This window comes from Methylobacterium sp. WL12, assembly GCF_008039475.1.
GTDB classification, from domain to species: Bacteria; Pseudomonadota; Alphaproteobacteria; order Rhizobiales; family Beijerinckiaceae; genus Methylobacterium; species Methylobacterium cerastii.
The window spans coordinates 1-54800 of record NZ_VRUW01000013.1 but is presented as its reverse complement, the minus strand read 5'-3'; the positions used below and the strand labels follow the sequence as shown (position 1 = coordinate 54800).

Here is a 54800-nt window from a genome sequence, read left to right as displayed (position 1 = left end):
GCCCACCCAGCGCAGCAGCTCGACCACCTCGGCCCGGTAGCTGGTCTCGGCCCGGCCCTGGACGCGCAGGGGCAGCGCGACGTTCTCGTAGGTGGTGAGGTGGTCGAGCAGGCGGAAATCCTGGAACACCACGCCCATCCGGCGCCGCAGCCCGGTGAGCGACGCGCTGGAGATGCCGCTGACCTCGTTGCCGAACACCGAGACCAGCCCGCGGGTCGGGCGCACCGAGAGCAGGATCAGCCGCAGCAGCGTCGTCTTGCCGGCGCCCGACGGCCCGGTGAGGAACTGGAACGAGTGCGGCTGGATGCGGAAGCTCACGTCGGACAGCACCTCCGGCCCGAGGCCGTAGCGCATGCCGACGTTCTCGAACTGGACAACCGGCCCTTCCGCGCCGGAGAGCAGGCTTTTCGTCGTCGCCGTTTCGCGCAAGGGCCCGCCCGCTCCCGTTCCATCCCGTCCACGACGGGATGACCGCCGCGCATGGCCATTTCAAGCCGGTTCTCAGCAGTTTCACCGGAGCTTAACCCTAACCGCCGAGGATCGCCCAAGGGTTTTCGCCGCAGGTCCCGCGCGGCGGCGCCCGTCACCGAGCGTGCCGCGTATGCTGATCGTCTGCCCGACCTGCGCCAGCGAGTACCGGATCGACACGGCCCGCGTCGGGACCGAAGGGCGCTCGGTGCGCTGCGCCGCCTGCCGCGAGACGTGGTTCGTGTCGCCGGCGGAGGTCGTCGCCGCCCACGAGGCCGAATTGCAGGCGGCGAGCGCCGCCGCCGACGAAGCGGTCTCCGCGGAGGCCTGGGCCGAGGCCTCGGCCGCAGTGCGCGAGGCGGCGACCCCTGAGACGATCGACAACGTGCCCGACGCCCCGCGCCGCGCGAAGGCGGGGAAGCCCAAGCCCGGCTACAAGCCGCTCGGCAAAGGCGCGGGCAAAGGCGCGGACAAGGGCGGCGTCGCCGCGCTGTCGCCGGCGCTCGCCGCAGGCCTCGTGGTGCTGGCCGCGATCCCCCTCGCCTGCCTCGCCCGCGTGCAGGTGGTGCAGGCGCTGCCGCAGGCGGCCGGGCTGTTCGCGCGCATCGGCCTGCCGGTGAACCTGCGCGGCATCGAGATCCGAGACGCCACCGCCCTCCGGAACCAGGCCGGCGGCGAGCGGCCGGGCGAATTGGTGGTCGAGGGCGACCTCGTCGGCACCGCCCGGAACGGGATGCCGGTGCCGCCGATCAGCGTCCTGGTGCGCGACGCCGCCGAGCGGGTCGTGAAGACCTACACCATTGCCCCGCCGCGCAGCCGCCTGGCGCAGGGCGAGACCGCGCGGTTCGCCGCCCGCTTCCCCGATCCGCCCGAGCAGGGACGCGGCATCGAGGTCCGCTTTGCGGATGCGGTCAAGGCGGAAGACGTGAAGGTGGAGATGAAAGGTGATGTGAAGATGGATGTGAAGGGTGATGTGAAGACGGATTCCGCCACGCCCTGACGCATTTTCGAGCACGGGGCCGTGGTCTGCGCGCGCGGGAATGGGCTATGAAGGGCGCATGACCACCACGCCCTCCCGACGCGTCCGCGTCCTCTTCGACGAAGCCACCATCGCGACGCGCAACGAGGCGTTGGCGCGCGAGATCAAGGCCGCCGCCCCGCAGAACCTGCTGGTGGTGGCGGTGCTCAAGGGCAGCTTCATGTTCGCCGCCGACCTGCTGCGCGCCCTGCACCGGGTCGGGCTGTCGCCGCAGGTCGAGTTCGTCCACCTGTCGAGCTATCGCACCGGCACGGTCTCCTCCGGCCAGGTCGAGATCCTGCGCGACGTGCAGAGCGAGGTGCGCGGCCGCGACGTGCTGCTCGTCGACGACATCCTCGAATCGGGCCGCACGGTGGTGTTCGCCAAGGACCTGCTGATGGCCCGCGGCGCGTCCCGCGTCCTCACCGCGGTACTGCTGGAGAAGCCCGGCAAGCGCGCGGTGCAGATCGACGCGGACTTCGTCGGCTTCACCTGCCCGGACGCCTTCGTCGTCGGCTACGGCATGGATGCCGCGCACGCCTTCCGGCAGCTGCCGTTCGTCGGCGTGGTCGACTACGACAGCCCCGATCCGGACCTGTTCGGCGGCGCTTGAGCCGCGATCCGGCGCGGCATTTTCGCAACCCGCATGCGGCGCACTACATCGTGCGCCGAAATGTCTTGACAGGGCGGCCCTTGTTTAGACGTTCTCCAGGCATGACCGGGCTGCACGGCCCTTCTTCGACGGATCGAATACAGGCGACATGGCGCGCATCCTTCTGGTGGATGACGAAGAGACGGTCCGCGGCTTTCTCAAACGGGGCCTCGAGATCGACGGCCATGCCGTGGTCACGGCGATCGACGGCAGCGACGGCCTCGACCGGCTGAACGAATCCGACGGCGCCTTCGACCTGATGCTGACCGACATCCGGATGCCGCTGATGGACGGCATCGCGCTGGCGCTCGCGGCCAAGCGCGACTTTCCGGACTTGACCATCCTCCTGATGACGGGCTTCGCCGACCAGCGCGAACGCGCCCGCGGGCTCGACGCCATCGTCACCGACGTACTGACCAAACCGTTCTCGCTGGCGGACCTGCGCGCCACGGTGAGCCGGGCGCTGGCCGCCTAAAGGGGCGGCCACCCGCACCGCTTTGGGAGCATCCCCTCTCCCCGCATGCGGGGAGAGGGCTTTGCCGACCTCGTCGTCGGCAGAGCAAGGCGGCAGCCGAAGGTGAGGGGCTTGGCCGGACGAGGTTCCTCCGGAAGCTCCCCTCACCGTCGCTTCGGCTCCGCCTGCGCTACCTGGCTGCACGACGCGGTGCAGCCAGGCCTCTCCCCGCGTGCGGGGAGAGGGGAAGTCGGCTCCACCTCACACCACCAAATTCACGATCCGCCCCGGCACGACGATGACCTTGCGGGGCGTCCGGCCTTCGAGCGCCCGCTGGACCGTCTCGTCGGCGAGCACCAGGGCCTCGACGGCGACGGCGTCCGCGTCGCGCGGAACGGTGACGTCGCCGCGCTTCTTGCCGTTGACCTGGACCGGCAGGGTCACCGCATCCTCGACCAGGAGCGCCGGGTCGAAGTCCGGCCACGGCGCCTGCGCGACGAGCCCGTCGCGGCCGAGCACCGCCCAGCAGCTCTCCGCCAGGTGCGGCATCATCGGCGCGATGAGCTGGACCAGGATGCCGGCGGCCTCGCGGCCGGCCGCCGCCGAGGCGCCACCACGGAACGCCTCCTCGAGGGCGTTGGCCAGGGTGTAGACGTGGGCGACGCAGCGGTTGAAGCGCAGGCGCTCCACGTCCTCGCCGAAGGCGGCGAGCGCCTTGTGCGCGGCCTTGCGCAGGGCGAGGTCGCCGTCGCCGGAGCCCGAGGCCGCGACGGCCGCGTTCACCAGCCGCCACACCCGCTGCACGAAGCGGGCGGCACCCTGCACGCCCTCCTCCGTCCAGATCACGTCGCGCTCAGGCGGTGAATCCGAGAGCATGAACCAGCGTGCGGTGTCGGCGCCGAAGGAGGCGATGATGTCGTCGGGATCGACGACGTTCTTCTTGGACTTCGACATCTTCTCGATCGGCCCGATCGCGATCGGGCCGGAGGTTTCCACGTGGAACCCGCGGCGCTCGCCGGCCTCCGTCGTGAGGCGCACGTCGGCCGGCGGCACCCAGGCGCCGGCCTCGTCCTTGTAGGTCTCGTGGACGACCATCCCTTGCGTGAACAGCCCGGCGAACGGCTCGGAGACGCCGGACCAGCCGGTCGCCTGCATCGCCCGCATGAAGAAGCGCGCGTAGAGCAGGTGCAGGATCGCGTGCTCGATGCCGCCGATATATTGATCGACGGCAAGCCAGCGGTTGACCGCCGCCGGGTCGGTCGGCCGGTCGGCGAGCCAGGGGGCCGTGAAGCGGGCGTAGTACCAGGACGAGTCGACGAAGGTGTCCATCGTGTCGGTCTCGCGCCGGGCCGCCGCGCCGCAGGACGGGCACGGCACGGTGCGCCAGGCGTGGTCGCGCTCCAGCGGGTTGCCGGGCTGGTCGAACGAGACCGCCTCGGGCAACTTCACCGGCAGGTCCGCCACCGGCACCGGCACCGGGCCGCAGGTCTCGCAATGGATGATCGGGATCGGGCAGCCCCAGTAGCGCTGGCGCGAGACGCCCCAGTCGCGCAGGCGGAACTGCACCTTTCGCGCTGCGACCGGCGCGCCGGACAGCACCTCGCCTTCGAGGCGACTCGCCACCGCTTCGAAGGCTTCGTCCGTGGTCAGGCCGTCGAGGTCGCGCGAGTTGATCATCCGCCCGTCGCCGTCGAAGGCGGTGTCGGTGATCACGAACGTGGCCGGGTCCTGGCCCTCGGGGCAGACCACGGGGGTGTTGCCGAGGCCGTACTTGTTCGCGAAATCGAGGTCGCGCTGGTCGTGCGCCGGGCAGCCGAACACCGCCCCGGTGCCGTACTCCATCAGCACGAAGTTCGCGACGTAGACCGGCAGCGTCCAGGACGGGTCCAGGGGATGGCGCACGGTGAGCCCGGTGTCGTAGCCGAGCTTCTCCGCGGTATCGATCGCCGCCTGGGCCGTGCCCATGCGGCGGCACTCGGCGATGAAGTCCTGCAGCTTGGCGTCGCCGGGGGCCAGGGCGGCCGCCAGGGGATGGTCGGCGGCGATGGCCAGGAACTTGGCGCCGAACAAGGTGTCGGGCCGGGTCGTGTAGACCTCGACCTCACGGATGGTCGCGTCGGCCGCGCGTTCCGCGAGGGCCGTCTCGGCGTCCGGCGACAACGCGAACCGGACCTGCAGCCCCTGCGAGCGGCCGATCCAGTTCTTCTGCATCAGCCGGACCTTCTCCGGCCAGCGCTCGAGCCCGTCCAGCGCGTCGTAGAGGTCCTGCGCGAAGTCGGTGATCTTGAAGAACCATTGCGTCAGCTCGCGCTGCTCGACGAGCGCGCCGGAGCGCCAGCCGCGCCCATCGATCACCTGCTCGTTGGCGAGCACGGTGTGGTCGACCGGGTCCCAGTTCACCTTGGCGGTGCGGCGCGTGACCAGCCCCTTGCCGAGGAAGTCGAGGAACATGCGCTGCTGGTGCTTGTAGTAGTCCGGATCGCAGGTCGCGACCTCCCGGCTCCAGTCGAGCGACAGCCCCATGGATTGCAGCTGCCCGCGCATCGTCGCGATGTTGGCGTAGGTCCAGTCGCGCGGGTTGGTCTTGCGCTCGATCGCCGCGTTCTCCGCCGGCAGCCCGAAGGCGTCCCAGCCCATCGGGTGCAGCACCGCGAACCCCTTGGCCCGCTTGTAGCGCGCCACCACGTCGCCCATCGCGTAGTTGCGCACGTGGCCCATGTGGATGCGCCCCGACGGATAGGGGAACATCTCCAGCACGTAGTATTTCGGGCGGGCGTCGGCGTTGTCGGCCTCGAACAGGCGCGCCTGCGCCCAGGCCTCCTGCCAGCGCGGCTCGGAATCCTTGGCGTTGTAGCGCTCGAGGGTCTGGTGGCTGGGCGGGTTCGTCATGGCGTCGTCGGGAACCGGGATCAGGCGGGGCGGGCCGGGGAAGCGGCGGCGTTAGCACATTCGCGCCGGGCTCGGCCAACGGATCTACCTGCTCGGCCGACCGCGTCGAGCGGGCGAGAGCTTTGCACCGCGGGCACGATCCCGGCATTGAGGCGCCAGATCGCCTATGTCGATGCCGTGCCGCTGGACAGCGCGGCGGCGTGGACCACCTCTCACGCAGCGACCGCCGGACGCCCCCGGAAGGACCCCGATGACCGACACACCGATCGATACGCCGCCGATCCCGGACAAGCCGCCCGTCGGCGAGGCGGACGTCGCCGCAGGCCTCGCCGAGGTGCGGACCGGGATCGCCCGCGCGGCCGAGGATTGCGAGCGCGATCCGGCCGGGATCCGTCTGATCGCCGTCTCCAAGACCGTGCCGGCGGAGGGTATCGTGCCGGCGCTGGAGGCCGGCCAGCGCCTGTTCGGCGAGAACTACGTGCAGGAGTCGAAGGCCAAGTGGCCGGCGCTCAAGGCACGATACCCGGACGTGGAACTCCATCTCGTCGGGCCGCTGCAGTCGAACAAGGCGCGCGAGGCGGTGGAACTCTTCGACGTGATCCACTCGCTCGACCGGCTGTCGCTCGCCGCTGCGCTGGCCAAGGAGATCGCGCGGACCGGGCGCACGCCCAAGCTGCTCATCCAGGTCAACACCGGGGACGAGCCGCAGAAGGGCGGCGTGTCGCCCGCCGACCTCGACGTGCTGCTCGCCGAGTGCGTCGGCACCCACGGGCTGGCGATCCAGGGCCTGATGTGCGTTCCGCCGGTCGAGGACCCGCCCTCGGCCCATTTCGGCCTGCTCGCCGCGCTCGCCCGCCGGCACAACCTGCCGATCCTGTCGATGGGCATGAGCGCCGACTACGGCGCCGCGATCCAGATGGGCGCGACCCATGTCCGGGTCGGCACGTCGATCTTCGGCGCGCGGACGCGAAAGGCCTGATCGGCGCACGCGCCATCGCGAGTCCGCAGCCTCGGGAGAGGCGACGGCGTCGGCCATCGCAAGGGATCGGACATCGCAAGGGAAAGGACGTGGTGGGGGAAGTAGGACTCGAACCTACGAAGCTTACGCAGCGGATTTACAGTCCGCCCCCTTTGCCGCTCGGGACATTCCCCCAAAGGGCGGCCCATCGGGCCGCGCGGGGCTCTTATGGTGAGGGGGTGGCGGCGTGTCAACCGTGCGGGACGGCCCACAGGGCAGGGCCGGCGCGTCAGCGCCCGACGGCGTTCGAGAAGCCGTTGATCACCACGACGCCGGCGACGATCAGGCCGAGGCCGAGCAGGGCCGGGGCGTCGAGGCTCTGCCGGAACACCAGCCAGCCGACGAGGGAGATCAGCACGATGCCGACGCCCGACCAGACCGCGTAGGCCACGCCCATCGGGATCGTCCGCAGGGTGAGCGCGAGGAAGAAGAACGCCACCGCGTAGCCGGCGACCGTGATCAGCAGCGGCACCGGCCGGGAGAACCCGTCCGACGCCTTGAGCGCGCTGGTGCCGACGACCTCGGCGACGATCGCGATCATCAGGTGGACCCAGTGCACGGCCGCAAAGCTCCCGGTTCGATGGATCGGCGGTTCGGGCCAGGCTTCGGAACCCCGCGCGCCCCGCTCAGGCCTCGCCGCCGCCGAGGACGAGGCGGAGCGAGCGAGCGAGCTCGTCGCGGCGGTAGGGCTTGTTGAGCACCGGCAGCTCGCCGCGGCCGATGACTTGGCCCTCGTCGAGGTCGGCGACGTAGCCGGAGGTGAGCAGCACCTTGAGGCCGGGTCGCAGGCGCTGCGCCTCCACCGCGAGCTGCGAGCCGTTCATGCCGCCGGGCATCATCACGTCGGAGAACAGGATGTCGATGCGCTGGACGTCCCGGAGATGGGCCAGCGCCTCCGCAGCGTTCCGCGCCACGACGACCTTGTAGCGCAGTTCCTCAAGGCTCTCGACGGCCATGGTGAGGACCTGCTCGTCGTCCTCGACGAGCAGCACGGTCTCGCCTTCGCCGGCGCGGCGCAGCGGCAGCACGCCGCGTTCGCCCGTCTCCGCCTCCTCGCCGGCGGGGTCGGTCGAGCGCGGGAAGCGCAGCCGGAAGGTGGTGCCGCGCTCCACCTCGGAGTCGATGGCGACGAAGCCCTTGGCGCTGCGGGTGAAGCCGTAGACCTGGCTCAGGCCGAGGCCGGTGCCCTTGCCGACCTCCTTGGTGGTGAAGAACGGCTCGAACACCCGCGCCAAAAGCTCCGGCGCGATGCCGCTGCCGGTGTCGGACACCGCGATCTCGACGTAGGCGCCCGGCGGCACGCCCTTGTCGGCCACCGCCGCGGTGTCGAGGCGGAGGTTGCGGCTGCGGATCTCGATCCGGGCGTGACCGGCGTCCGCCTCCATCGCGTCGCGGGCGTTGACGACGAGGTTGAGGATGGCGGCCTCGAACTGGGCCGGGTCGATGCGGATCGGGTCGAGGGCCGGGTCGAGGTCGAAGGCCAGTTCGATCGCGCCCCCGGCGGCGCGCTCGGCGAGCGGCCGGAAGTCGATGAGCAGGCGGTTCGGGTTGAGGGTCTGCGGCCGCAGCATCTGGCGCCGGGAGAAGGCGAGGAGCTGCTGCGTCAGCTGCTCGCCGCGCCGGGCCGCCGTCATCGCGGCGTCGGCCAGGCGCTTGACCCGCTCGACGTTGTCGGGCTTGCGCAGCACCATGTCGAGGCCGCCGACGATGACCGTCAGCAGGTTGTTGAAGTCGTGCGCGACGCCGCCGGTGAGCTGGCCGATCGCCTCCATCTTCTGCGCCTGGCGCAGGGCCTCCTCGGTGTTGCGCTGGTCGGAGCGGTCGAGGACGATTCCGGCCATGCGGACGGGGGTGCCGTCGGCGCGGTACTCGGCCCGGCCCTTGGCCGCGACCCAGCGCACGGTTCCGTCGGGGCGCACGATCCGGCATTCGAGATCGAGCGTCCCGGCCCGCGCCGCCTGCGCGAAGGCCGCTTCCGCCGCCTCGCGATCCTCCGGGTGGATGTGGGCGAGGAAGGTCTGCCGGCCCCAATGCGGCAGCGGCGTGGCGTAGCCGAAGATCGCGTCGTGGCGGTCCGACCGACGCGCGGTGTCGGTGAGGAGATCGAGGTCCCACGTCCCCATCCCGGCGGAATCGAGGGCGAAGGCCAAGGTTTCGCGGGCGGCCTCGACCTCGCCGGTGCGCTCGGCGACCCGCCGCTCCAGGGTCTCGTTGGCGATCCGCAGGCGCTCCTCGGCCCGCTCCCGCTCGCGGATGTGTTCGCGCGCCTGGTATTGGCGCCGCCGCACCCGCAGGGCCGAGGCGACCGCGCTGACCAGGGTCTCGGCGTTGATCGGGCGCTCGAGCAGCACGACGTTGCCCAGGCGCTCCACCATGGCCGCGCCCTCCGCGGGGCGGCGCCCGGCCTGGCGCGTCGCCAGCATGATGAAGGGGAAGTCCGACCAGGGCGGCTGGCGCTCGATCCAGGTCCCGAGCGCGTCGGGGTCGACGTCGAGCAGGGCTTCCTCGGTGACGATCGCCGAGCCCGCCCGGCCCGCGAGGGCGGCGAGCCACGCGGCCGCGTCGGGGCAGACGGCGACGCGGGTGCCGGACTTGGCCAGCAACCGCTCCATCACCGCGGCGTCGCGCCCGCGCGGCGCCAGGATGAGGACGCGGGTCTCGTCGAGGTCGGGCTCGGTCATTCCGCCGGTTCGCTGCGCAGCATCGCGACCTTGCCGCCATAGGCCGGCAACCCCGACAGCACCCCCTCGAAGTCGGTCAGCGCCTCCCCGACCTGGATCCCGCCGCGGGAGAACCGCAGCTCGCGGATGGTGCGCTCGTGGGCGTTGACCCGGCTCTTCACCGTCGAGAGCGCGGTGCGGACCTCGCCCTTGGCCTCGAAGTAGCGGAACAGCAGGATGCCGTCGCTGAGGTAGCTCAGGTCGAGGTCGGAGCGCACGTCGCCGATGACGCCGTGCTGCCCGAGCACCAGCAGCGTCGTGACGCCCACCTGGTTCAGGTAGGTCAGGAGTTCGTGCATCTGCAGGATCAGGAACTGCTCGCCCGGCATCGCGTGGATGTAGGCGTTGAGGCTGTCGAGGGCGACGAAGGTCGCGCCGCGTCGCTCGACCGCCTCGCGGACGCGGCAGGCGAACTCGCCCGGCGCCAGCTCGGCGGGGTCGACCTGGGCGATGGTGAGGGTGCCCGCATCGAGATGCGGCTGCAGGTCCATCCCAAGCAGGGCGGAGCGCGCCAGCAGCGTCGCGCGTCCCTCGTCGAACAGGAAGTAGGTGGCCCGCTCGCCCCGCTTCAGCGCCGCCAGCATGCAGCGGACCGCCGTCGTGGTCTTGCCGGCGCCGGACGGCCCGAGCAGCAGGGTGTTGGTGCCGCGCACGAGGCCGCCGCCGAGCAGCAGGTCGAGGCCGGGCGCGCCGGTGGAGCGGGTGACCGGCGCGAAGTCGACGCCGTGCTCGGCGGCGACCAGGGTCGGGAACAGCGCGATCCCGCCGGTCTCGAGGATGAAGTCGTGGTAGCCGCCGCGGCTCTTCACGCCGCGCATCTTCAGGACGAGGAGGCGGCGGCGGCCCGCGCCGAAGTTGCGCTGGTTGTGTTCCAGCAGGAAGACGCCGTGGGCGATGCTGTGGAGCTGCACGTCGGCGGTGCCGTCGTCGAGCAGGAACACCGTGCAGCCGCGTGCCGCGAAGAGCTGCTTCAGCGCCAGGATCTGGCGGCGATAGCGCAGCGGGTTCTGCGCGAGCAGCCGCAGCTCGGACAGGCTGTCGAACACCACCCGGTCGGGCTTTGCCGCGTCCACCCGCTCCATCACCTCGCGGACGGTCTCGCCGAGTTCGACCTCGGAGGGGTGCAGCACCGACTGCTCGCTCTCCGGATCGAGGCCGAGCTCGTTGACCAGTTCGTAGAGCTCGACTCCGTCGAGCGACCAGCCGTGCGAGGCCGCCGAAGAACGCAGCTCGTCCGCGCTCTCCGACAGGGTGACGTAGAGGCAGGTCTCGCCGCGGGCGACGCCATCGAGCAGGAACTGCAGGGCGAGCGTGGTCTTGCCGGTGCCGGGCGTACCTTCGAGCAGGTAGAGGCGCCCCTTCGTCAGGCCGCCGGCGAGGACGTCGTCCAGTCCCGCCACCCCGGTCGAGAGGGTCTCGCGGGAGAAGGAGGCGACGCGGGTTGGTTGATCCATCGGCTTCGCCATCACGGATGTGGTGCAGTCACCTGCGGAAGAAGCAGCCGCCTGCGAGAGATGCAGTCACCTGCGATGGAAGGCGTGCCGGCGACGGGCCGGCGCACCGTGCGAGGTGCCCTATGGCGCGGCGCCTCGCCCGACACGAACGACCTCGCCCCGACGGCACCTGCCTTTGCCTCAACGCGGGGCGCGCCGATAGGTCCCCTCGGTCCGCAGCCCGCCAAGGCACCGGTCGCGACAATTCGGATCATCCTGACCTCGTCGCTTTGCGCCTATGTCGCAGTATCATCCGGCTCTGCCGGGCGTTCCCAAGATCCGCTCGCCGACGACTTTTCAGGACACCATGCTTCGACTGCTCATCGCGGACGGCAATGGGCGCGAAGACCGCGCGCAGCACGTCACGGCCACCGGACGCACCTCGGCCGAATCCTACGCCGACGTCGTCCACGCCTACCACCCCGAGGCGCAGTGCCGCCTCGTCAGCCCGGCCGACGCCGACGCCGGCCTGCCCGAGGGCGCGGGGCTCGCCACCTACGACGGCGTGATCTTCACCGGATCGACCCTGAAGGTCGCCGAGCGCAGCCCGGAGGTGATGCGCCAGCGCGACCTGATGCAGGCGGCGCTGGAGGCCGGCCTGCCGGTGTTCGGCTCGTGCTGGGGCGTCCAGCTCGCGGCGGTCGTCACCGGGGGCGACGCCGGCCCCAACCCGCGCGGCCCCGAATACGGCTTCGCCCGCCGCATCGCCGCGACGGCCGAGGGCCGCGACCACCCGCTGCTGTCGGGCCGCGGGGCGGCATGGGACGCGCCGGCGATCCATTCCGACGCGGTGATCGTGCCCCCGCCCGGCGCGCGGGTTCTCGCCGCGAACGCGCTCCTCGACGTGCAGACGATCGAGATCCCCCACGGGGACGGCGTGTTCTGGGGCACGCAGTATCACCCGGAACTCGACCTCGACGAGCTTGCCGCGATGCTGCGGGTCTGCGCCGAGGCCGTGGTCGAGGCCGGCCTCGCGCCCGACGCAGGCGCGGTCTCGGACTACGCCGCCGAGATCGAGGCGCTGCACGCCGCCGCGGACGCGTCGCTCGCTTGGCGACACGGCCTCGGCGCCGACGTCCTGGAGCCGCGTCAACGCCGTCGCGAGATCGGCAACTTCCTCGACCGCCTCGTCGCGCGACAGGCCGGCTAGGGCGGTTCCGGTCGGCCTTGCGTTCGCGGCGAAGCCTCAGGCTGCCTCGGCCATCGTCCCGTCGTTCGTCGCGACCTCGTCGGTGTGCACGTCGAAGCGCATCAGGTAGGCGGTGCCGAAGCTGGTGGTGAGAGCGCAGTCCGTCGCGTCGCGCCCGCGGGCCATGACGATGCGGGCGATCCGCGGCGTGTTGTGGCGGGCGTCGAACGTGTACCAGCGGTCTCCGAGGTAGACCTCGAACCAGGCCGAGAAATCCATCGGCGCCGGGTCCTTCGGCACGCCGATGTCGCCGAGGTAGCCGGTGGCGTAGCGGGCCGGGATGTTCATGCAGCGGCAGAGCGCGATCGCCAGGTGGGCGAAGTCGCGGCAGACGCCGACGCGCTGGACGTAGCCGTCATGCGCGGTGCGGGTGTTGTCGGCCCGCTGATAGTCGAACTGCAAGTGATTGTGCACGAAGTCGACGATCGCCTGCACCCGTGCCCAACCCTCCGGCGTCGCGCCGAACAGCGACCACGCGGTGGCCGAGAGCTTGTCGGTGTCGCAGTAGCGCGAGCCGAGGAGGAACGGCAGAACGTCGTCGGGCAAGTCCTGCACCGGGTGCTGGCGGGCCTCCGGCTCATACGCGTCCGGCTCGCCGGAATCGCGGATCGTGAAGTCGGCCGACATCGTGATCCGGCCGCCCGGGGCGACGATGCGGGTGCAGACGTTGCCGAAGGCGTCGACGTGCTGCGTCGCCAGCACCGGCGGATCGAACGCGATGACCTCCGGCGTCACGAGGTCGACCCGGCGCTCCGGCCGCACGTTGAGCAGCAGGTTCATCGGGGTCGGGCCGAAGGTGTTGAAGGCGATGGTGAAGCCGGCTTGGACGAGCATCGGTGGATCCGTGACGGCCGCGAGCGAGGGCGCAGGCGGGGCAGAGGCGAGAGCGTGGACGCGCCTTGAACACGGACGCTATGCTCGAGGTTCCGCAGGTCAGATGCGCTTGCCGCGCAGGTTCTGCCCAGAGAAACGGCAGTTTTTGTCCGATCAGGACCCGGGCGTTGCTGCAAGCCGGTAGAACAGTCGGCGGAAATCAGAGACGCGGTCGAGGACATAGCGCCAGCTCCCTCCTCTTGCAGGAGAGGAGGGACGAGCGCAGCTTCACCTGCGCGATACGTCTGCAGCTTGAGGAAATACCCCCGGCGCCGCGGTGTGGCGCTGATGATGCATCGCACGAGGCGTCGACCCTTCGGCCCCTTGGGATGCCATGACCGTTCCCCTGCCCTCCTCCACCCCCGCCGCGGCGATCCTCGGCCGCGGGACCCGCGCATGAACGAGGCGATCGCCTGGGCGGAGCGGCGCCGCATCGCCGAGCAGGCGCGCGGCGAGCGGGCGTGGTCGCTGTGGGGGCCGTATCTGAGCGAGCGGCAATGGGGCACCGTGCGCGAGGATTACAGCCGCGACGGCAACGCGTGGCGCTCGCTCACCCACGAGGAGGCCCGCTCGCGCGCCTATCGCTGGGGCGAGGACGGCCTGGCCGGCATCTGCGACGAGCGCGGGCAGCTCTGCCTCGGGCTGGCCTTGTGGAACGGGCGCGACCGCATCCTGAAGGAGCGCTTGTTCGGCCTCACCAACGAGCAGGGCAACCACGGCGAGGACGTGAAGGAAGTCTACCACTACCTCGACGCGGTCCCGAGCCACGCCTACCTCAAGTTCCTCTACCGCTATCCGCAAGGCGCCTACCCCTACGAGGACCTCGTGCGCGAGGGCCTGCAGCGCAGCCGCGAGGTTCCCGAATACGAGATCGAGGAGACCGGCCTGTTCGAGGGGGCGCGCTTCTTCGACGTGACGGTGGAATACGCCAAGGCGGACGTCGACGACGTCCACGTCGCGATCACGGCGACGAACCGCGGGCCGGAGGCGGCCGACCTCCACCTCGTGCCGCAGCTCTGGTTCCGCAACACCTGGTCCTGGCGGGAGGACGGGGCGCAGCCGCGTCCGTGGATCGGGCGCCACCCCGAGGGCGGGGTCGCCTGCGAGCACCCGCGGCTCGGGCGCTACCGGCTGGCCTTCGAGGGCGGGCCCGCGTTGCTGTTCTGCGAGAACGACACCAACCTGCGCCGGCACGCGGGGCAGCCGGACGCCGAAGGCCCGTTCAAGGACGGGCTGCACGCGGCGATCGTCGAGGGCGACGCCTCGGCGGTGCGCCGGGACGCGGGGACCAAGCTCGGCCTGCACTACGCCCTGCGCCTCGAGCCCGGCGAGACCCGCCGGGTACGCCTGCGGCTGTCAGCCGGGACGCGGGCGCGCCCGCTCGACGCGGACGATGCGATCCGCACACGGCGCATCGCCGAAGCCGACGCCTTCTACGACGACCTGCAGGACGGGATCGCGGACGCGGAAGCCCGCACCATCTTCCGGCAGGCGTCGGCCGGCCTGATCTGGTCGAAGCAGCTCTATGCCTACGACGTGCGGCGCTGGCTGCAGGGCGATCCGGCCCAGCCGGTGCCGCCGCGGGAGCGCGACGGCGGTCGCAACACCCAATGGCGCCACTTCGCCGCCTCCGACGTGCTCTCGATGCCCGACAAGTGGGAGTACCCGTGGTTCGCCGCCTGGGACCTCGCCTTCCACTGCCTGCCGCTGGCGCTGCTCGACCCGGACTTCGCCAAGAAGCAGCTCCTGCTGCTGACGCGCGAATGGTACATGCACCCCAACGGCCAGCTCCCGGCCTACGAATGGGAGTTCTCCGACACCAACCCGCCGGTCCACGCCTGGGCGACCTACCGGGTGTTCGAGATCGACCGCGACCGCCGCGGCGGCCGGGGCGACCTCGCCTTCCTCGAGGGCGTGTTCCACAAACTCCTGATCAACTTCACCTGGTGGGTGAACCGCAAGGACGCCGGCGGCCGCAACGTGTTCCAGGGCGGCTTCCTCGGGCTCGACAACGTCGGCGTGTTCGACCGCTCGCGCCCGCCCCCCGGCTTCGGCATGGTGCACCAGGCCGACGGCACCGCCTGGATGGCGATGTACGCGCTCAACATGATGCGCATCGCCCTCGAGCTCGCGCTCCACAACGACGTCTACGAAAGCACAGCGTCGAAGTTCTTCGAGCACTTCCTGCTCATCGCCGAGGCGATGACCGACATGGGCGGCGAGGGCTTCGGCCTGTGGGACGAGGAGGACGAGTTCTACTACGACGAGGTCGACATGCCCGGCGGCGGGATGCTGCCGTTGCGCGTCCGCTCCATGGTCGGCCTCGTGCCGCTGTTCGCGGTGGAGGTGATCGAGCCCTTCGTGCTCCAGCGCCTGCCGGACTTCGCCCGGCGGCTCAACTGGCTCCTGGAGAACCGCCCGCACCTCGCCTGCCTGGTCTCGCGCTGGGACGAGGGCGGCGTCGGCGACCGCAAGCTGCTCTCGCTCCTGCGCGGCCACCGGATGAAGGCGTTGCTGCGGCGGATGCTCGACGAGGCCGAGTTCCTTTCGCCCTTTGGCGTGCGCTCGCTCTCGAAGGCGCACCGCGACCAGCCCTACGTGCTCAACGAGTTCGGCGCCTCGTTCACGGTGCGCTACGACCCGGCCGACTCGACCTCGAACATGTTCGGCGGCAACTCGAACTGGCGCGGGCCGGTCTGGATGCCGACGAACTACCTGATCATCGAGGCCCTGCGCCGGTTCCACTCCTATTACGGCGCCGACTTCCTGGTGGAGTTCCCGACCGGCTCCGGCGCGATGCACACGCTGGCCGCCATCGCCGACGCGCTGCAGGAGCGGCTGATCGACCTGTTCACCCGCGGCGCGGACGGCCGCCGCCCCACGGACGGCGACCGCGTGCCGATCCCCCCGGCGGACGGCGCCGAGGAGGCCCTGCTGTTCCACGAGTTCTTCGACGGCGACACCGGCCGGGGCCTCGGCGCCTCGCACCAGACCGGCTGGACCGCGCTGATCGTCAACCTGCTGCACCACCGGGCGCAAAGGGGCGGGACCTGAGGCACTGGGACCGCAATCTCCGCGGGGGCGTGCGCGGGTGTGGGAGCTTGGCCGACGCGGCCACGAAATGCCATGAAGGCCGACGCGATCGAAGCCGGATCGACGGCATGAACTTCAGGTTGAGACGATGACGGCCCAGACTTCGAACCGCCAAGCCGCGTGGGTTCCCCAGAGCGAGTTCGCGGCCCGCATCGCGTCCGCGCGTCAGCTTCAGACGTTCAACGACCTGAGCAGCTTCGCGATCAACTTCGACGTACTCCGCTCAATCCCGACATCGAGATGGCCGGCAACAAGAGCAGCACCTTGTGCCTGTGGGAGACGCGCTCCTCCAGCGGCTTCATCACCAAGCCGCGGGTCGCCGTCGACATCCTGACGGTCCGCTTCATCGCGAACGGGCACATCATCTACCGCAACCAGTCGGGCAAGACGCAAGGTACGCCAAAATACGCGACCCTGGTCGACTTCGAGGACGTCAGCGAGATCCAGGCCTCGCCGGCCTTCAGCGCGATCAACGGAACGATCACGCTCGAAGCGCTCTCGGCGGCCAACGCCGCGCTCACGGGCGGACAGCCGGCTCTTCCGGCCTTCGCCCCGATCGCAGACGTCGCCACGCCGGGCATGATCGCCCTGTTCTTGATGATGCGGCAGGTGCAGCGCCGCGGGCAGGAGGCGGGTCGCGGCGGCGACATCGCCTTCCCGCTGGTCCAGGAGATCCTCAGCTACCAGCTCCTGTCTGTCTGGCCCAGGCGCGCGGGCGTGGCGACGATTGCGACGACCGACGCCACGGCCTCGCGCTTCACCATCGCGCTCGACTTCATCGAGGCGAACCTTTCGCAACCGCTCACGCTGTCGCTGATCGCCGCGGCCGCCGGGCTCAGCGTTCGCTCCCTCCAGAGCCAGTTCCGCAACCGGACTGGGCAGACGGCGATCGCCTTCATCACCGAGCGGCGGCTCGCGCGCACCCACGAGGATCTGACCTCCGCGTCCGCCGCCGCGGTTCCGATCGCGGAGATCGCGCGGCGCTGGGGCTTCGTGCACATGAGCGACTTCGGCCAACGCTATAAGCGTGTGTACGGGCGCACGCCCTCCCAGGCACGGCGCGAGGCCGGACGGCGGGGATGACCCGCAACGGAGCGACGACGCCACGCCGGGCGCGTGGCGTCGTCGGGTTCCGGTCTTCGGCCATGTCCCGGCAGGATGGCCCGCCGAAACATCGGGATCACGCGGCCGGAAAGGCGGTCACCGACCGGTCGTGGTGGTCGACTTCACCGGCTTGGAGCCGGGCTCGTGCGACATGGTCTTCGTCCGAGACTCGACGCCCTCGCCGTCGCGAACCTTGGTCTGGGTATGCGACTTCGAGAAGGTGCCGCCGTCATGGGCCATCGCCTTCGATTGCCCGTTGAGCCCGCCGTTCCCGGTCTCGTTGACGTGCGAGCGGTCCATCGTCTTGCCGCCCGCCGCGCTGCCGCCGGTGGCCAGGGACGAGCCCGTCGCGCCGTTCGCTCCCGTCGAAGTCCCGCCGGTCCCGACGGTCGAGGCGGAGGTGCCGCCGGCCGCCGCCGAGCCCGCCGTGCCGCCGGTGGCGCTGCCCCCGGTCTGGGCGAGCGCCGGGACGACGAGGAGCCCGAAGGCGGCGAGGGGGGCGATGAATCGGATCGTCATGTCAGCCTCACTTCGTGGTCTTGGGGACGGTGACGACGCAGTCGCCGGCGCCGGTGGTCGTCATGGTGGTGCCGCCGGAACTCGAGCTGGAGGCCGAGCTGCTGGTCGAGCCGCTCCCGGACCGCGTGGTCACCGAAGGACCGCCCGTGGTCGCGCTCCGCACGCCGTCCGCCCCGGCCGTGACCGAGCTCGACATCGTGCCGGCGTTCTTCGCGTCGTCGGAATGCACGACCTTGCACGGCTTTCCGTTCGGGCCGGTCGTCACCGTCGTGCTGCCCGAGACGCCGTTCGGGCCGGTCGTGACCGTGCTTGTCTGGGCTTGGCCGGTCGCGACGCCGGCGAGGACGAGGGCGCCACCGAGAAGCGGCAGGATCAGGCGAGCCATGGTCAGGTCTCCTTGATGGCGGGGAGGGAATGAAAGGCGCGGTGCGAAGGTCGAGGAGGGCGCGGCTCCGAGGAGCCGCGCCCGATGTCGCCGTTCCAGAGCCGGATCAGCGCTTGTTGTGGCCCGGTGCGTTCTCGGAGTTGCCGGGGCCGCCGCGGTCATGACCGGACGCGCTGCCCGACATGCCGGACGAGGAACCGCCCGTGCCCATCGAGGAGCCGCTGGTGCCCTTGCCGGCCGAGGAGCCGCCGGTGCCGACCGTCGACCCCGAACCGCTGCCGGCGCCCGCCGACGAACCGCCGGTGCCGACCGTGGACGAGCTCTTGCCGCCGCCCGCGGAGGAGCCGCCGGTGCCCACGGTCGAACCCGAGCCGCTGCCGGATCCTGCCGAGGAGCCGCCAGTGCCGACCGTCGACGAGCTGGTGCCGCCGCCCGCCGAAGAGCCGCCGGTGCCCACGGTGGAGGACGACTGCGCGAGCGCCATGGCGGCGCCGCCGATGACGAAGGTGGTCGCAAGGGCGGCGACGCGAACGTGCTTTAACATGTATTATCTCCGTTTATCCGGTTGTACGGGCCATAAACGGACAGCATAGAAAAACCGTTCCGCGGTATTTCTGCACAATTCTGCAAATCGATGACATGAACAGCAGTTAAACGAAATTGATATGCTTCGTTCATCATCCCGCAAACTGGCATGCGGCATCGCCACCGGAGGATGACCTCGGCGCGCCGCCGCGAACGACCCGTCGTCGCGGCCGGCCCGGTCTGTGCTGGCGGTGCGTCGGACGGGTGCTGCAGGGGGCGAGGAACGGCGCTGGCGGGCAAACCGTTCCGGCCGGAGGCCTAGCGGCGCGCGATCCCATCGGCCTTCCCCCCGCGCACGAGCCGACCGCCGGACGGACACCTCTCCGCCCGAGCGGATCGAGCCGGGCGGTTCGCGATGGATCGCTTCAGGGACGTCCGGACGGTCGTCGCGTTATCGGATTTCGCTCGTCACCCGACGCAGGCGACGGCGCCGGACGCGCGCGTTACGGCGCCCACTGCCAGAACACCGAGCTTGCGAACGAGAACACCGTCTCGCCGCGCTGGTTGACGCCGACGTTGTCGGCGAAGGCGAGGCCCCAGCCGGGGCGGGAGGCGGAGGCGCGCTTGTCGGTGAGCGTCGTGGCGTAGCGCACGGTGTCGCCGGCGTAGACCGGCCTCAGCCAGCGCATGTCGCGAAAACCCGGCGAGGGGCCGGTCGCCGGCGCCTGCCCGCGGGCGGCGGTGAAGGCGTGGTCGCGGGTGCGGGTGGCGAGCAGCCGCTTCATGTAGGCGGCGGCGGTGTGCCAGCCCGAGGCGCACAGGCCGCCGAAATGCGTGGCCTTGGCGGCCTCCGGATCGGTGTGGAACACCTGCGGGTCGTAGGCGCGGCCGAAGTCCAGGATCGCCTCGGCCGAGAAGGCGTAGGCGCCCAAGTCGCGGGTGGCGCCGACCGCGGCGTCCTTCAGGAACGGCACGATCTCGGCGTCGTCCGGCTCGACCAGAGGGGCCGGAACGCCGGTCTCCACGACCCGCGGCGCCGCCGGCTCGGCCCCGCGGCGGGCCAGCATCACCGTGAACGCCTGGGTCATCACCGCCTCGCCGCGGTCGTTCTCCAGGGTCAGCAGGCAGACGGCGAAGCCCCGATCCGGCTTCGAGGCCGAGGCGCGGGTCTCCTCGACGCGCAGGGTGGCGGAGAGCGAATCGCCCGGCAGCACAGGCTTCAACCAGCGCAGCTCGGCGACGCCGGGCGATCCGAGCGAGGAGTGCCCGCCCATCGGCCCGGCCTGCAGCAGCCGCATCCCAAGGGAGGCCGTGTGCCAGCCCGACGCGATCAGCCGGCCGGCGAAGGTCTTCTCCGCTTCGCGCTCGTCGAGGTGGAACGGCTGCGCGTCGAACTCCCGGGCGAAGGCGACGATGTCGTCGCGGCTCACCGTCAGCCGCGCGCCGCCGCGAACCTGGCCGGCGGCGAAATCCTCGAAGTAGAGGCCTGACATGGGCATGTCTCCGTCTGGACGCAGGTGGTCCGGCGCGGCCGCGCGCGTCAGTTGGCGAAGCGGAAATGCAGCACGTCGCCGTCCTGCACGAGGTACTCCTTGCCCTCGAGCCGGAGCTTGCCGGCGTCGCGCGCGCCCGATTCGCCCTTCAGCGTGGTGTAGTCGGAGAACGCGATCGTCTCGGCGCGGATGAAGCCCTTCTCGAAGTCGGTGTGGATCACGCCGGCGGCGGCCGGCGCGCGGGTGCCCTTGGTGATCGTCCAGGCGCGGGCCTCCTTCGGGCCGACGGTGAAGTAGGTGATGAGCCCGAGCAGATCGTAGCCGGCGCGGATCACCCGGTTCAGGCCGGGCTCGGCGAGCCCCACCGCCTCGAGGTAGTCGCCCTGGTCGGCGGCCGGCATCACCGCGATCTCGCTCTCGATCTTAGCCGAGACCACCACCGCCTGCGCGCCCTCGGCCGCCGCGCGCTCCTGCACCGCCTTCGAGTAGGCGTTGCCCTTGTCGGCGTCGCCCTCGTCGACGTTGCAGACGTAGAGCACGGGCTTGGCCGTCATCAGGCCGAGCTGCTGGAACAGCTTCTCCTCCTCCGGCTTGCGGGCGACCATGCGGGCGGGCTTGCCCTCGCGCAGGTACGGCAGGGCGCGGTTGACGAGGTCGAGGAACTCCTTGGCTTCCTTGTCGGCGCCACGAGCCCGCTTCTCCAGGGCGACGACGCGCTTCTCGAGGCTGTCGAGGTCGGCCAGCATCAGCTCGGTCTCGATGGTCTCGATGTCGGCGCCTGGGTCGACCTTGCCCTCCACGTGGGTGACGTCGCCGTCGTCGAAGCAGCGGACCACGTGGGCGATGGCGTCGCATTCGCGGATGTTGGCGAGGAACTGGTTGCCGAGGCCCTCGCCCTTCGAGGCGCCGCGCACGAGGCCAGCGATGTCGACGAAGGTCAGCCGCGTCGGGATGATCTCCTTCGACGAGGCGATCCGCGCCAGGTCGTCGAGGCGCGGGTCGGGCACCGCCACGTCGCCGACGTTCGGCTCGATGGTGCAGAACGGATAGTTCGCGGCCTGCGCCGCCGCCGTCTGCGTCAGCGCGTTGAAGAGGGTCGACTTGCCGACGTTCGGCAGGCCGACGATGCCGCATTTGAAGCCCATGGGGTCAGGTCCGTTAGGTGAGCGCCAGGGTGGCGCGGGCGCGAGGCCCGAAGGGATTGATGATCGTCAGGGACTCGACGGCTTGGCCGTCCCGCATATCTTCAGAGACGTAGGCCTGGCAGCGAGCCTGAAGCGCCGAAGCGAGGGCGATGCTGTCCCACCAAGACAGGCGGTGCTTAGCAGACACGCGAATCGCCAGACGGTGGGTCTCAACGTCGAGCGGGGCGGTGCAGGCATGGTGGAATGCGGACAGGTAGCGCTCGATGTCGGCCGGAGGAACGAGCTTCTTCCTATAGGCCGCGACCCAGACGCATTCGTTCAGAATTTGCGGGCTGACGACCAGACGTCCCTGCGTCAGAGCCTTCGTGATCACCTCCATACTCATCGACCGCTTCGCCGGATCCTTCGGATCCAGGGCGTAGATCAGGATGTTCGTGTCGAAGAAGAGCCGACCTGTCATAGATCTCGTCGCGCGTGGGGAGGTTCTCGGCGATGCCGGGCCATCCGGGTCCCTCGAAGAAGTCCTCGAGGATCGCAAGCTGGTGCGCAAGCTCGGGCGCCCGGCGGTCTGCCAGCGCCTGGGCGACGAAGCGGGACAGGCTTTGGCCCTGCTTGGCCGCTTCCACGCGCGCCCAGGAAAACAGGTCCTCGTCGAGGGTGATGGTGAGGTTCTTCATCGGACGGCCTCCAAGGCCTTCGATATCGTGTCCTCGTGTTTTCGTGTCAATTCTTGGCGGCCTTCTCGCCCGGCCGCTTCACGTCGGCCCAGCCACGGCCGACCATGGCGAGGTGGACCTTGTTCTGGAAGCTCTCGTTCTCGTTCGCCGCGAGCAGCGCGATCTCGTCGGCGACCGCCCGGCACAGGTCCTCGACCCAGGGCTCCTCGGACTTCGCGAAATCGTTGAGCACGTAGGCGTGCACCAGGGCCTTGTCGCCGGGGTGCCCGATGCCGAGCCGGACGCGGCGATAGTCGTTGCCGCATTGGGCGGTGATCGAGCGCAGGCCGTTGTGCCCGGCGTTCCCCCCGCCGAGCTTCACCCGGATCTTGGCCGCGGCGAGGTCGAGCTCGTCGTGGCATACGATCACGTCGGACAGCGCGATCTTGTAGAAGCGCTGCGCCTCGGCGACCGAGCGGCCGGACTCGTTCATGAAGGTCTGCGGCTTCAGGAGGATCGCGCGCTCGGCCCCGAACGAGACCTCGGCGGCCTCGCCCTGGAAGCGTCGCCGGAACGGGCTCGCCCGGTGGACCCGCGCGATCTCGTCGATCGCGAGGAACCCGATGTTGTGGCGGTTGCGCGCGTAGGCTTTGCCCGGATTGCCCAGGCCTACGATGAGTCGCATGGCGACGGACTCCGGCCTTCCAAAACAAGAACGCCCCGGCCTCGCGGCCGGGGCATCGTTTCGAAGCCGCACCACCACGAGGGCGGTGCGGGAGGATCGAGCCGCGAAGGGCTCAGTCCTCCTTCTTCTCCTCGGAGGCTTCGGCAGCGGCCTCGGCCTCTTCGGCCTCGGCTTCGACCTTCTCGGCCTCGGCTTCCGCCGACTGCGCCTCGGCAATCGCGGCCTCCTCGGCCTCGACCTCGGCGCCGAGCACGGTCGGCGGCACGACGTTGGCGATCGGGTCGGTGGCTTCGCCGGTGTAGACGACGCCGGCCGGCAATGTGACGTCGGAGACGTGGATCACGTCGCCGATCTGGCGGCCGGTGAGGTCGATCTCGATCCCGTCGGGGATCTGGTCGGGGGCGACCTCGACGGCCAAGGTGTGCAGCGAGATGTTGAGGGTGCCGCCCTGCTGCTTGATGCCCGGGGCCGCGTCCTCGTTGTGGAAGTGCACCGGCACCTCGACGGTGACGGTTTGGCCGGCGACCACGCGCAGGAAGTCGACATGCATCGGCACGCCGCTGACCGGGTCGAGCTGGAAGTCGCGCGGGATCGCGCGGGTCTTCTTGCCGCCGGCGTTGATCTCGAACAGCGTCGTCTTGAAGCCGCCGGCGTAGATCAGGGTGCGGGTGCGGATGAGGTCGATGGCGATCGACTGCGGCGGCTGGCCTCCCCCGTACACGACGGCGGGAACCTGGCCCTGGCGACGAACGGCCCGGGCGGCCCCCTTGCCGACCCGGTCGCGTGCCACGGCCTCAAGCGTCTTGACTGCGCTCATGGCGTGATCCTTTGATTGATGAATGGTCGGGGAAACGACGAAGGCCGCCCGAGACGGACGGCGGAACCGAAACCCCACGCGCCCGTGCCTCCAAGGGTGTCTGGCGGGCGTGGAGCGCCTATAGCGGGCTTGGGGCCGGATGGCAACGCGGCGCAATCCTTCGCCGGGCGCCGCAGCGAGCCTGCCCGTCGCCTCTCGCAATCCTATAAACCGAACTCGGCTTTGAGAGTCGTGAGATCCGCGAGGAACTGATCGCGCATCTGCATCGTGTAGATTCTGAGAATGCGACCATCGTTCTGACGCGCGACGATCTTGGCCATGTCCGCCATCCTGGCTTTCCAGGTCGTGCCGTCGGTCATGACCAGCAACGCGGCATCTCGGCGTTTCGCCTCGATGATGGCGTCGAGATGGCCCAGGATGTCCGTCAACTTCGAACCGGTCGCGCCGTAGGCCTTGGCCTCGATGAGGATGAGCGGACGGGTCCGGCCGGGGATGGAGATGTCGCATTTCGCGATCTTGCCGCCGACGCCCGTGAACGTGCATCGCAGTTCGTAGGCCCCTTCCCCGAATACCTCTCTCACGATGGCTTCTGCGAAGTCTTCGAGGCCGCGCCCCCGCTTCTGCCCAGACAGGAACGCCGCCCGATCCGTTTGATAGCGCGTCACCCCGATACCGCCCTTGCCGAGCGCCTCGCGGAGAAGCGCCTCGGACTGCTCCTTCGAGAGGCCGAGGAACAGCCTGCAACACAAAAGCCCCTCGTCGAAGTGGTCGTCGAGAAGCGCAGCCACATCGGCCCGGCCGTATGCCTCCTTCACGCCGAACGCCGTCAGCTTGGCGATGACGTTGCCGGCCGTGGCATCCATCCAGTCCACATCGAGCGAACCGAGGGCTTCGGCGATCTCTTCGGCCCCCTGATCGACGACACGCATCAGCGCCCCACGATCAGATACTCATCGACGGACGCCCGCTTAACGGCGATGTGGGTGCCGAAGTGGTACCGATGAGGGCGCGTATAGACCTCGACGTTGCGCTTGTATTTCCTCAACAATATCGTCAACTGCTCCAGATCGGGAAAACCATTCGAGCTGTAGCTCATCACGATAGTCTGCCGCCTGAAGCGGGCGAACATCCGATCGAAGGCATCTTCGGACTGGGATCGATAGCTGAAAGGCGTATAGCGCTTGGCGATTTTTTTGACCTTCGTACCCTCCATGATGTCGAGATCTTTCCAATAAACGGAAAGTCCTTCCACGAAGGGGTAGCGCTTGATGTAGCAATTATCATCCGCACGTGGAACGTATGGCGGATCGAGGTAGACGAGATCGATTCCTTGCGCGTCGGCGTCGAACACGTCGCATCTGAGCGCCCGGTTTTCGAAAGCGTTGGAGAAGACGGCTTCGTTGTAGACGGCGACCTGTTCGAGAAAATGCTGTTCGATGCTCAAGCGCAGATCGCGTCGGCCATCGTCGTAGCGCGCCGGATCGCCCGAGATCGTGAAGACGCCGCGCGGCTGCTTCTTGAGGCACGATCGGACGAGAGCCGAGACCGCGAGAGCACGTTGGTGATCGCATTCGAGCTTGGTCAGGTTCGCCGAAATCCGGTCCAGGAACCGCAGGTCCTCCGGACGAAAGAACACCCCCGTGAAGGTGCGCTCTATGAACGTATCGGCTCGATCGTTACGGGACAGAAGCCTATCGAGGGCGTCGGCGTCGATCCGAGACTTCGAGTTTTCGACGAGACCCTTTGCGACGGTCGCCGAGACGTTCAAGAAGTCGGTCGCGACCACCCGCCGTCCCATGGCCTTCATCAGATAGGCGACGGAGCCACTGCCGCTGAACGGATCCATCGCCGTCTCGAAGTCGAGGCCTTGGAGCACGCCATGGATCCAAGGCAGCAGCCGCTTCTTCGATCCCATGTATCGCAGCTCGGGAAAGGCCGCCGCCCTGCCCGGCAAGGACATCGCGCCGCGTTCCGCGTCGCCCGCCTTGATCTGTAGCGCGTTCGGGACCGCAACGTTCATCGATCGCGCATCTCCGACCAGAAGGGCTCGTGACCGGCGCGCCTGAACACGCCACCGTACACGCGATAGGACGGCCGGTTGCGATGTCGTCATCGCCTTTCACGCTTGTCCAAAGGCGGCGGCAGAGGGCCTCACGTCCTTCCGTCTGGATCGTCCAGCGCCGCCGACACCAGTATCTCCAGCGTCTCGGGCGTCTGGAAGTGCAGCGCGACCGGCAGCACCCGCACCCGCGCCGCGAACGCTTCGGGCAGGCGAACGCGGTCCTTCTCGGTGGTGGCGAGTTCCGCGCCGAGGCCGTCGGCCTCCGCCGCCAGCCGGGCCAGGTCGGCGTCGCGGTAGGGGTGGTGATCGGGAAAGCTGCGGGTCGCGGCGACCTCGGCGCCGGCCTCGCAGAGCGAGGCGAAGAACTTCTCCGGGCGGCCGATGCCGGCGAAGGCCAGCACGCGCCGGCCCGCGACAGCGGCGACCTCGGGCACCAGCCGGGCGCGATGCACCGGCAGGCCGTGCGCCTGCGCCTCAGCCGCCACCGCCGCGCCGGCGGGGCCCGCGCCGATCAGCACCAGGCCGCCGACATGCGGCCATTGCCGCGCCAGCGGGGCGCGCAAGGGGCCGGCGGGGACGCACAGCCCGTTGCCGACGCCGACGCCTGCGTCGACGACGGCGAGCGCGAGGTCCTTCGCCAGGCTCGGGTTCTGCAGCCCGTCGTCCATGACGACGACGTCGGCGCCCTCCGCCACGCAGAGCCGCGCGCCGGCGACGCGGTCGCGGGCGACGACCGTCGGCGCGTGGCGGGCGAGCAGCAGCGGCTCGTCGCCGACGTCGCGCCAGCCATGGCGGGCGGGATCGACGAGGACGGGCCCGGGCAGGCGGCCGCCGTAGCCGCGGCTGAGGAAGGCGGGCGTGCGCCCAAGCTCGCGCAGCAGCACGGCGAGCGAGATCGCGCTCGGGGTCTTGCCGGCACCGCCCAGGGTGAAGTTGCCCAGGCACAGGACAGGGCACTCGCCCCGCGCGCCGGGCCGGTCCATGCGGTTCCCGGCGGCGCGGCCGTAGGCGCGGCCGAGGGGCGCCAGCAGGCGCGCGGCCGGATGGTTCGCGTCGCCTTGCCAGAAGCGGGGGGCGCGCATCAGTCCTGGTGGAACGCGGCGAGCTTCATCTGCGCGATGAAGGGGTCGAGCACCGCGAGCGTCCGCTCCACCGCGCCCTCGAACGGCACCAGGGCGCGCTGTCCGGCCCGGGTCATCGCGGTGATGCGGTCGGGGGCGGCCATGAGGTCGGCGAGCGTCGCGGCCAGCTCGGCCGCGTCGGCGACCGCGGCGGCGCCGCCGCCGGCATCGAGCGCGCGGTAGACCTCGGTGAAGTTTTCCGTATGCGGGCCGTGGAGCACGGCGGCGTCGAGGCGCACCGGCTCGATCGGGTTCTGGCCGCCATGCGGCACCAGCGAGCCGCCGAGGAACACCAGCGGGCTCAGGCGGTAGAACAGGCCGAGCTCGCCGATCGTGTCGGCGACGTAGAGGTCGACCGACGGGTGCGGGCGCCCGCCGGCCGAGCGGCGCGCGCTGCGCAGCCCTTGAGCCGTCGCGCAGGCCGCCACGTCGCCACCGCGATAGGGGTGGCGCGGGGCGACGATGGTCAGGAGCCGCGGGAACCGGTCTTTCAGCGCCGCATGCGCCTCGGCCGCCGCCGCGTCCTCGCCCGGATGGGTGCTCGCTGCGACCCAGACCGGGCGGTCGCCGATCATGTCCCCGAGATAGGCCACCTGCTGCCGGTCGGCCGGCTGCACCGCGGCATCGTACTTGAGGTTCCCGGCCACGCTCACCCGCGGCGCGCCGAGGCGCACGAAGCGCTCGGCGTCGTCGCGCGTCTGCGCAAGGCAGATCGCGATCCTCGCCAGCAGCGCCTTGGCCGTGCGCGGCGCGCGCGCCCAGCCGGCGAACGACTGCTCCGACATCCGTCCGTTGACGAGCAGCAAGGGGATGGCGCGGGCATGCAGCGCCACCACGGTGTTGGGCCAGATCTCGGATTCGGCGACCAGGGCGAGGTCGGGCTGCCAATGGTCGAGGAAGCGCGCGACCCAGCGCGGCGCATCGAGGGGCATGTACTGGTGTACGGCGCCCGCCGGCAGGCGCGCGCCGATCAGGTCGGCGGCGCTGCGGGTGCCGGTGGTGACCAGCACCGAGAAGCCGCGGGCGATCATTCCCTCGACGAGGCCGACCAGCGAGAGCGACTCGCCCACCGACGCCCCGTGCATCCAGACCAGCGAGCCCACGGGCCGCGCCCGCCCGGGCAGGCCGCGGCGCTCGGCCAAGCGGGTCGGGTCCTCCTTGCCCTTGCGCGCCCGCCACGCCAGCAGGCCGGCCACCGCCGGCTCGCCGAGCCACAGGCCGCCGTGATAGGCCTTGAGGGCCAGGGTGAGCGGCGGTGCCCTCATGCCGTCACCGTCATGCCGCCTCGGCGCGGGGCGCACGCCCGAGCCAGTTGTCCCCGACGCGGTCGAGCCGCCCGACGAGGGTGTAGGCCCGGTCGTGCACCCGGTTCATCTCGGCCTCCAGGCGGACGCGCAGGGCCTCGAACGTCTCCGGGTCGGGGTCGCGCGGCACGCGGATCGCCTCGCCGAAGACCACAGCGCCGCGGCCGAACGGCAGCCCGAGGCAGGCGCGGTCCCAGCTTCCGAAGCGGATGTGCCGGCTCGTCACCACCGCCACCGGCACGATCGGCCGGCCGGAGAAGCGCGCCAGGGTGAGGATGCCGGCGTCGGCCCGGCGCGAGATCTTGGGCACGTCGGCGCTGAAGGCGACGATCTCGCCGTTCTTCAGGGCCCGCATCATCGCGCGCAGCCCCTCGGCGCCGCCCTTGGCCTTGGCGTCCTTGACCACCCGGCCGCGGGCGCCGGAGGCACGGATCACCCGCACGCCCATCCGCTCCAGGGCGATGGTGTTGATGTTGCCGTCTGGGTTCTTCGAGATGATCGTGGCGACCCGGTCCACCGGCCTCCCGGCGAAGGACACCATGATGTGCTGGCCGTGCCACATCCCGGCGACGAAGGGGGACATCGCGTCGAGCCAGGGGTCGGCGTTCGCCGGCTCCACGGTGAAGCGGTTGGTTCGGCGCACCAGCGTGAGGTAGCTGGCGGCGAGCCGTCCGAGCGCCGCCTGCACGGCCGGATGCCGGATGATGCGCTTGCCGAGGCTCATGCGACCGCCTCGGGGGTGCCGCGCGAGGGCGCGCGGCGACGCGGCGTGCGGACGGCAGGAAGGGTCGGCATGGGGAACATGTCTCGCTTTCCAAGGCTCGGCCGGGTTCGCGCGATGGCGTGGCGGCCGGAGGGAGGCAAGGTCGCCGACCGGCCTGGCGACGGGTCGGGCGTTCGGACGCGACAACGGGACAGCGCCGTCCCGCGCAGCCCGGTGGCTCTCTAGACCCGTCGTCGCAGCCTGCGCAACCGAGACCCGGAGCGGTTCGGGCCGCTTGAGCCACGCCGCGTGTCCAAAGACACCGCGAAACCGCGCTCTTCCGGCTTGTTTGGATCGATTCCAATATGTAGATTGGAATCGATCCAGACAGGATGACGATCATGGAAGCGGTCCTCCACGGCGACACCGACGCAGCCGCACCCGGCGACGACACCCACCGCGCCTTCGTGCTGGCCTACGTGCAGCCGGGTCTCGCCGGGCTGATCGACGGATCGGTCTCGACGTTGGCGCCGATCTTCGCCGCCGCCTTCGCCACGCACAGCAACGGCGCGACCTTCCTCGTCGGGCTCGCGGCCTCCCTCGGGGCCGGGATCAGCATGGGCTTCACCGAGGCGCTCTCCGACGACGGGCGCATCACCGGGCGGGGCAGTCCGTGGATGCGCGGCCTCGTCTGCGGCGCGGCGACCGCGCTCGGGGGGCTTGGCCACACCCTGCCCTACACGATCCCGGGCCACTGGCCGAACGCCTTCGCGCTGGCCACCGGCCTCGCGGTGCTGGTGGTGGCGATCGAACTGGTGGTCATCGCCGCGATCCGCACCCGCTACATGGCGACCCCGTTCGGCCGGGCGGTGCTGCAGATCGTGCTCGGCGGCGCGCTGGTGCTGGCAGTGGGGGTGCTGATCGGCAGCGCGTGAGGCGGGTGCGCGCCCATTCCCCGCGATCGAGGCGCTCACCACTTCGTCGCAGGCTTCGGGATCGGCGAAACTGAGCCGTGCCGCCGCCGATACCTTGAGTCATGTGGTATCTTTACGGACTGACGATCCTCGCCGGGCTCGCGAATGCGGTCCAGCCGGGACAGAACGCGGCCCTGTCGAAGTCCTTCGGGCTTCCGGTCACGGCGGCGGTGGTGATCCTCTTCGTCAGCACCGGCTTCATGCTGCTGGGCGGCCTCGCCTTCGGCAAGCTCGGCGTGCCGAGCTGGCAGCAGATGGCCGAGGTGCCCTGGTGGGGCTGGCTCGGCGGCTGTCTCAGCGTCCTGCTGATCCTGGCCCAGCTCTATGCCGCCCCTTCCCTCGGGGCCGCGTCCTTCCTCGGGATCGTCGTGACGGTGGGCGTCGCCGCCTCGATCGTCCTCGACCATTACGGCTGGATCGGCTTCCAGGTCCATCCGGCGAGCCTGTGGCGTGTCCTCGGGGCGGGCCTGATGATCTTCGGCGTCGGCTTGGTGGCGCTGACCTGACGTCCGCCCCACGCCGGCCCCTCGGGCACGGCGCCTCGCTTGACGCGGCCGGCCCCAACCGCGATGCGATGGCCCGGTGTCCTTCCGCCTCGCCCACCTCACAGACCCGCATGTCGGCCCGCTGCCGCGGCCGCGCCTGCACCAGCTCTTCGGCAAGCGCGCGACGGGCTACGCGAACTGGCGCCGCGGGCGCTCGCGCAGCCACGACATGGAAACGCTGGCTGCCTTGGTCGCGGACCTGAGGCTGCAGGCGCCGGATCACGTCGCCTGCACCGGCGACCTGTGCAACATCGGCCTGCCGAGCGAGTGGGACACCGCGCGCATCTTCCTGGAGGCGCTCGGCACGCCGGAGGCGGTCAGCTTCGTGCCCGGCAACCACGACGCCTACGTGCGCGGCTCGCTCGAAGGGCTGCTCGCGGCCTGCGGCGCCTGGACCGCGGACGACGCCGGCGGAGGCGGCACGTTTCCGTACCTGCGCCGGCGCGGGCCGCTGGCGCTGGTCGGACTGTCGAGCGCGATCCCGACCGTGCCGTTCGTCGCCACCGGCCGACTCGGGCCACGCCAGATCGCGGCGGCCGAATCGTTGTTGCGGACGCTGGCGACAGACCCGTCGCGGCCGGCCCGCGTGGTGATGATCCATCATCCGCCCCATCCCGGCGGGGCGAGCCCGGGCCGCGACCTGCGCGACGCCGCCCTGTTCAGCGCGATGCTCGGCCGCGTCGGCGCCGACCTCGTCCTGCACGGGCACAACCACGTGGCGAGCGTCGCCCACCTGCCGGGACCGGACGGGCGGGCGATCCCGGTGGTCGGCGGCGCATCCGCCTCGGCCCGGCCCGGCGCGCATGCGGGCGGGCACGGCTCGGAAGCCGCGCGGCGGGCGGCCTACATCCTGTACGCGTTCTCGGAGAACGGGGGGCGCCACGTCGTGTCGGCGACGCAGCGTGGGATCGGAGCGGGCGGGACCGTGACGGACCTTGGCCCGCTGACGCTGGGCTGACGCTTCGATCGGGCGACCCGGTGCGCGAGGCGGCCGGGCCGACGCTCGGATCAGGCGGAGGCGGCGAGGAGCCCGGAGAGCCGACGGTCGCCGATGCTGGCCTCGTAGCGTTCGGCCTGGAGGCGCGTGAGGCCTGAGATCAAGGCAGTGGACCCGCGATAGACCGTATAGGTGCCGTCGTGGGTGGGCTTGACGCGAATCGTCTCGGGCATGGGGGCCATCCTGTGCTGCGTTGATCGTCTCGTGAGCCGTCGATCTGCTTCCGCGGTGATTCTCTCCTCGTGTATTGATGCTCGACGTTACCGCTTCGTCACCCTCGCGCAAGAGCAGCCAGGGGCGGATACCTAAGTAATTTTGGATACGATTGCGACGGCCCGCGCGCCTGGTGCTGCGCTGCGTCAGCGGCCGGATGGCTGCAACGAAAAAGCCCGTCGGCTTTCGCCGACGGGCCGGTGGCAGGGGCCACGTTCCCGGGTTCGAGGGTTGGTGTCCGGCGTTCGTCCCAGGGCGCTCAGGGCCGTGGGGTCGGGCGCCTAAAACCCTCCCGAAAACCTCTATCCCTGTCGGTGGACGCTCGGCGGATCGTCCTGGTCACCGGCACCGGTGTCGGCGGAATGGACGTGGGTCGGGCTTGCATGCATGGCAGACCTCCTCTTCGTCTCGATCCGGCGCCGGGGCCTCTGGAGAGGAAGCCGCGTCGCCATGAGGAGAGGCTAGACCCGTCCGGGCCGGACTGGCAAGGCCATTCTTTCGAATTCCGCAGCCGGCTCACGGCCGCCGGGATTCAGGCCCGCGCCGGGCCCCGCGGGGCGGCAGATCCAAGGATCGCGGCGCCCGCCAGCCCGGAGAGCAGGGAACCGACGAGAACCCCGAGCTTCACCTCCGTCTCGTGGGCGGCGTCGGTGAAGGCGAGCGCGCCGATGAACAGGCTCATGGTGAAGCCGATGCCGCAGAGCACCGCGACGCCGTAGACCTGGCGCCACGTCGCCCCGCCGGGCCGGTGCGCCAGCCCAAGGGAGACGGCGAGGCGCAGGGCGGCGAAGACGCCCACCTGCTTGCCGACGAACAGCCCGCCCGCGACGCCGAGCGTCACCGGGTCGAGGAGCGCCCCCGGGGACAGGCCGAGCAGGGGCACCCCGGCGTTGGCGAAGCCGAAGAGCGGCACGATCCCGAAGGCGACGAAGGGGGTGATCGCGTGCTCCAGCCGGTGCAGCGGCGAGGTCGCGTCCTCCGGCCGGCCCGGGCTCGGGCGGATCGGGATGGTCATCGCCAGGAGCACGCCGGCCACCGTGGCGTGGACCCCGGAGCGCAGCACCAGCACCCAGAGCACGAGGCCGAGCAACAGGTAGGGCGTGAGCGCGGCGACGCCGGCGCGGTTCAGGCCGACGAGGATCGCCAGCACCAAGGCGGCGAGGCCGAGCATCGTCGGGTCGAGGCCGCCGGTGTAGACCAGCGCGATAATCACCACGGCGCCGAGGTCGTCGACGATCGCCACCGCGCTGAGCAGGATCTTCAGCGACACCGGCACGCGCTTACCCAGCAGCGCCAGGACGCCCAGCGCGAAGGCGATGTCGGTGGCCGCCGGGATCGCCCAGCCCCGCGCCGTCCCGGTGCCCGCGTTGAAGGCGAGGTAGACAAGGGCCGGCACCGCCATGCCGCCGATCGCCGCGATGCCGGGCAGCGCCCGGTCGGGCCAGGTCCGCAGGCGGCCGTCCAGGGCCTCGCGCTTGATCTCCAGGCCGACGAGCAGAAAGAACACCGCCATCAGGCCGTCGTTGATCCAGTGCTGCACGCTCAACGGACCGAGCGGTGCGTGCAGCGCGTGGGCGTAGGTCTCGGCGAGGCCGGTGTTGGCGACGACGAGCGCGCAGGCGGCGGCCGCCATCAGCACGAGGCCTCCGGCCGCCTCGCTGGCGAGCGCGTTACGGATCGCGGAAAGGGGGCGCGGCTTCGTCATGGCGCCGGGGGTGCCCGGCTTTGCGCCCGCGGGCAACCCTTCGCACCCTCCCTCGCGCTCGCCTTCGCCCTCGCGGGCGACCCCGCCGGTGGCGATCCCGGCCCGGGCCGGCTATGCCAGAACGGATGACGCAAGGACGCGCGATGACCGCAACGACGACACCGGAGCATCCGGCCCTGCACCGAAAGGCGGTCGGCGCCGTGGTCCTCGGCAACGCGCTCGAATTCTACGACTTCACGCTCTACGTTTTCTTCGCCGTTCCGATCGGCGCGGCGTTCTTCCCCTCCGCCAACGCCACCGACAGCCTGCTCGCCTCGCTCGCCCTGTTCGGCATCGGCTACGTGATGCGGCCGATCGGCGGCATCGTCATCGGCGCCTTCGCCGACCGGGCGGGCCGAAAGCCCGCCATGCTCATCACCATCGCGCTGATGGCGGTCGGCATGCTGATGCTGGCGCTGGCGCCCTCTTACGCGACGCTGGGGGGTTGGGCGCAGGTCATCGTCATCGTCGGGCGGCTGATCCAGGGGCTCGCGCTGGGCGGCGAGGTCGGCCCCTCCACCGCCTACCTGCTGGAGGCGGCGCCGCCGAAGCACCGCGGCTTCGTGGCGAGCTGGCAGATCGCCAGCCAGGGCTGCGCCGCGCTGTTCGCCGGCGTCGTCGCCACCGCGCTCACGTTCTTCCTCGGCGAGGCGGCGATGGCGGAGTGGGGCTGGCGCATCATGTTCCTGCTCGGCGTCGGCGTCGTCCCGGTCGGCCTCGTCATCCGCAGCCACCTGCCCGAGACGGCGGGCGAGGGCGAAGACCCGGCGGCGGCGGCCTCCACCGGCGCGGTGGTGATGCGGCTGCTGCGCGAGCACGGGCGCCTGCTGCTCCTGACCTTCGTGGTCATCGCCGCCTCGACGGTCTCGAACGCCATCGGCACCAACATGCCGGTCTACGCCCGCGCCACCCTCGGCCTCACCGAGACCGTCTCGACCGCGGTGCCGATCGCACTCGGCCTCGCCTCGGTGGTGTTCCCGCTGCTGGGCGGCTGGCTCGCCGACCGCTTCGGCCGGCGGCCGGTGCTGGTCTGGCCCCGCGCCGCGATCGTGGTGCTGGCCGTGCCCACCTTCTGGTGGCTGGCGCAGTCGCCGACCGCGGCCTCGGTCTACGCGGTGACGTTCCTGATGTCGGCCCTGTCCTCGATCAACGCGGCGGCAATCATCGTCGCGATCCCCGAATCGCTGCCGCGGGCGGTGCGCAGCGCCGGGCTGTCGATCGTCTACGCCTTCTCGGTGTCGATCTTCGGCGGCAGCACGAACTACGTCGTCAACAAGCTGATTGCGATCACCAGCGACCCGCTGGCGCCCGCCTACTACCTCGTCGGCTTCAGCGTGCTCGGCACGATCGCCGCCTGGATGATGCACGAGACCCGCGGGCGCGACCTCGACGCCGACACGGAGGCGTAAGGAGACCGCGGCGCGGACAAGACCATTTTCCTGACGCGCACCGGCATCCGCCGCGGGCGATAAACGCTCAGTGCAGGTTCGAGCCGTCCTGCGCGGTCTCGGATACGCGTGCGAGCTCGCGCCCGATCTCGTGCAGCGCGACCTCGACCGCCGCCAAGGCGCAGGTGCCGCCGTCCTGCATGATCAGCGCGTGCGCCGTGATCAGGTGGTCGGCGACCAGCTCCAGGACCGAGCGCGGCTCGGATTCCGCCACCGGCGACGGACGGCTGAAGCGACCGAGCGCACCGCTCGCGGTGCCCTTCGGCGGGGGGGCCGCGAGCAGGCTGATCGAGCCGAGGAATCCGAGGAAGGTCCGCTCCGGCGGCCCGAAGGACGGCACCGCGCCGGCCGCGACCCAGATCGCCCGCCCGTCCGGCGAGAGCAGGCGGTAGCGCACGGTGAACTCGCTCCGCGCGACGGTCGCCTCGGCCACCACGGTGCCCACGATCGCGAGGTCGTCCGGATGGATGACCTTGCTCCAGCCACGTTGGGAGACGTCTTCAAGCTGTTGACCAGTCAGAACCGTCCATTCCTGACTGAGATAGACCATCTTTCCTACGGCATCCGTGACGAAGATCATGGCCCAACCTCGGCTATAGCCAGGCTATGCCGCAGACTTACGCGTCAGGCAATCGGACATCGCTGCGATTCGTCTGCCGGACCCGGACTTCGCGTCTCGTTCCAAGGTGTTATGGACGTCGGCAGGGCGCGTGGACATCGGTGCCTGCGAACGTGGTCACCGGTTCCTCGACCGGTTCGGGACGTGACGCCAGGTTCCGGACATGCCGCCGTGTGCAGAACATGCCGCCGGGTTCAGGGCGTGGACCGGTTCATGACGTGCGGCCGAGCGCGGCGCGGATCAGCGCCAGCCCGTCCGGGCTCGACCATTCGGCCGGCCCCTTCATCACTCCGATCGTGCAGCCGGCGGGGTCGACGAGCAGCGTCGTCGGCAGGCCGGGCGAGCCGGTGTCGCGCTGCACCGCCGGCAGGACGCGCCCGCCCGGGTCGGCATAGTAGGCCAGGCGCGCGATGCCGTTGTCCCGCATCCAGACCGGCGGCTTGTCGAGGTTGCGCGTATCGAGGTTGATCGCGACGACGGCGAAGTCCTTGCCCCCGAGGGCGGCCTCGAGCCGGTCGAGGGCCGGCATCTCGGCCTTGCACGGCGCGCACCACGTCGCCCACAGGTTCACGAGGACGAGACGGCCGCGGAAGTCCGAAAGCCGCACGTCCGCCTGGGCTCCTTCGCCCCCCACCTCCTTGCCCGGGCCCTTGAACGCGATGTCCGGCGCCTGTCGCGCCTTCTCGGGCGCCTGCATCGCCGCCACGTCGCCGCGGGCGGCGGCGTCGACCCGCGCCACGGCGGCGGCCGAGGCGGCGCAGGGCGCCGGGGCGTTGCCCGGCCCCGCACCGGTCCCGTATAGGGCGAGGCCGGCGGCCAACGCGGTGACGAGGCCGGCGCCGACCGCGGCGCCCATCAATCGTCCAGGCATCATCGTTGCGTCCCTAAGAGCATTTCGAGCGCGGTGGATGCCGGCTCGCGTCAAGGAAATGCCACCACACGAAACGCTCTTGCGCGAGCGGAAGGATCGGGAAGACCATGAGCAACCGGATGTGGGGCGGACGCTTCGCGAGCGGCCCCGCCGAGATCATGGAGGAGATCAACGCCTCCATCGGATTCGACAAGCGCCTCGCGCCCCAGGACATCCGCGGCTCGCTGGCGCACGTCGCGATGCTGGGCGCCCAAGGCATCCTGCCGGCCGACGATGTGGCGGCCATTCAAGACGGACTCAAGGCGGTCCAGTCCGAGATCGAGGCCGGCACCTTCGTGTTCCGGCGTGAGCTCGAGGACATCCACATGTCGGTGGAGAGCCGGCTCACCGAGATCGTCGGCCCGTCGGCCGGGCGCCTGCACACCGCGCGCTCGCGCAACGACCAGGTCGCCACCGATATGAAGCTGTGGGTGCGCGACACCCTCGACAACCTCGACGCGCAGGCCGCCGGGCTGCAGCAGGCGCTGGCCGAGAAGGCGTTGGCGCATGCCGGCACCGTGATGCCGGGATTCACCCACCTGCAATCGGCCCAGCCGGTCACCTTCGGGCACCATTGCCTCGCCTACGTCGAGATGCTGGCGCGCGACCGCGGCCGCTTCCGCGACGCGCGCGCCCGGCTCAACGAGTGCCCGCTGGGGGCCGCCGCCCTCGCCGGCACCTCGTTCCCGATCGACCGGCACGCCACGGCCGCGGCGCTGGGCTTCGACCGCCCGACGGCGAACTCGCTCGACTCCGTCGCCGACCGCGACTTCGCCCTGGAATCGCTCTCGGCCGCCTCGATCTGCGCGATCCACCTGTCGCGCTTCGCCGAGGAGCTGGTGGTGTGGACCTCGGCGCAGTTCGACTTCGTCAGGCTGTCGGACGGCTATACCACCGGCTCCTCGATCATGCCGCAGAAGCGCAACCCCGACGCGGCGGAGCTGGTGCGGGCCAAGAGCGGGCGCATCGTCGGCGCCCTGATGGGCTTGCTCACCGTGATGAAGGGCCTGCCGCTGGCCTATTCGAAGGACATGCAGGAGGACAAAGAAGGCACCTTCGACGCGCTGCAGGCGCTGTCGCTGTGCCTTGCCGCGATGACCGGCATGGTCCGCGACCTCGAGCCGAACGCGGGCGTGCTCGCCCGCGCCGCCGGCTCCGGCTACAGCACCGCGACGGACCTCGCCGACTGGCTGGTGCGGGAGCTCGGCCTGCCGTTCCGGCAGGCGCACCACGTCACCGGCCGCCTCGTCGGCGTCGCCTCGGGCAAGGGCGTCGGGCTGGAGGCGCTGTCGCTGCCCGAGATGCAGGAGGCCGAGCCGCGGATCACGCAAGCCGTCTACGCGGTGCTGGGCGTCGAGAACTCGGTGGCGAGCCGGGTCAGCTTCGGCGGCACCGCGCCGGCCAACGTCCGCGCGCAGGCCGAGGGCTGGCTCGCACGGCTCGCGGAGCCGGTTGCCTGAAAATGGTGCAGAGCAACCGAAAGCCGGGTTCGTGCGTTCACGGTCCAGCTAGGTAAGCTCTGCTACACCGGCGCGAGCGCATCGGAGACCGCAGCATGCCCGTCGAGAGTTGGACGAAGCCGGAGGAGACTCCGGCGCTCGCCGCCACCGCCACCGCGATGATCGATGCGGCGCTCGTCGGCTCCGGCCTGTCGCGCGACGCCTACTGGGCCGCCGTGCGCAAGGGCTACAACACGCCCTACAACGATCCGCAGCCCAAACCCGCGCCTGCCCCGACTGCGCCGCCCCCCCCGGTGCGGATCGACCTCGACGAGGTTCCGGCTCTGCCGGTGGCGGCGATGGCGGCCCAGAACGCCGCCACCGAGATCCACGCCGGCTGACGGCGGCAGGTCGCCGGCATGCAGGTCGCCGGCATGCAGGTCGCCGCCATCTTGCCCAACCGTCGCCCAAGCTTCATGACTTCCTGAGGCCGGTGCCGGCTTCGCACCGGCCGAGGCTTCGGCGTGCGGGCCGCGCCGACACGCTGACCGGGACGTGATGATGCGATTTGCCCTTTGCCTGCTTCCGTTCGGCGCCCTCGCGCTGGCGGCCCTCCTGCCTGCCGGCGGTGGCCGGACCCTCGGGATCGCCTCCGCCTCCGCGCAGGAGGCCGAAGCCCCCGAGGCAGCCACGCCGAGCCGCCGCCGTCGAGGCGGCCGCGATCGGACGGCCAAGGCGACGCCGGGCAAGGCTGCGCCGACGCCGCCCGGCATGCAGCAGGCGACGCCGGTGGCGATCTTCGGCGATTGGAACGTGTTCGCCAGCGGCCAGGGAAGGACCCGCCTGTGCTATGCGATCGCGCAGCCGCAGACCCGCTCGCCCGCCACTCTCAAGCGCGACACCGCCTACCTCTTCGTCACCGTGCGCAAGGGCGAGAACGTCCAGAACGAGATCGCGGTGATGCTGGGCTTTCCCTCCAAGCCCGCCGCGGCGCAGGCCAAGCCCGGTGCGGCAGCCGCCCCCACCGACCCGGCGATCACCCTGGGCAGCGCCCGCTACGGGCTCGTGGTCAAGGACGGCAACGCCTGGCTGCAGAACCCTTCCGAGGAAACCCGCGTCGTCACCGAGATGAGCGGCCGGGTGCCCAAGCTCCTGGTCAAGACCGTCTCGATGCGCGGCAAGCCGACCAGCGACGAGTACGCGCTGGCCGGCTTCGGCGAGGCGATGAAGCGCACGCGCGAGGAGTGCAAGTAGGAGCGGGACCCGGCTTGCCGGCGCCCGTGCCGTCATGCCTGCCTGATCCCGGTGCGTCGGGTGCGGCCCCCCTCTCCCCGCGGGCGGGGAGAGGCCTGCAGGCACCTCGTCGTGCCTGCAGGAAGCGGAGGCGAAGCCGAAGCGGCGGTGAGGGGGAGTCGACGAAGGAGGCTCGTCTGTCGATTCCCCCTCACCGCCGGCTGCCGCATCGCTTCGCCGACGAAGACGTCGGAAGATCTCTCTCCCCGCGTGCGGGGTGAGGGGTGCGCGGCAACCTCAAGGATCGCGTGTCTTCGGGGGTGAAAAAACCCGGTCCCTTAGACGGCGGCCAGCCTCCCGCCGCCCTGCCCTAACCCCGCCGCCGTCCGCGTGGTGCGGGCCCGGAAGCGCTCGCGGGCGGCGCGGGCTGCCTGCTCGGTGCTGCGGAAGACCGTGCCGTCGAGGTCGTCGAAGGCACGGGCCGAGGAGAAGAAGCGCACGCCGCCGGGCTCAGGTACGGCGATGCCGGCGGCGATCTCGCCGACTTCGATGATCCGGGTCGGCGGCGGCTCCGCGTGCAGGCGGTTGCGGGCGCGTTGGGCCAAATGGTCGGCGAAAAGATCGTGCGGCGGCGCGGCCTGCGCGGCCGGATGAAGCTGAGGCATGGAATTCTCCCGGGGCCGTTCGTGGGCCGGCGTTGCAGGGCGGTCGGATCGTCCGTCGGCGCGTGCGTCAGCCGCGACAGCGACGGCGGGGCATCGCACCCTGCAGGGGGAGAGCGGACTTCGAAGCGTATCGGATCACGAAAAAGCCCTCCTGACGATGAAGGACCGCCGGACGGCGTTGTCCGGCAGTGCTTTAGCGTTTGATGACGCGGCGCAAGCGAGGCTCTTCAAATCACCGCGGCCGGCGATGCTTGGCATCGCCCTGCCTGACTAAGATGGACATTGCAGGCCTCCGCGTCAAAGGAAGCCGTTTCCGTTTTTCCGAAGGTTTCGGGCAAAAAACGCGCGTCGCCGCCCGCACCGGCAGCCCGATCCTGCCTCAGGCCTGCGCGGAGGTCGCAGCAAGGGTCTCGGCCGGAAGCGCGGCCAGGAGCGCGGAGAGGTCGCGGTGGTCGCGGTAGACCCGGGCGGCGCCGGCCGCCAGCAGGTCGGCGCCGTCGCGGTCGTGGCCCCAATGGCCGCCGCCGGCGAAGCCCAGCACCCGCATCCCGGCGGCCCGCGCTGCGGTGACGCCGGGCACGCTGTCCTCGATGACCAGGCAGGCGTCGGGGGAGAACCCCATCCGCGCGGCGGCGTGCAGGAACAGGTCGGGGAACGGCTTTCCGCGGGCGACCTCGACAGCCGAGTAGATCCGCCCCTCGAACAGCGGCAGCAGGCCGGTGAGGCCGAGCGAGTGGCGCAGCCGCACGGGATCGCTGCTCGAGGCGACGCAGGTCGGCAGCGACAGGGCCGCGACGGCGTCGGCGATCCCGGCCATGGCCTGTAGCTCCGCGTCGAAGATCGCCAGGGTCTCGGCCTTCACCGCCGCGACGAAGCCCTCGGGAGCCGTCACGCCGTAGTCGCGTTCGACGTGGCCCATGATCGAGGTCATGGAGGTGCCGGCGAAGCGCGCCCGCACGGTCTCGACGTCGATGGCGACGCCGATGCGGTTGAGCCCGGCGGTGAGGCAGGCGAGGCTCAGGGGCTCGCTGTCGACCAGAACGCCGTCGCAATCGAAGATCACGAGGGCCGGCGCCGGGGCCTGTAGGCTTATGCTCACGGAAGGTCGGTTCCTGTCGCCGGGATCGCCCCTGTGGCACGGCGGGCGCGGGCGCGGCAACCGCTTGCGCGGCGCGGGCGGGGCTCGTAACCCCCTCAGGACCGGCCGACAAGCGTGCTCCCGAGACCCCGCGATGTTCCGTTTTCTCCTGCGCTTCCTCGGCTTCGTGCTGCTGGCCGGCGGCTTCGTCGCCCTGGTCTACGACGGGGCGCGCTCGGTCGCGAACAACGGCCTGCGGATCACACCGCTGAGCGAGCTGCTGTTCACCCTGTCTAAGGACAAGGCGAACGCGCTTCAGGGTGCGGTCGAGGGCGTCGCCCCGTGGCTGTGGAACCTCGCGGTGCTGCCGCTGACGCTGGCGCCGGCCTCGCTGCTCGGTCTCGGCCTCGGCGCGGTGCTGCTCTGGCTCGGCCAGCCGGCGCGCGAACCGATCGGGTTCCTCACGCGCTCCTGACGGCGTCCGCTTCATGAACCGGGCAGGCGACCCCATATACGGGCATCATCCGACCCTGCCCGAAGGACGCCCGATGCTGCACCTGTTCCGCAAGAAGGCCGAGATGCCGAGCCCGGCCGACGCCCTGCCCGGCCGCCCCGATCCGCTGCCGACCGCCGAGACCCACTTCGTCAGCGGCAACCCGCTGAAGGGCCCGTATCCGCCGGGCATCGAGACGATCGGCCTCGGCTTCGGCTGCTTCTGGGGCGCCGAGCGCAAGTTCTGGCAGCTGCCCGAGGGCGTGTTCGTCACGGCGGTAGGCTACCAAGGCGGCTTCACCCCGAACCCGACCTACGAGGAGGTGTGCTCCGGCCGCACCGGGCACAACGAGGTCGTGCTGGTGGCCTTCGACCCGATGGTGCTGCCGCTGGACGCCGTGCTCAAGACCTTCTTCGAGAGCCACGACCCGACGCAGGGCTACCGCCAGGGCAACGACGTCGGCACGCAGTACCGTTCCGGCATCTACCTCACCGATCCCGCGCAGGAGGCGACGGCCAAGGCCGTCCGCTCGGCCTACGCCGCGGCGCTGAAGGCCCGGGGCTTCCCGGACATCACCACCGAGATCGTCTCCGGCCAGACCTTCTACTTCGCGGAAGGCTATCACCAGCAGTACCTCGCCAAGAACCCGGCGGGCTATTGCGGCCTGGGCGGAACCGGCGTGGCCTGCCCGATCGGGACCGGCGTGGCGGCCTGAAGGCTTGGAACGTCAGCCTGCGATCCGTTCGCCGGGTTCCGCACCCGTCCGCATCGACGCCTGGCTCTGATCGAGACCACGCATCCCCTCGCCCCGCCTGCGGGGAGAGGGCTTTGACGACCTCGTCGTCGGCAAAGCGAGGCGGCAGCCGAGGGTGAGGGGGCCGACCCGGAAGAGGCTCGTCCGGCTCCGCCCCCCTCACCGCCGCTGCGGCTTCGCCTCCGCTTCCCGCACGGACGACGAGGTCCGTGCGGGCCTCTCCCCGCTCGCGGGGAGAGGGGAAATGCGTTCCACCCGTCGAACGTCCGTGCAACCCTCAGGACATCCGCTCCAACGCGATCGCCGTCGCCTCGCCGCCGCCGATGCAGAGCGCGGCGATCCCCCGCCGTCCGCCGGTGCGGGCGAGCGCGGCGAGCAGCGTGACGACGATGCGGGCGCCCGAGGCGCCGATCGGGTGGCCGAGCGCGCAGGCGCCGCCGTGGACGTTGACGCGGTCGGGCGCCAGGTCGAGGTCGCGCATCGCGGCCATCGCCACCACGGCGAAGGCCTCGTTGATCTCGTAGAGGTCGACCTCGCCGGCCTGCCAGCCGACCTTGTCCAGGAGCTTGCGGATGGCGCCGATCGGCGCGGTCGAGAACCAGGCCGGGGCGGCCGCGTGGCTCGCGTGGCCGCGCACGATCCCGAGGGGCGCGACGCCGCCGCGCTCCGCCTGCGACCGGCGCATCAGCACCAGGGCCGCCGCGCCGTCGGAGATCGACGAGGCGTTGGCCGCCGTCACCGTGCCGTCGGGGCGGAAGGCGGGCTTCAGGGTCGGGATCTTCTCGGGCCGGGCCTTGCGCGGGCCCTCGTCGCTCGTGACCTCGCCGACGGCGACGATCTCGTCGGCGAAGGCCCCGTCGGCCGTCGCGCGCTTGGCGCGGGCCAGCGACTCGAGGGCGTAGGCGTCCTGCGCCTCCCGGGTGAACTGGTAGTGCTGCGCAGTGTCCTCGGCGAAGGTGCCCATCAGCCGGCCGCGGTCGTAGGCGTCCTCCAGCCCGTCGAGGAACATGTGGTCGATCATGCGCCCGTGGCCGAGGCGCTGGCCGGCCCGCGCCTTGTCGAGGAGGTAGGGCGCGTTCGACATCGACTCCATGCCGCCCGCGACCACGGTCTCGGCCGAGCCCGCCGCGATCATGTCGTGGCCGAGCATCAGCGCCTTCATGCCCGACCCGCAGACCTTGTTCAGGGTGGCGCAGGGTGTCGCGTCGGACAGGCCCGCGCCGAGCGCCGCCTGCCGCGCCGGCGCCTGGCCAAGGCCGGCCGGCAGGACGCAGCCCATCACCACCTCGGATACGCCGTCGCCGGAGAGCCCGGCTCGCGCCACCGCCGCGCGGATCGCCGCCGCGCCGAGCTCCGGAGCCGCGACGCGGGCGAGCTCACCCTGGAACGCCCCCATCGGCGTGCGCGCCGCCCCGGCGATCACGATCGGATCGGACATCCTCGGCTCCCGTGGCATCGTTTGGACAGGGGGACATTCCAATCCGGCGCCTAAGAGATGTCCAGCCTGGATGTGCCGCCCCGGGGTGTTCGGACGAAGCACCGACCTTACTCTGGCGCGGACCACCGTATTCACGCAGCACGCGAGAGGCGAGTCGACACCAGTGACGATCGGCTCGCCGCCGTCCTCCCGGTGCTGCCAGTGGGGTCGAAGAGAAATTCGCCACCTGCGATGCCCTCCCCCCTCTGCAAGGGAGGGAGATCGCGCGTCACACCCGGTCGCGCGCCGCGTGGAAACGGCGCCCCACCGACATCGGCGTCAGAGGGACATCAGGACGTTGACGGAGCCGACGGCGGTGAGGACGAGGCCGCAGACGAAGGCGCCGATCATCGCGTAGCTGAACAGCTTCATGGACGTGATTCCGTTCCGCTTCGCGCTCAGCAGCGGGGTCCGCCGCTGGTCTGGCCGTACTGCATCACCGGGCGGGTCTGCTGGTTGGCGTTGCCCTCGCTCGCCGAGCTCGGGGCGCACCAGGCGCTGCGCGGCGCCGGCACGGCGTCGAACCCGAGCGAACCGGTGGTCAGGTCGTCGTAGGGCGAGGGCGGGGCGACGCGGGCGGCGGGCGCCTCAGAGCGGAACGCCATCGCGGACGAGGCGGGCACAGCAACGCCGAGGATCAGAACAGCAACTACGGCAACGGAACGGGTCTTCATGTGGATATAAGGCTCCTTCTTACAAGACTGTCCGCCGGTTCGGCGTCGATTCGTCTTGCATGAACCTTATATAGCTTGCCCATTCCTCTGGCGGCGTGACGCACCGCACGCGGCAGGGCGGATTAAAACGCTCAGGTGCCTCACGGCTTGAAGTAGGGCCGCGCGACGATCGCGGTCGGGTCTACCGGGCGCACGCGCTGGACGTGGACCACGCGGTGGGCGGTCCGCACGGGGCGCGGGGCCGAGACCGGGCGGCGGGCGCGCGACTCGTCGAGGTAGTCCGCGCCGCCGACGCCGAAGGCGCCGCCCTGCACCACGCCGACCGAGGGCGGGCGGCCGAGGAAGAACTCCTCGGCCCCGCCGGCGCAGGCCGGCGCCGCGGCGAGGAGGAGGGTGGCGGAGAGGAGGAGGCGCATGCGGAGAGCTTACGGCGCGGCGCCTCCACGCCGCGTTAACGATGTAGCGAGAGCGCCGGGGCCGAGGCCGGCTCCGCGGCGAGGCTCAAGTCGCGGGGCTGAGATCGCAGATGCGGACCTGCGCCCGCTCGGCCCCGCGCCAGCGGTCGCAGGCCAGCGTGCCGGCGACGTGGAACTCGGAGCCGATTCCCGCGAGGATCGCCTGTCCGAGCGGGCCTTGCGCGCTCCGGAAGCTGATCGCGCCGACCGCCTGTCCGTCGCGGCTGCGCAGGCGCGCGCGGACATGGCCGTGGCCGACGAGGCCGGCGTCGACGATGCGATGGCGCGGCAGGGCGAAGACCGGCTCCGGCGCGCCCTGCCCGAACGGGCCGGCGCGCTGGATCAGGCGGACGGTCTCGGCGGTGGCGCCGCCGGCGCTGACCGTGCCGTCGAGGAGCAAAGCCTCGACCGCCCGCGCCTCGGCCACGGCCTCCGCCAGGTCCGCGGCGAGGAAGGCGGCGAAGCGCGTCAGGTCGGGGCCGGCCAGCGTCACGCCCGCGGCCATGGCGTGGCCGCCGCCCTTCGTCGCCAGGCCGGCTTCGACGGCGGCGCGGACCGCGTGGCCGAGGTCGGCGCCGGCGATCGAGCGGCCCGAGCCGGTGGCCGACCCGTCCGGCCGGAGGGCGAAGGCGAAGGCCGGTCGGCCGAAGCGCTCCTTGAGGCGCGCCGCGATCAGCCCGACGATGCCCGGATGCCACTCCGCGCTGCCTGCGACCAGCACCGGGCGATCGGGGTCGAGGGCGAGGGCGTGGTCCATCTCCGCTTCGGCTTCCGCCACCGCCTGAGCCTCGATCGCCTGGCGCTCGCGGTTCAGGCGGTCGAGCTCCACCGCGATGCGGGCGGCTTCGGCCGGGTCGTCGGTGGTGAGCAGGCGCGCGCCCAGGCCCGCATCGCCGATGCGCCCGCCGGCGTTGATGCGAGGGCCGAGCAGGTAGCCGAGGTGCCACGCCTCCGGCGGCCCGTCGAGGGCGGCGGCATCGAGGAGCGCGGCGAGCCCATGGCGGCCGCGGGCGCGCATCACGGTCAGCCCCTGGACCACGAAGGCGCGGTTGAGGCCCGTCAGCGGCACCACGTCGGCGACGGTGGCCAAAGCCACGAGGTCGAGGGCATCGGTGAGCGGCGGCTCGGGATGGGACCCGAAATACCCCTCCGCCCGAAGCGTGCGGGCGAGGGCCACCAGGGTGAGGAACACGACGCCCGCGGCGCAGAGGTGGCCGAGACCGGAAAGGTCGTCGAGGCGGTTCGGGTTCACCAGGGCGCAGACCGGCGGCAGCAGCTCGGGGGCACCGTGATGGTCGAGGACGATCACGTCGAGGCCGAGCCGGGCCGCTTCCGCCAGAGGACCATGCCCGCTGGTGCCGCAATCGACGCAGACGAGGAGCGTCGCCCCCTCGCCGGCGAGCGCGGCGATCGCGGCCGCGTTCGGCCCGTAGCCCTCGGTGATCCGGTCGGGGATGTGGATGCGGGTCGGCACGCCGAGCCGGCGCAGGTATCCCGCCAGCAGGGCCGCGCTTGCGGCGCCGTCGACGTCGTAGTCGCCGAACACCGCGACGCTCTCGCCCCGGCGCACCGCCCGCGCGAGGCGCTCGGTCGCCGGCCCCATGTCGACGAGGCAGGCGGGGTCCGGCATCAGGTCGCGCAGGCGCGGGCGCAGGTAGGCCTCCGACCCGTCCGGCCGGACGCCGCGCCCGGCGAGCACGCGGGCGAGCAGCTCCGGCAAGCCGTGGGCCTGGACCATGGTCGCGGCGTAGGCCTGCGCCGCCGGGTCGGCGCAGCGTTCCCGCCATGGCCGCCCGAGGACGGACCGGGTGACGCCGAGGAAGGCGCGGGGCGCCTCGGGCTGGGCCGAGAGGTGAGGAAGGGCTGACACGGGGGCCACCATAGACCGCAACGGCGGCCAAATCCCGGCCCGCATGTGGGTCGCGGTCGCTACTCGTCGGCTTCCATCCCGGAGAGCGGCACGTCCAACTCGCAGAGCACGCCGTCCGGCGGGTAGGTCAGCCGGACCTCGCCGCCGATCGCCCCGGCCAAGCCCCGCTCGATCAGGCGGCTGCCGAACCCGAGCCGCGTCGGCGTCGCGACCGGCGGCCCGCCGCTCTCGGCCCAGCGCAGCCGGACCATAGGCTCGCGGCCGGCGGCATCGATCGACCAATCCACCACGATGAAGCCCGCGGGCGTCGACAGCGCGCCGTACTTGGCGGCGTTCGTCGCGAGCTCGTGGATCATCAGCGACAGCGACAGCGCGGCCTTGGAGCCGACCTGAACGTGCGGGCCGAACAGCCGCAGGCGGCCCGCCTGCGCGTCGTCGTGAATCGTCAGCGCGCCTTGGACGACCTTTTCGAGGCTCGCGCTCTCGCGGGTGCCGTCGAGCAGGATGTCGTGCGCCTTGCCCAGCGCGATCAGCCGGTTGGCGAGGGCGTCGCGGGCCGCCTCCAGGTCGGTGGCGTTGCGCATGGTCTGCATGGCGATGGCCTGCACCATCGCCAGGGTGTTCTTCATCCGGTGGCTCAGCTCGCGATTGAGCACCGCCTGCTGCTCCTCGGCCCGCAGGCGGCCGATCCCGACCTGGACCCGGTCCGCGACGTTGCGGGCGAAGGCGACCTCCTCCGGCAGCCAGTCGCGCGGCGCGGCGGCGTGGACGAAGAACAGCCCGACCGTCCGTCCGCGCTCGCGCACCGGCACGTCGAGCATGGCGCCGATGGCCTGCGCCATGAACGGCGCTGCGAACGGCGCGGTCCGCGGGTCCTCTGCGACCGCGCCGACGACGAGGGCGTCGCCGCGCTCGATCGAGGCGCCGAGGCGGCCGAAATCGGCGAAGCGGTGCGTGCCGGCGAGACTTTCCACCCCCGCCGCGGTCCAGTCCTGGAGGATCGTGACGTGCACCCCGCTCGCGTCGATCTCGCCGTAGCCGGCCCGGCTGGCATCGAGCGTCCGGCCGACGATCTCGGCGGCCTTGGCGGTCATGGCGGCGACGCAGGTGACGTCGCGCAGGTGGTCGCCGAGCTCGATCAAGGCCGCCCGGCGGATCGAGGCGGCGCGGGTCAGGCGCTCCTCGACCTGCAGGCGGACCAGCTGGCGCCGCTCGCGCATCAGGATCATGATCTGCCGGGCCAGCCGCCGAAGCGCGTCAGCCTGATCCTCGTTCAGGCCCCCGGGCCGGGGCACGGTGTCGATGACGCAGAGGCTGCCCAGCGCCCGGCCGCTCGACGTGCGCAGGGGCGCGCCGGCATAGAACCGGATCCCCGGCGGGCCGGTGACGAGCGGGTTCTCGCGGGTGCGCGGGTCCTGCGTCAGGTCGGGGATGACGAGCAGGTCCGGCTCGCCCAGCGCGTGCCGGCAGATGGAGGCGTTGAGTTCGGTCTCGCAGAACAGGAAGCCGGCGCGGGCCTTGAACCATTGCCGGTCGGCGGCGACGAGGCTCACCAGGGCGACGGGGGCGGCGCAGAGCGCGCGCGCGATCTGGACCGCGTCGTCGAAGGCCTCCTCCGGGGCCGTGTCGAGGATGGCGAGCGCCTCCAACTCGGCGAGGCGCTCGGGATCGGAGGTCTCGGGCGACATGCCAGCCCCGGGTTGGAGAACCGTCGCACCGGATCGGCGGTCGGCGTTGCGGTTGTAGGACCCCGCTCGACACAAGTCATCGTCGGGGCGCACCCCGAGCCCGAGCGCCCGGAACGCAGAAGGGCGGGCATCGCTGCCCGCCCCGTCCGCCGCATCCCGGATCGAAGGACGTCCGGTCAGAGGTTCTTGAGGATCTGGTCGACGACCTTCTTGGCGTCGCCGAACAGCATCATCGTGTTGTCGCGGAAGAACACCTCGTTCTCGACGCCGGCGTAGCCCGAGCCCATGCCGCGCTTGATGAACAGCACGGTCTTGGCCCGCTCCACGTCGAGGATCGGCATGCCGTAGATCGGCGAGGCCTTGTCGGTCTTGGCGGCCGGGTTGGTGACGTCGTTGGCGCCGATCACGAAGGCCACGTCGGCCTGCGGGAACTCGCCGTTGATGTCCTCCAGCTCGAACACCTCGTCGTAGGGCACGTTGGCTTCGGCGAGCAGCACGTTCATGTGGCCGGGCATGCGGCCGGCGACGGGGTGGATGGCGTACTTCACGTCGACGCCCTCCTTCTTGAGCAGGTCGGCCATCTCGCGCAGCGAATGCTGCGCCTGCGCCACCGCCATGCCGTAGCCCGGCACGATGATGACCCGCTCGGCGTTCTTCATGATGTAGGCCGCGTCGTCCGCCGAGCCCTGCTTGACCGGCCGGGTCTCGACCTCGCCGCCGCCGGCACCCGCCGCGGCGTCGCCGCCGAAGCCGCCGAGGATGACCGAGATGAACGAGCGGTTCATCGCGTGGCACATGATGTAGGACAGGATCGCGCCCGACGAGCCGACCAGCGCGCCGGTGATGATCAGCGCGAGGTTGCCCAGCGTGAAGCCGATGCCGGCGGCGGCCCAGCCCGAGTAGGAGTTCAGCATCGAGACGACGACGGGCATGTCCGCGCCGCCGATCGGGATGATGAGCAGGCCGCCGAGGGCGAAGGACAGCAGCACGATCAGCCAGAAGACGACCTTGCTCTCGCCGCCGATGAACACCGCGATCAGCACGACCAGCGCCACCGCGAGGCCGATGTTGATGAGGTGCCGGCTCGGCAGCATGATCGGCTTGCCGGACATCCGGCCGTCGAGCTTGGCGAAGGCGATGACCGAACCGGTGAAGGTGATCGCGCCGATCGCCGCGCCGAGCGCCATCTCGAACAGCGACTCCTTGTGGATGTGGCCGTTCTCGAGGATGCCCACGGCCTGCGGCGCGTAGAGCGTCGCGGCCGCACCCGCCACGGCGGCGAGGCCGACGAGCGAGTGGAAGGCGGCGACGAGCTGCGGCATCGCCGTCATCGGCACGCGCTTGGCGATGACCGCACCCGCGCCGCCGCCGATGGCGAGCCCGAGGAAGACGAGGAGCCAGGCGCCCGCGCCGGCCGGCGGATGGCCGACCAGGGTGGTGAGTACGGCCAGCGCCATGCCGACCATGCCGTAGAGGTTGCCCTGCCGCGACGTTGTCGGGTGCGAAAGCCCCCGCAGCGCCATGATGAACAAGACGCCCGAGACGATGTAGAGAAGGGCGGAGACGTTCTGGGACATGTCTCAGGCCTTCTTCTTGTACATGGCGAGCATGCGCTGGGTGACCAGGAAGCCGCCGAAGATGTTCACGCTGGCCAGCACGATGCCGATGAACCCGAAGGCGCGGGCCCAGCCGGTGCCCTTCTCGATCAGCGGCACGCCGGCGGCGAGGATCGCGCCGACGATGATGACGGACGAGATCGCGTTGGTGACCGACATCAGCGGGGTGTGCAGCGCCGGGGTCACCGACCACACCACGTAGTAGCCGACGAAGATCGCGAGCACGAAGATCGCGAGCTGGAACACGGTGGCGTCGACGGCGCCGTGGGTCACGGCGCTGAGGCCGTGGCCGACGCCGTCGGCGATCGCCTGCGCCTGGTCGGCGGCATTGCGCGCGGCGGCCGCGGCCGAGCGCGCGGTGTCGGCGAGGACGCGGGTCTGGTCGACCGCCTGATCGGGGGGGATGTTGGCCATCGTTATGCTCCTCGCGACCGGCCTACGCCGCGCCCGTTGGCTGAGTGCTGGGTGACGCCGACACCCCGGTCTTCGACAGCCCGACCGAGGCCGGCTCGGATTGCGGCGAGTCCTTCGGGCGGTCGGCGACCGCCGCGTCGGCCTTCGGCTGGAAGGACGGGTGCACCACGGAGCCGTCGTGGGTCAGGTTGGTGGCCTTGACGAGCTCGTCGTCCCACTTGATCGCCAGCGCCTTCGACTCCTTGTCGACCAGGGTCTCGACGAAGGCGTAGAGGTTGCGCGCATAGAGCGCCGAGGCGCTGGCCGCGAGCCGGCCGGCGACGTTGAGGTGGCCGACGATCTTCACGCCGCGGTCGTTGACGACGACCTCGCCGGGCTTGGCGCCCTCGACGTTGCCGCCGCGCTCCACCGCGAGGTCCACGAGCACCGAGCCGGGCTTCATCGAGGCGACCATCGCCGCCGAGACCAGCTTGGGCGCGGGGCGGCCGGGGATCAGCGCCGTGGTGATGACGATGTCCTGCTTGGCGATGTGGGTCGCGACGAGGTCGGCCTGCTTCTTCTGGTACTCGGCCGACATCTCCTTGGCGTAGCCGCCCTTGGTCTCGGCCTGCTTGAACTCGTCGTCCTCGACGGCGACGAACTTCGCGCCGAGCGACTCGACCTGCTCCTTGGTCGCCGGGCGCACGTCGGTGGCGGTGACGACCGCGCCCATGCGGCGGGCGGTGGCGATGGCCTGCAGGCCGGCGACGCCGACGCCCATCACGAACACGCGGGCGGCAGGCACGGTGCCGGCCGCCGTCATCATCATCGGCATGGCGCGGCCGTACTCGGAGGCGCCGTCGACCACGGCGCGGTAGCCGGCGAGGTTGGCTTGGCTCGAGAGCACGTCCATCACCTGCGCGCGGGTGATGCGCGGCATCAGCTCCATGGCGAAGCCGTCGACGCCCGCCTCGGCCATCGCCTGCAGCTCGGCCTCGTGGCCGTAGGGGTCCATGATCGCGACGACCACGGCGCCCCGCTTGAGGAGCTTGAGCTCGTCGGCGCCGGGGCGGCGGACCTTGAGGATCAGGTCGGCGTCGCGGGCGGCCTGTTCGGCCGAGCCTGCGACCGAGGCCCCGACCGCCTCGTACTCGGAATCCGGCATGCCGGCCCTCAGCCCGGCGCCCGACTGGACGGTCACGTCGGCGCCGAGCGCCAGGAACTTCTTGACCGTCTCGGGCACCGCCGCGACCCGCGGTTCCGCGGAATCGGTCTCCGACAGGACAGCGATGCGCATTCAGGACTTCCCTCGATTGACCGCTCCCGAATGCGCGATATGGAACGGCTTTTCGAGGCGAGTTGGTAAGACGAACTGACGGAAGCGTGACGATTGTAAGCGGCGGCCCCGAATTCCGGAGCGCGGACCGCCCCGATCCTTTCCGAGACGTCAGGCCTCAGGCGAAGGCGAGATAGAGGGCCATGAGCACGGCGACCACGCAAGGCGCACGCCAGCCGATGTTCGGCGCGAAGGCGCCGAGGGCGCCTGCCGCGCTCGAGAGGACGACGCCGAGGATCGCGGTGAGCCAGGCCTCGCGGATGCCGCCGACCGCCAGGGCGAGCACCCAGCAGATCACCACGCCGCTGGCGATCTCGACGAAGCGGACGAATCCCCGATAGGTCTGCTCGTGCGTCTTCGCGTCCATCGCGGGGCTGTAGGCCCCACCGGAAACGCCCTTCGTATCGGCCATCGTGCGCTCGTCCTCGACGCTACCACTTCTCGGTGGGAGCGGGTTTAGCCCAAGCTTATTGCTGCCGCAATCGGCCGCAACCGGCGGGATCGGGCATCGCACGGCTTTGCTTGGCCCTCAATTCACTTGCGCACAAAAGATCGTCCGGACACGCGATCGTGAGCCGGCGAGGGACGCGTTATCTCGCGATCCGCCGAGGCCCCCGATTCGCGAACCCTCAGGCCGGCAGAGGCAGCCCGACCGCGCCGAGCGCCTCCGCCTGCCGCTCGGCGAGAGCGTCGAGGCTGAAGCGCTCGATCTCCGCCTCGAACAGGCGGTGATAGTTGAGCTCGGACTTGAGGTGCAGGAACACGGCTCCGAGGCCGACCGCGGCCCGGTCCATGAACACGAATTCCTGCGGCACGGTCACCGGCCCCTTCGCCTTCAGGGCCTGGTGCACCTCGAAGGCCTGGCGCCTTCCGTACTCGCCGGGCTTCACCCCGTCGGCGACGGTGCGGGTGCGATCCTCGAGCAGCGGCCCGTAGATGAAGCGCGCCCAGATGTTGAGGATCTCGATCTTCTCCTTGTCGAGGTCCTTGAAGCCCCAGACCTCGTAGGCGTGGACGGTCCGCGCCATGTCCTGGGTGAGCAGGCCGCGGTAGAGGTCGACCACGCCGCCGACGAAGCGCGGATGGAAGATCCGCACGCAGCCGTAGTCGAGCAGGTTGATGCCCTGCGGCTCCCGCTCTGCCCCTTCGCCCTCGGAGAACACCGTGTAGTTGCCCAGGTGCGGGTCGCCGTGGATCACCGCGGCGCGGCTGAACGGGTGCCACCACGCCTTGAACATCGCCTGCGCGATGCGGTTTCGGATCTCGACGGGGGATTCCGTGAAGTTGAGGATGCGCTCGCCGTCGAGCCAGCCCAGCGTCAGCAGGCGCTTGGTCGACAGATCCGCGTGGATCGCCGGCACGCGCACCGCCGCGATGTCCTTGAGGACGGTGCCGTAGAGGGCGCCGTGCTTGGCCTCGCGGGCGTAGTCCAGCTCCTCGCGGACGCGGGCACCGATCTCCTTGGCGATCTCGCGGGTGTCGAGCCAGGAGTTCATCCGCCGGTGCAGGGCGAAGGCGACCTCGAGCTGCTTCAGGTCGGCCTCCACCGCCGACTGCATGTCCGGGTACTGGAGCTTGCAGGCGAGCGCCGTGCCGTCGAGCGCCGTGGCGCGGTGGACCTGGCCGAGGGAGGCGGCGGCGGCGGGCTTCAGGTCGAAGCTCTCGAACCGCGCCTGCCAGCCGACCCCGAGCTCGGCCTGCATCCGGCGCTTGACGAAGGCCGCGCCCATCGGCGGCGCGTCGGCCTGGAGCTTCTGCAGCTCCGCCGCGTATTCGGGCGGGAGCAGGTCGGGCACGGTGGCGAGCAGCTGCGCCACCTTCATGATCGGGCCTTTCAGGCCGCCGAGCGCCTGCGCCAAAGCCGCCGCGTTGGTGGTGCCCTCCTTGCCGAACAAGCGGGCGCCGGCCATCCGCGCGGCGACCCCGCCGACGTTGGCGCCGACGCGGGCGTAGCGGCTGGCGCGGGCGGAGAAGCGGTTGGCTTCCGGATCGGTCTCTGACATCGGCTGGGTTCGCACCTCTCCCCGACCGCGAAGCCCGATCCGACCCGCGTGGGCCGGGCGCTCCGGGTCTCGTTTCGACGCGCTCGCCCGCGGCGGACCGGATGCCGGGCCCTCGGGGAGCGCCGACGGGACCGCCTCGCCCGAACGCATCGCAGATCGCGACGCCCGGGCGCGTGCGCACCGTCAGCTGTTGAGATAAGCCCTTCGCCGCCTGCCGCCAGGGCGCTGGGTCCCTGGGTCGCGGCGACGAGCGCGCCCGCGTCCCGCGCCTTGACGAACCCCGCGCAACCATCGTCTAAGACGCGTCGATCAGCACCGCGGCGCAGCTTCGTCCCGCCGCGGCATCGAAACGGGTCCGCCGGTGTAGCACAGCGGTAGTGCAGCGGTTTTGTAAACCGAAGGTCGGGAGTTCGATCCTCTCCACCGGCACCAGCCCATCCGGCACCCGGGCCTCAATGATTACATGAGGTTAGGCTAAAATCTCGGCTTGAGGATGACCGCACTCTCACACAGCGGTCTCACACATGCCATTAAGAGTCGCCCGGCCGTGGAAGGACCCTAAGACAGGGGTTTTTCATCTACGGCAACGAACTCCCCTCTCGATCGTAGACGAGCTTAAGGGATGGTCTGTCTGCCTTCCGATCGGTGACGCATGGTTCACTGTCACGGTTGGTCCGGTCGTTCAGCTATCGTTACGGACCAAAGAACCCTCCGAGGCACGTATCCGTCACTCGATAGCAGACGGTGCCCTGAAACGGTTCTGGCAGTCTCACAAGGGCGGTCCGCGATACCAGCCTGAGGGTTCGACTCAGGTCAGCCCGCAATCCCTTCCCTGTCCAACTAACGGTGTTGCCGCTGAGGCACAGGGTCGAACAGCATCATCACCGGTCCCCTGCCCTACCCCGATCGTCGGTCCTGCCGTCACCGTTCTCGACCTCTTCGAACGATGGGAGACCTACTCGGCAGACAAGCGGGCAGCAAACACGATCAAGCGGTATCGAGGCAGCTTCCGATCCTTCGCCGCCTTTGCCAAGAAACGAGACGTTCGATCCCTGACACCCGATGACGTGTTCGCATGGGCCGAGCGCCGTCGTGACGTTGAAGGGGTAAGCGCGAGCGCCATAAACAAGAACGATCTGGTCGCCGTCAGTTCGATTTTCCGGTGGGCATCTGGGCGATCAGGTGGACAGTTCGTGCCCTCCAATCCTGTCACGGGCATCACCCTGGATGAGCCAAGGGTCATCGCCCAACGGGAGCGGACATTCCGGGATCACGAGATAGCGGCGATCCTCTCAGCGGCCTCTGCGGTCCAGCCCGACGATCAGAACCCTACCCGTGCAGCGTCGAGGCGGTGGTGCCCCTGGTTGGCCGCATACTCGGGTGCACGAATCACCGAACTCACAAACCTTGAGAAGCGGGACATCCGAACTGAGGCCGGCATCCTCGTTATGGACCTCCGGGTGACCAAGACCGGTGAACCGCGAACCGTCCCTCTCCACGCCCACCTGAGTGAACTGGGCTTCATGTCGTTCGTTCAAGCGGCGTCACCCGGTCCGCTCTTCTATGACCCCAAGCGACACCGGAAAGGGTCTGGGACGCCGCCGGGCGAGCTACAGAGCCACAAGGTCGCTCAGTGGATTCGCGAGACCGTCAGCCTCGATGCGTAATTACCCACCCCCGTAATCGTGAGGTTTAGGCGCCGACGGTTTTGAGGATGGTGCGGAACGGGCTGGCGCCGGTGAGGCGGGCGGTATCGACGACGGTGCGGATGGCGGCTTCGCCTTCGGCAG

General features: G+C 70.8%; 51 protein-coding genes, 2 tRNA genes and 1 pseudogene (1 of these 54 running past the window's edge). 18 read left to right on the top strand and 36 right to left on the bottom strand.

Going from position 1 to position 54800, the window contains the following annotated elements; translation table 11 throughout:
* Window positions 1-429, bottom strand: the 5' portion of a protein-coding gene (gene ftsE / locus FV226_RS07935) for a cell division ATP-binding protein FtsE (RefSeq protein ID WP_147750720.1). It extends 282 nt beyond the left edge of the window; only the first 429 of its 711 coding nucleotides appear in the window; the start codon lies at window positions 427-429; its stop codon lies beyond the left edge, outside the window.
* A 172-nt stretch (window positions 430-601) separates the two neighbouring features.
* On the opposite strand from ftsE, the gene FV226_RS07930 reads away from it, so the two are divergent.
* The 3 genes from FV226_RS07930 (at window position 602) to FV226_RS07920 (ending at window position 2613) form a co-directional block, all read left to right on the top strand.
* The gene (locus tag FV226_RS07930; protein ID WP_147762476.1) at window positions 602-1468 is read left to right on the top strand and encodes a zinc-ribbon domain-containing protein; all 867 of its coding nucleotides are present in this window, start codon (window positions 602-604) and stop codon (window positions 1466-1468) included.
* A gap of 58 nt (window positions 1469-1526) precedes the next feature.
* A complete protein-coding gene (gene hpt, locus FV226_RS07925) occupies window positions 1527-2099 on the top strand; it encodes a hypoxanthine phosphoribosyltransferase (RefSeq protein WP_147750718.1) in 573 nt (190 codons plus the stop codon).
* A gap of 148 nt (window positions 2100-2247) precedes the next feature.
* Window positions 2248-2613 (top strand): response regulator, encoded by a 366-nt coding sequence (locus tag FV226_RS07920; protein ID WP_147727221.1) that lies wholly within the window; start codon window positions 2248-2250, stop codon window positions 2611-2613.
* 240 nt (window positions 2614-2853) lie between these two features.
* Here the strand turns inward: FV226_RS07920 and leuS are convergent, their stop codons facing one another.
* A complete protein-coding gene (gene leuS / locus FV226_RS07915) occupies window positions 2854-5481 on the bottom strand; it encodes a leucine--tRNA ligase (RefSeq protein WP_147762475.1) in 2628 nt (875 codons plus the stop codon).
* Between the two features lie 250 nt (window positions 5482-5731).
* Between leuS and FV226_RS07910 the strand changes: the two genes are divergently transcribed.
* Complete coding sequence (locus tag FV226_RS07910) at window positions 5732-6460, top strand: YggS family pyridoxal phosphate-dependent enzyme (RefSeq protein ID WP_147762474.1); 729 nt, start codon at window positions 5732-5734, stop codon at window positions 6458-6460.
* Window positions 6461-6550: 90 nt separating this feature from the next.
* Here FV226_RS07910 and FV226_RS07905 read toward each other — a convergent pair.
* From FV226_RS07905 to FV226_RS07890, 4 genes are all read right to left on the bottom strand, one after another.
* A tRNA-Tyr gene (locus FV226_RS07905) sits at window positions 6551-6634 on the bottom strand.
* Between the two features lie 94 nt (window positions 6635-6728).
* The gene (locus tag FV226_RS07900) at window positions 6729-7058 is read right to left on the bottom strand and encodes a multidrug efflux SMR transporter (RefSeq protein ID WP_281406029.1); all 330 of its coding nucleotides are present in this window, start codon (window positions 7056-7058) and stop codon (window positions 6729-6731) included.
* A 67-nt stretch (window positions 7059-7125) separates the two neighbouring features.
* Complete coding sequence (locus FV226_RS07895; protein WP_147762473.1) at window positions 7126-9180, bottom strand: PAS domain-containing hybrid sensor histidine kinase/response regulator; 2055 nt, start codon at window positions 9178-9180, stop codon at window positions 7126-7128.
* A complete protein-coding gene (locus FV226_RS07890) occupies window positions 9177-10673 on the bottom strand; it encodes an ATPase domain-containing protein (protein ID WP_147762472.1) in 1497 nt (498 codons plus the stop codon). The genes FV226_RS07895 and FV226_RS07890 overlap by 4 nt, the downstream gene beginning before the upstream one ends.
* A 346-nt stretch (window positions 10674-11019) precedes the next feature.
* Here FV226_RS07890 and FV226_RS07885 point away from each other — a divergent pair, with 346 nt between their 5' ends.
* Complete coding sequence (locus FV226_RS07885) at window positions 11020-11862, top strand: type 1 glutamine amidotransferase (RefSeq protein WP_147762471.1); 843 nt, start codon at window positions 11020-11022, stop codon at window positions 11860-11862.
* Window positions 11863-11898: 36 nt separating this feature from the next.
* Here the strand turns inward: FV226_RS07885 and FV226_RS07880 are convergent, their stop codons facing one another.
* Window positions 11899-12735 (bottom strand): transglutaminase family protein, encoded by an 837-nt coding sequence (locus tag FV226_RS07880; protein WP_147762470.1) that lies wholly within the window; start codon window positions 12733-12735, stop codon window positions 11899-11901.
* Window positions 12736-13170: 435 nt separating this feature from the next.
* Between FV226_RS07880 and FV226_RS07875 the strand changes: the two genes are divergently transcribed.
* Complete coding sequence (locus FV226_RS07875; protein ID WP_147762469.1) at window positions 13171-15828, top strand: glucosidase; 2658 nt, start codon at window positions 13171-13173, stop codon at window positions 15826-15828.
* A 279-nt stretch (window positions 15829-16107) separates the two neighbouring features.
* Window positions 16108-16950 carry a helix-turn-helix domain-containing protein gene (locus FV226_RS07870; protein WP_147762468.1) on the top strand — a complete coding sequence of 281 codons (843 nt, stop codon included), beginning with the start codon at window positions 16108-16110 and terminating at the stop codon, window positions 16948-16950.
* Between the two features lie 117 nt (window positions 16951-17067).
* Here the strand turns inward: FV226_RS07870 and FV226_RS07865 are convergent, their stop codons facing one another.
* The 13 genes from FV226_RS07865 to FV226_RS07805 all read right to left on the bottom strand — a co-directional run bounded on the left by FV226_RS07865 (window position 17068) and on the right by FV226_RS07805 (window position 28407).
* Entirely contained in the window at window positions 17068-17490 is a 423-nt protein-coding gene (locus FV226_RS07865; protein ID WP_147750708.1) for a hypothetical protein, read from the bottom strand.
* Window positions 17491-17497: 7 nt separating this feature from the next.
* The gene (locus FV226_RS07860) at window positions 17498-17875 is read right to left on the bottom strand and encodes a glycosyl hydrolase (RefSeq protein WP_147762467.1); all 378 of its coding nucleotides are present in this window, start codon (window positions 17873-17875) and stop codon (window positions 17498-17500) included.
* A gap of 106 nt (window positions 17876-17981) precedes the next feature.
* On the bottom strand, window positions 17982-18419 hold the full coding sequence (locus tag FV226_RS07855) for a hypothetical protein (protein ID WP_147750706.1): 438 nt from the start codon (window positions 18417-18419) through the stop codon (window positions 17982-17984).
* Window positions 18420-18903: 484 nt separating this feature from the next.
* Window positions 18904-19893, bottom strand: coding sequence for a MaoC family dehydratase (locus tag FV226_RS07850; protein ID WP_147762466.1), 990 nt, complete (start codon window positions 19891-19893; stop codon window positions 18904-18906).
* A 47-nt stretch (window positions 19894-19940) separates the two neighbouring features.
* Entirely contained in the window at window positions 19941-21038 is a 1098-nt protein-coding gene (gene ychF / locus FV226_RS07845; RefSeq protein ID WP_147750704.1) for a redox-regulated ATPase YchF, read from the bottom strand.
* Window positions 21039-21051: 13 nt separating this feature from the next.
* Entirely contained in the window at window positions 21052-21498 is a 447-nt protein-coding gene (locus tag FV226_RS07840; RefSeq protein WP_147762465.1) for a PIN domain-containing protein, read from the bottom strand.
* A gap of 263 nt (window positions 21499-21761) precedes the next feature.
* Complete coding sequence (gene pth / locus FV226_RS07835) at window positions 21762-22379, bottom strand: aminoacyl-tRNA hydrolase (protein WP_147750702.1); 618 nt, start codon at window positions 22377-22379, stop codon at window positions 21762-21764.
* A gap of 112 nt (window positions 22380-22491) precedes the next feature.
* Window positions 22492-23196 (bottom strand): 50S ribosomal protein L25/general stress protein Ctc, encoded by a 705-nt coding sequence (locus tag FV226_RS07830; protein ID WP_147750701.1) that lies wholly within the window; start codon window positions 23194-23196, stop codon window positions 22492-22494.
* A 203-nt stretch (window positions 23197-23399) separates the two neighbouring features.
* On the bottom strand, window positions 23400-24125 hold the full coding sequence (locus FV226_RS07825; protein WP_147762464.1) for a hypothetical protein: 726 nt from the start codon (window positions 24123-24125) through the stop codon (window positions 23400-23402).
* A complete protein-coding gene (locus FV226_RS07820; RefSeq protein WP_246691526.1) occupies window positions 24125-25216 on the bottom strand; it encodes a DNA adenine methylase in 1092 nt (363 codons plus the stop codon). Before FV226_RS07820 ends, FV226_RS07825 begins: the two co-directional genes overlap by 1 nt.
* Before the next feature lie 131 nt (window positions 25217-25347).
* Window positions 25348-26340 carry a tetraacyldisaccharide 4'-kinase gene (lpxK, locus tag FV226_RS07815; RefSeq protein ID WP_147762463.1) on the bottom strand — a complete coding sequence of 331 codons (993 nt, stop codon included), beginning with the start codon at window positions 26338-26340 and terminating at the stop codon, window positions 25348-25350.
* The gene (locus tag FV226_RS07810) at window positions 26340-27644 is read right to left on the bottom strand and encodes a 3-deoxy-D-manno-octulosonic acid transferase (RefSeq protein ID WP_147762462.1); all 1305 of its coding nucleotides are present in this window, start codon (window positions 27642-27644) and stop codon (window positions 26340-26342) included. Before FV226_RS07810 ends, lpxK begins: the two co-directional genes overlap by 1 nt.
* A gap of 10 nt (window positions 27645-27654) precedes the next feature.
* On the bottom strand, window positions 27655-28407 hold the full coding sequence (locus FV226_RS07805) for a lysophospholipid acyltransferase family protein (RefSeq protein WP_147762461.1): 753 nt from the start codon (window positions 28405-28407) through the stop codon (window positions 27655-27657).
* Window positions 28408-28850: 443 nt separating this feature from the next.
* Here FV226_RS07805 and FV226_RS07800 point away from each other — a divergent pair.
* The 3 genes and pseudogenes from FV226_RS07800 to FV226_RS07790 all read left to right on the top strand — a co-directional run.
* Window positions 28851-29321 (top strand): annotated as a pseudogene (locus FV226_RS07800) (VIT family protein); the annotation flags it as partial.
* A 101-nt stretch (window positions 29322-29422) separates the two neighbouring features.
* Window positions 29423-29866 carry a DMT family transporter gene (locus tag FV226_RS07795; protein ID WP_147750696.1) on the top strand — a complete coding sequence of 148 codons (444 nt, stop codon included), beginning with the start codon at window positions 29423-29425 and terminating at the stop codon, window positions 29864-29866.
* 76 nt (window positions 29867-29942) lie between these two features.
* Window positions 29943-30863, top strand: coding sequence for a metallophosphoesterase (locus FV226_RS07790; protein WP_147762459.1), 921 nt, complete (start codon window positions 29943-29945; stop codon window positions 30861-30863).
* Window positions 30864-30913: 50 nt separating this feature from the next.
* Here the strand turns inward: FV226_RS07790 and FV226_RS27910 are convergent, their stop codons facing one another.
* Window positions 30914-31075, bottom strand: coding sequence for a hypothetical protein (locus tag FV226_RS27910; protein ID WP_187273555.1), 162 nt, complete (start codon window positions 31073-31075; stop codon window positions 30914-30916).
* A 572-nt stretch (window positions 31076-31647) separates the two neighbouring features.
* Window positions 31648-32820, bottom strand: a complete 1173-nt coding sequence (nhaA, locus tag FV226_RS07785; protein WP_147762497.1) for a Na+/H+ antiporter NhaA — start codon at window positions 32818-32820, stop codon at window positions 31648-31650.
* A gap of 143 nt (window positions 32821-32963) precedes the next feature.
* Here nhaA and FV226_RS07780 point away from each other — a divergent pair, with 143 nt between their 5' ends.
* Window positions 32964-34268 carry an MFS transporter gene (locus FV226_RS07780; RefSeq protein ID WP_147762458.1) on the top strand — a complete coding sequence of 435 codons (1305 nt, stop codon included), beginning with the start codon at window positions 32964-32966 and terminating at the stop codon, window positions 34266-34268.
* A 67-nt stretch (window positions 34269-34335) separates the two neighbouring features.
* Here the strand turns inward: FV226_RS07780 and FV226_RS07775 are convergent, their stop codons facing one another.
* Together FV226_RS07775 and FV226_RS07770 are read right to left on the bottom strand one after the other, a co-directional pair.
* Window positions 34336-34887: a PAS domain-containing protein gene (locus FV226_RS07775; RefSeq protein WP_147750693.1), complete on the bottom strand. Its 552-nt coding sequence runs from the start codon at window positions 34885-34887 to the stop codon at window positions 34336-34338.
* Between the two features lie 250 nt (window positions 34888-35137).
* Complete coding sequence (locus FV226_RS07770) at window positions 35138-35797, bottom strand: TlpA disulfide reductase family protein (RefSeq protein WP_147762496.1); 660 nt, start codon at window positions 35795-35797, stop codon at window positions 35138-35140.
* 107 nt (window positions 35798-35904) lie between these two features.
* Here FV226_RS07770 and argH point away from each other — a divergent pair, with 107 nt between their 5' ends.
* From argH to FV226_RS07755, 3 genes are all read left to right on the top strand, one after another.
* Window positions 35905-37296, top strand: a complete 1392-nt coding sequence (gene argH, locus FV226_RS07765) for an argininosuccinate lyase (protein ID WP_147762457.1) — start codon at window positions 35905-35907, stop codon at window positions 37294-37296.
* A gap of 95 nt (window positions 37297-37391) precedes the next feature.
* Window positions 37392-37676: a hypothetical protein gene (locus tag FV226_RS07760; protein ID WP_147752434.1), complete on the top strand. Its 285-nt coding sequence runs from the start codon at window positions 37392-37394 to the stop codon at window positions 37674-37676.
* Window positions 37677-37833: 157 nt separating this feature from the next.
* Complete coding sequence (locus FV226_RS07755; RefSeq protein ID WP_147752433.1) at window positions 37834-38529, top strand: invasion associated locus b family protein; 696 nt, start codon at window positions 37834-37836, stop codon at window positions 38527-38529.
* Between the two features lie 317 nt (window positions 38530-38846).
* On the opposite strand, the gene FV226_RS07745 is transcribed toward FV226_RS07755, so the two are convergent.
* Window positions 38847-39173 carry a hypothetical protein gene (locus FV226_RS07745; protein ID WP_238271128.1) on the bottom strand — a complete coding sequence of 109 codons (327 nt, stop codon included), beginning with the start codon at window positions 39171-39173 and terminating at the stop codon, window positions 38847-38849.
* A 379-nt stretch (window positions 39174-39552) separates the two neighbouring features.
* Entirely contained in the window at window positions 39553-40272 is a 720-nt protein-coding gene (locus tag FV226_RS07740) for an HAD family hydrolase (protein WP_238271130.1), read from the bottom strand.
* A 133-nt stretch (window positions 40273-40405) separates the two neighbouring features.
* Here FV226_RS07740 and FV226_RS07735 point away from each other — a divergent pair, with 133 nt between their 5' ends.
* A complete protein-coding gene (locus FV226_RS07735; protein ID WP_147762456.1) occupies window positions 40406-40726 on the top strand; it encodes a PetM family of cytochrome b6f complex subunit 7 in 321 nt (106 codons plus the stop codon).
* Window positions 40727-40802: 76 nt separating this feature from the next.
* Window positions 40803-41459, top strand: coding sequence for a peptide-methionine (S)-S-oxide reductase MsrA (gene msrA / locus FV226_RS07730; RefSeq protein ID WP_147762493.1), 657 nt, complete (start codon window positions 40803-40805; stop codon window positions 41457-41459).
* Window positions 41460-41775: 316 nt separating this feature from the next.
* Here the strand turns inward: msrA and FV226_RS07725 are convergent, their stop codons facing one another.
* The 10 genes from FV226_RS07725 to FV226_RS07680 all read right to left on the bottom strand — a co-directional run bounded on the left by FV226_RS07725 (window position 41776) and on the right by FV226_RS07680 (window position 53010).
* Window positions 41776-42936, bottom strand: a complete 1161-nt coding sequence (locus FV226_RS07725; protein WP_147762455.1) for an acetyl-CoA C-acyltransferase — start codon at window positions 42934-42936, stop codon at window positions 41776-41778.
* 437 nt (window positions 42937-43373) lie between these two features.
* Window positions 43374-43649: a hypothetical protein gene (locus FV226_RS07720; protein ID WP_147762454.1), complete on the bottom strand. Its 276-nt coding sequence runs from the start codon at window positions 43647-43649 to the stop codon at window positions 43374-43376.
* A gap of 140 nt (window positions 43650-43789) precedes the next feature.
* On the bottom strand, window positions 43790-44065 hold the full coding sequence (locus FV226_RS07715; protein WP_147762453.1) for a hypothetical protein: 276 nt from the start codon (window positions 44063-44065) through the stop codon (window positions 43790-43792).
* 85 nt (window positions 44066-44150) lie between these two features.
* Complete coding sequence (recJ, locus tag FV226_RS07710; protein WP_147762452.1) at window positions 44151-45986, bottom strand: single-stranded-DNA-specific exonuclease RecJ; 1836 nt, start codon at window positions 45984-45986, stop codon at window positions 44151-44153.
* Between the two features lie 47 nt (window positions 45987-46033).
* The gene (locus FV226_RS07705) at window positions 46034-47662 is read right to left on the bottom strand and encodes a GAF domain-containing protein (RefSeq protein WP_147762451.1); all 1629 of its coding nucleotides are present in this window, start codon (window positions 47660-47662) and stop codon (window positions 46034-46036) included.
* A 176-nt stretch (window positions 47663-47838) separates the two neighbouring features.
* The gene (locus FV226_RS07700; protein WP_147762450.1) at window positions 47839-49239 is read right to left on the bottom strand and encodes an NAD(P)(+) transhydrogenase (Re/Si-specific) subunit beta; all 1401 of its coding nucleotides are present in this window, start codon (window positions 49237-49239) and stop codon (window positions 47839-47841) included.
* Window positions 49240-49242: 3 nt separating this feature from the next.
* Window positions 49243-49692, bottom strand: coding sequence for an NAD(P) transhydrogenase subunit alpha (locus FV226_RS07695; RefSeq protein ID WP_147726547.1), 450 nt, complete (start codon window positions 49690-49692; stop codon window positions 49243-49245).
* Window positions 49693-49714: 22 nt separating this feature from the next.
* Window positions 49715-50968, bottom strand: a complete 1254-nt coding sequence (locus tag FV226_RS07690) for a Re/Si-specific NAD(P)(+) transhydrogenase subunit alpha (protein ID WP_147762449.1) — start codon at window positions 50966-50968, stop codon at window positions 49715-49717.
* Window positions 50969-51125: 157 nt separating this feature from the next.
* Window positions 51126-51419, bottom strand: a complete 294-nt coding sequence (locus FV226_RS07685; RefSeq protein ID WP_147752424.1) for an aa3-type cytochrome c oxidase subunit IV — start codon at window positions 51417-51419, stop codon at window positions 51126-51128.
* A gap of 217 nt (window positions 51420-51636) precedes the next feature.
* On the bottom strand, window positions 51637-53010 hold the full coding sequence (locus tag FV226_RS07680; RefSeq protein WP_147762448.1) for an AarF/UbiB family protein: 1374 nt from the start codon (window positions 53008-53010) through the stop codon (window positions 51637-51639).
* Window positions 53011-53367: 357 nt separating this feature from the next.
* Here FV226_RS07680 and FV226_RS07675 point away from each other — a divergent pair.
* Window positions 53368-53442: transfer RNA gene (locus tag FV226_RS07675), tRNA-Thr, on the top strand.
* A gap of 92 nt (window positions 53443-53534) precedes the next feature.
* Window positions 53535-54677 carry a site-specific integrase gene (locus FV226_RS07670; protein WP_147762447.1) on the top strand — a complete coding sequence of 381 codons (1143 nt, stop codon included), beginning with the start codon at window positions 53535-53537 and terminating at the stop codon, window positions 54675-54677.
* Window positions 54678-54800: the final 123 nt, after the last annotated feature.

Excerpts from the sequence above, each read along its gene's own strand:
- FV226_RS07885 (WP_147762471.1), top strand. The coding sequence starts at position 11,020 with ATGCTTCGACTGCTCATCGCGGACGGCAATGGGCGCGAAGACCGCGCG.
- FV226_RS07755 (WP_147752433.1), top strand. The coding sequence starts at position 37,834 with ATGATGCGATTTGCCCTTTGCCTGCTTCCGTTCGGCGCCCTCGCGCTG.
- FV226_RS07745 (WP_238271128.1), bottom strand. The coding sequence starts at position 39,173 with ATGCCTCAGCTTCATCCGGCCGCGCAGGCCGCGCCGCCGCACGATCTT.
- FV226_RS07685 (WP_147752424.1), bottom strand. The coding sequence starts at position 51,419 with ATGGCCGATACGAAGGGCGTTTCCGGTGGGGCCTACAGCCCCGCGATG.
- recJ (WP_147762452.1), bottom strand. The coding sequence starts at position 45,986 with ATGGTGGCCCCCGTGTCAGCCCTTCCTCACCTCTCGGCCCAGCCCGAG.
- FV226_RS07910 (WP_147762474.1), top strand. The coding sequence starts at position 5,732 with ATGACCGACACACCGATCGATACGCCGCCGATCCCGGACAAGCCGCCC.
- FV226_RS07895 (WP_147762473.1), bottom strand. The coding sequence starts at position 9,180 with ATGACCGAGCCCGACCTCGACGAGACCCGCGTCCTCATCCTGGCGCCG.
- nhaA (WP_147762497.1), bottom strand. The coding sequence starts at position 32,820 with ATGACGAAGCCGCGCCCCCTTTCCGCGATCCGTAACGCGCTCGCCAGC.
- FV226_RS07820 (WP_246691526.1), bottom strand. The coding sequence starts at position 25,216 with ATGAACGTTGCGGTCCCGAACGCGCTACAGATCAAGGCGGGCGACGCG.
- FV226_RS07795 (WP_147750696.1), top strand. The coding sequence starts at position 29,423 with ATGTGGTATCTTTACGGACTGACGATCCTCGCCGGGCTCGCGAATGCG.
- FV226_RS07720 (WP_147762454.1), bottom strand. The coding sequence starts at position 43,649 with ATGAAGACCCGTTCCGTTGCCGTAGTTGCTGTTCTGATCCTCGGCGTT.
- FV226_RS07810 (WP_147762462.1), bottom strand. The coding sequence starts at position 27,644 with ATGAGGGCACCGCCGCTCACCCTGGCCCTCAAGGCCTATCACGGCGGC.
- FV226_RS07670 (WP_147762447.1), top strand. The coding sequence starts at position 53,535 with ATGCCATTAAGAGTCGCCCGGCCGTGGAAGGACCCTAAGACAGGGGTT.
- FV226_RS07870 (WP_147762468.1), top strand. The coding sequence starts at position 16,108 with ATGGCCGGCAACAAGAGCAGCACCTTGTGCCTGTGGGAGACGCGCTCC.
- FV226_RS07775 (WP_147750693.1), bottom strand. The coding sequence starts at position 34,887 with ATGATCTTCGTCACGGATGCCGTAGGAAAGATGGTCTATCTCAGTCAG.
- FV226_RS07865 (WP_147750708.1), bottom strand. The coding sequence starts at position 17,490 with ATGACGATCCGATTCATCGCCCCCCTCGCCGCCTTCGGGCTCCTCGTC.
- FV226_RS27910 (WP_187273555.1), bottom strand. The coding sequence starts at position 31,075 with ATGCCCGAGACGATTCGCGTCAAGCCCACCCACGACGGCACCTATACG.
- FV226_RS07840 (WP_147762465.1), bottom strand. The coding sequence starts at position 21,498 with ATGACAGGTCGGCTCTTCTTCGACACGAACATCCTGATCTACGCCCTG.
- FV226_RS07770 (WP_147762496.1), bottom strand. The coding sequence starts at position 35,797 with ATGCCTGGACGATTGATGGGCGCCGCGGTCGGCGCCGGCCTCGTCACC.
- ychF (WP_147750704.1), bottom strand. The coding sequence starts at position 21,038 with ATGGGCTTCAAATGCGGCATCGTCGGCCTGCCGAACGTCGGCAAGTCG.
- FV226_RS07830 (WP_147750701.1), bottom strand. The coding sequence starts at position 23,196 with ATGAGCGCAGTCAAGACGCTTGAGGCCGTGGCACGCGACCGGGTCGGC.
- FV226_RS07690 (WP_147762449.1), bottom strand. The coding sequence starts at position 50,968 with ATGCGCATCGCTGTCCTGTCGGAGACCGATTCCGCGGAACCGCGGGTC.
- FV226_RS07850 (WP_147762466.1), bottom strand. The coding sequence starts at position 19,893 with ATGTCAGGCCTCTACTTCGAGGATTTCGCCGCCGGCCAGGTTCGCGGC.
- hpt (WP_147750718.1), top strand. The coding sequence starts at position 1,527 with ATGACCACCACGCCCTCCCGACGCGTCCGCGTCCTCTTCGACGAAGCC.
- FV226_RS07735 (WP_147762456.1), top strand. The coding sequence starts at position 40,406 with ATGTTCCGTTTTCTCCTGCGCTTCCTCGGCTTCGTGCTGCTGGCCGGC.
- FV226_RS07875 (WP_147762469.1), top strand. The coding sequence starts at position 13,171 with ATGAACGAGGCGATCGCCTGGGCGGAGCGGCGCCGCATCGCCGAGCAG.
- FV226_RS07680 (WP_147762448.1), bottom strand. The coding sequence starts at position 53,010 with ATGTCAGAGACCGATCCGGAAGCCAACCGCTTCTCCGCCCGCGCCAGC.
- FV226_RS07695 (WP_147726547.1), bottom strand. The coding sequence starts at position 49,692 with ATGGCCAACATCCCCCCCGATCAGGCGGTCGACCAGACCCGCGTCCTC.
- FV226_RS07700 (WP_147762450.1), bottom strand. The coding sequence starts at position 49,239 with ATGTCCCAGAACGTCTCCGCCCTTCTCTACATCGTCTCGGGCGTCTTG.
- FV226_RS07860 (WP_147762467.1), bottom strand. The coding sequence starts at position 17,875 with ATGGCTCGCCTGATCCTGCCGCTTCTCGGTGGCGCCCTCGTCCTCGCC.
- FV226_RS07920 (WP_147727221.1), top strand. The coding sequence starts at position 2,248 with ATGGCGCGCATCCTTCTGGTGGATGACGAAGAGACGGTCCGCGGCTTT.
- FV226_RS07890 (WP_147762472.1), bottom strand. The coding sequence starts at position 10,673 with ATGGATCAACCAACCCGCGTCGCCTCCTTCTCCCGCGAGACCCTCTCG.
- FV226_RS07805 (WP_147762461.1), bottom strand. The coding sequence starts at position 28,407 with ATGAGCCTCGGCAAGCGCATCATCCGGCATCCGGCCGTGCAGGCGGCG.
- FV226_RS07780 (WP_147762458.1), top strand. The coding sequence starts at position 32,964 with ATGACCGCAACGACGACACCGGAGCATCCGGCCCTGCACCGAAAGGCG.
- FV226_RS07880 (WP_147762470.1), bottom strand. The coding sequence starts at position 12,735 with ATGCTCGTCCAAGCCGGCTTCACCATCGCCTTCAACACCTTCGGCCCG.
- FV226_RS07705 (WP_147762451.1), bottom strand. The coding sequence starts at position 47,662 with ATGTCGCCCGAGACCTCCGATCCCGAGCGCCTCGCCGAGTTGGAGGCG.
- argH (WP_147762457.1), top strand. The coding sequence starts at position 35,905 with ATGAGCAACCGGATGTGGGGCGGACGCTTCGCGAGCGGCCCCGCCGAG.
- FV226_RS07930 (WP_147762476.1), top strand. The coding sequence starts at position 602 with ATGCTGATCGTCTGCCCGACCTGCGCCAGCGAGTACCGGATCGACACG.
- leuS (WP_147762475.1), bottom strand. The coding sequence starts at position 5,481 with ATGACGAACCCGCCCAGCCACCAGACCCTCGAGCGCTACAACGCCAAG.
- pth (WP_147750702.1), bottom strand. The coding sequence starts at position 22,379 with ATGCGACTCATCGTAGGCCTGGGCAATCCGGGCAAAGCCTACGCGCGC.
- FV226_RS07760 (WP_147752434.1), top strand. The coding sequence starts at position 37,392 with ATGCCCGTCGAGAGTTGGACGAAGCCGGAGGAGACTCCGGCGCTCGCC.
- FV226_RS07855 (WP_147750706.1), bottom strand. The coding sequence starts at position 18,419 with ATGTTAAAGCACGTTCGCGTCGCCGCCCTTGCGACCACCTTCGTCATC.
- FV226_RS07715 (WP_147762453.1), bottom strand. The coding sequence starts at position 44,065 with ATGCGCCTCCTCCTCTCCGCCACCCTCCTCCTCGCCGCGGCGCCGGCC.
- FV226_RS07825 (WP_147762464.1), bottom strand. The coding sequence starts at position 24,125 with ATGCGTGTCGTCGATCAGGGGGCCGAAGAGATCGCCGAAGCCCTCGGT.
- FV226_RS07725 (WP_147762455.1), bottom strand. The coding sequence starts at position 42,936 with ATGTCCGATCCGATCGTGATCGCCGGGGCGGCGCGCACGCCGATGGGG.
- lpxK (WP_147762463.1), bottom strand. The coding sequence starts at position 26,340 with ATGCGCGCCCCCCGCTTCTGGCAAGGCGACGCGAACCATCCGGCCGCG.